General features: G+C 41.6%; 51 protein-coding genes (1 of these 51 running past the window's edge). 14 read left to right on the top strand and 37 right to left on the bottom strand.

Annotation, left to right across the window (positions count from 1 at the left end):
- Nucleotides 1–59, bottom strand: the 5' end (the start) of a protein-coding gene (locus AB5213_RS08490) for a DJ-1 family glyoxalase III (protein ID WP_242856252.1). 505 nt of this gene lie to the left of the window's left edge; 59 of the gene's 564 nt are visible here — the first part of the coding sequence; the start codon lies at nt 57–59; its stop codon lies beyond the left edge, outside the window.
- A 120-nt stretch (nt 60–179) separates the two neighbouring features.
- Between AB5213_RS08490 and AB5213_RS08485 the strand changes: the two genes are divergently transcribed.
- Nucleotides 180–629 carry a CYTH domain-containing protein gene (locus tag AB5213_RS08485; RefSeq protein ID WP_055246723.1) on the top strand — a complete coding sequence of 150 codons (450 nt, stop codon included), beginning with the start codon at nt 180–182 and terminating at the stop codon, nt 627–629.
- Between the two features lie 68 nt (nt 630–697).
- Here the strand turns inward: AB5213_RS08485 and AB5213_RS08480 are convergent, their stop codons facing one another.
- The 11 genes from AB5213_RS08480 to AB5213_RS08430 all read right to left on the bottom strand — a co-directional run bounded on the left by AB5213_RS08480 (nt 698) and on the right by AB5213_RS08430 (nt 13,138).
- Nucleotides 698–1,906: an aspartate kinase gene (locus AB5213_RS08480; RefSeq protein ID WP_055246725.1), complete on the bottom strand. Its 1,209-nt coding sequence runs from the start codon at nt 1,904–1,906 to the stop codon at nt 698–700.
- Nucleotides 1,907–1,932: 26 nt separating this feature from the next.
- Nucleotides 1,933–3,150 carry a homoserine dehydrogenase gene (locus tag AB5213_RS08475; protein WP_173685486.1) on the bottom strand — a complete coding sequence of 406 codons (1,218 nt, stop codon included), beginning with the start codon at nt 3,148–3,150 and terminating at the stop codon, nt 1,933–1,935.
- Nucleotides 3,151–3,158: 8 nt separating this feature from the next.
- Nucleotides 3,159–3,599, bottom strand: coding sequence for an ACT domain-containing protein (locus AB5213_RS08470; RefSeq protein ID WP_008374505.1), 441 nt, complete (start codon nt 3,597–3,599; stop codon nt 3,159–3,161).
- A protein-coding gene (prfB, locus tag AB5213_RS08465; RefSeq protein WP_117556961.1) for a peptide chain release factor 2 occupies nt 3,592–4,702 on the bottom strand; the annotation gives its coding sequence in 2 pieces (ribosomal slippage) (nt 3,592–4,626 and nt 4,628–4,702; 1,110 coding nt in all). Before prfB ends, AB5213_RS08470 begins: the two co-directional genes overlap by 8 nt.
- Nucleotides 4,703–4,752: 50 nt before the next feature.
- The gene (secA, locus tag AB5213_RS08460; protein ID WP_022220283.1) at nt 4,753–7,320 is read right to left on the bottom strand and encodes a preprotein translocase subunit SecA; all 2,568 of its coding nucleotides are present in this window, start codon (nt 7,318–7,320) and stop codon (nt 4,753–4,755) included.
- A 115-nt stretch (nt 7,321–7,435) separates the two neighbouring features.
- Nucleotides 7,436–8,209, bottom strand: a complete 774-nt coding sequence (gene hisA / locus AB5213_RS08455) for a phosphoribosylformimino-5-aminoimidazole carboxamide ribotide isomerase (protein ID WP_175305766.1) — start codon at nt 8,207–8,209, stop codon at nt 7,436–7,438.
- Nucleotides 8,210–8,335: 126 nt separating this feature from the next.
- The gene (locus AB5213_RS08450) at nt 8,336–8,608 is read right to left on the bottom strand and encodes a hypothetical protein (protein WP_055156975.1); all 273 of its coding nucleotides are present in this window, start codon (nt 8,606–8,608) and stop codon (nt 8,336–8,338) included.
- A gap of 73 nt (nt 8,609–8,681) precedes the next feature.
- Nucleotides 8,682–10,634 (bottom strand): fructose-1,6-bisphosphatase, encoded by a 1,953-nt coding sequence (locus AB5213_RS08445; protein WP_215634601.1) that lies wholly within the window; start codon nt 10,632–10,634, stop codon nt 8,682–8,684.
- A gap of 34 nt (nt 10,635–10,668) precedes the next feature.
- Entirely contained in the window at nt 10,669–11,427 is a 759-nt protein-coding gene (gene dapB, locus AB5213_RS08440; protein WP_022220287.1) for a 4-hydroxy-tetrahydrodipicolinate reductase, read from the bottom strand.
- Between the two features lie 119 nt (nt 11,428–11,546).
- On the bottom strand, nt 11,547–12,437 hold the full coding sequence (gene dapA, locus AB5213_RS08435; RefSeq protein ID WP_008374488.1) for a 4-hydroxy-tetrahydrodipicolinate synthase: 891 nt from the start codon (nt 12,435–12,437) through the stop codon (nt 11,547–11,549).
- A 56-nt stretch (nt 12,438–12,493) separates the two neighbouring features.
- Entirely contained in the window at nt 12,494–13,138 is a 645-nt protein-coding gene (locus AB5213_RS08430) for a single-stranded DNA-binding protein (RefSeq protein WP_008374486.1), read from the bottom strand.
- A gap of 218 nt (nt 13,139–13,356) precedes the next feature.
- Here AB5213_RS08430 and typA point away from each other — a divergent pair, with 218 nt between their 5' ends.
- The 3 genes from typA (at nt 13,357) to raiA (ending at nt 16,618) form a co-directional block, all read left to right on the top strand.
- A complete protein-coding gene (typA, locus tag AB5213_RS08425; protein WP_008374484.1) occupies nt 13,357–15,183 on the top strand; it encodes a translational GTPase TypA in 1,827 nt (608 codons plus the stop codon).
- Between the two features lie 78 nt (nt 15,184–15,261).
- Complete coding sequence (locus AB5213_RS08420; protein WP_008374483.1) at nt 15,262–15,873, top strand: transporter; 612 nt, start codon at nt 15,262–15,264, stop codon at nt 15,871–15,873.
- A gap of 208 nt (nt 15,874–16,081) precedes the next feature.
- Nucleotides 16,082–16,618: a ribosome-associated translation inhibitor RaiA gene (raiA, locus tag AB5213_RS08415; RefSeq protein ID WP_022220288.1), complete on the top strand. Its 537-nt coding sequence runs from the start codon at nt 16,082–16,084 to the stop codon at nt 16,616–16,618.
- Nucleotides 16,619–16,732: 114 nt separating this feature from the next.
- Here the strand turns inward: raiA and AB5213_RS08410 are convergent, their stop codons facing one another.
- On the bottom strand, nt 16,733–17,389 hold the full coding sequence (locus AB5213_RS08410) for a YigZ family protein (RefSeq protein WP_008374480.1): 657 nt from the start codon (nt 17,387–17,389) through the stop codon (nt 16,733–16,735).
- A gap of 216 nt (nt 17,390–17,605) precedes the next feature.
- On the opposite strand from AB5213_RS08410, the gene AB5213_RS08405 reads away from it, so the two are divergent.
- The gene (locus AB5213_RS08405) at nt 17,606–20,266 is read left to right on the top strand and encodes a transglycosylase domain-containing protein (protein ID WP_368276598.1); all 2,661 of its coding nucleotides are present in this window, start codon (nt 17,606–17,608) and stop codon (nt 20,264–20,266) included.
- Between the two features lie 85 nt (nt 20,267–20,351).
- Here the strand turns inward: AB5213_RS08405 and AB5213_RS08400 are convergent, their stop codons facing one another.
- The 12 genes from AB5213_RS08400 to ftsH form a co-directional block, all read right to left on the bottom strand.
- Nucleotides 20,352–21,509 (bottom strand): amidohydrolase family protein, encoded by a 1,158-nt coding sequence (locus AB5213_RS08400; protein ID WP_008374474.1) that lies wholly within the window; start codon nt 21,507–21,509, stop codon nt 20,352–20,354.
- Complete coding sequence (locus AB5213_RS08395; RefSeq protein ID WP_195502346.1) at nt 21,509–22,579, bottom strand: amidohydrolase family protein; 1,071 nt, start codon at nt 22,577–22,579, stop codon at nt 21,509–21,511. The genes AB5213_RS08400 and AB5213_RS08395 overlap by 1 nt, the downstream gene beginning before the upstream one ends.
- A 102-nt stretch (nt 22,580–22,681) precedes the next feature.
- Nucleotides 22,682–24,370, bottom strand: a complete 1,689-nt coding sequence (locus AB5213_RS08390) for a peptide ABC transporter substrate-binding protein (protein WP_368276597.1) — start codon at nt 24,368–24,370, stop codon at nt 22,682–22,684.
- Between the two features lie 27 nt (nt 24,371–24,397).
- The gene (locus AB5213_RS08385; RefSeq protein ID WP_022220293.1) at nt 24,398–25,387 is read right to left on the bottom strand and encodes an ABC transporter ATP-binding protein; all 990 of its coding nucleotides are present in this window, start codon (nt 25,385–25,387) and stop codon (nt 24,398–24,400) included.
- Nucleotides 25,388–25,389: 2 nt separating this feature from the next.
- Complete coding sequence (locus AB5213_RS08380; RefSeq protein ID WP_368276596.1) at nt 25,390–26,415, bottom strand: ABC transporter ATP-binding protein; 1,026 nt, start codon at nt 26,413–26,415, stop codon at nt 25,390–25,392.
- Nucleotides 26,416–26,431: 16 nt separating this feature from the next.
- On the bottom strand, nt 26,432–27,376 hold the full coding sequence (locus tag AB5213_RS08375; RefSeq protein ID WP_368276595.1) for an ABC transporter permease: 945 nt from the start codon (nt 27,374–27,376) through the stop codon (nt 26,432–26,434).
- Nucleotides 27,377–27,387: 11 nt separating this feature from the next.
- Nucleotides 27,388–28,323: an ABC transporter permease gene (locus tag AB5213_RS08370; RefSeq protein WP_368276594.1), complete on the bottom strand. Its 936-nt coding sequence runs from the start codon at nt 28,321–28,323 to the stop codon at nt 27,388–27,390.
- Nucleotides 28,324–28,327: 4 nt separating this feature from the next.
- Nucleotides 28,328–28,990 carry a GntR family transcriptional regulator gene (locus AB5213_RS08365; protein WP_055156968.1) on the bottom strand — a complete coding sequence of 221 codons (663 nt, stop codon included), beginning with the start codon at nt 28,988–28,990 and terminating at the stop codon, nt 28,328–28,330.
- A 196-nt stretch (nt 28,991–29,186) separates the two neighbouring features.
- On the bottom strand, nt 29,187–30,125 hold the full coding sequence (locus AB5213_RS08360; RefSeq protein WP_008374456.1) for an ROK family glucokinase: 939 nt from the start codon (nt 30,123–30,125) through the stop codon (nt 29,187–29,189).
- Between the two features lie 14 nt (nt 30,126–30,139).
- Nucleotides 30,140–31,063 carry an HPr(Ser) kinase/phosphatase gene (hprK, locus tag AB5213_RS08355; RefSeq protein WP_008374454.1) on the bottom strand — a complete coding sequence of 308 codons (924 nt, stop codon included), beginning with the start codon at nt 31,061–31,063 and terminating at the stop codon, nt 30,140–30,142.
- 14 nt (nt 31,064–31,077) lie between these two features.
- Nucleotides 31,078–32,973, bottom strand: a complete 1,896-nt coding sequence (gene uvrC, locus AB5213_RS08350) for an excinuclease ABC subunit UvrC (protein WP_368276593.1) — start codon at nt 32,971–32,973, stop codon at nt 31,078–31,080.
- A gap of 119 nt (nt 32,974–33,092) precedes the next feature.
- Nucleotides 33,093–35,240 carry an ATP-dependent zinc metalloprotease FtsH gene (gene ftsH / locus AB5213_RS08345; RefSeq protein ID WP_215634606.1) on the bottom strand — a complete coding sequence of 716 codons (2,148 nt, stop codon included), beginning with the start codon at nt 35,238–35,240 and terminating at the stop codon, nt 33,093–33,095.
- Nucleotides 35,241–35,399: 159 nt separating this feature from the next.
- Here ftsH and AB5213_RS08340 point away from each other — a divergent pair, with 159 nt between their 5' ends.
- Entirely contained in the window at nt 35,400–36,878 is a 1,479-nt protein-coding gene (locus AB5213_RS08340) for a DUF1846 domain-containing protein (RefSeq protein WP_055246748.1), read from the top strand.
- 292 nt (nt 36,879–37,170) lie between these two features.
- Entirely contained in the window at nt 37,171–38,781 is a 1,611-nt protein-coding gene (locus AB5213_RS08335; protein ID WP_022220297.1) for a CTP synthase, read from the top strand.
- Between the two features lie 279 nt (nt 38,782–39,060).
- Here AB5213_RS08335 and AB5213_RS08330 read toward each other — a convergent pair whose 3' ends face one another.
- From AB5213_RS08330 to AB5213_RS08310, 5 genes are all read right to left on the bottom strand, one after another.
- Nucleotides 39,061–40,101, bottom strand: coding sequence for a D-alanine--D-alanine ligase family protein (locus tag AB5213_RS08330; protein WP_368276592.1), 1,041 nt, complete (start codon nt 40,099–40,101; stop codon nt 39,061–39,063).
- Between the two features lie 119 nt (nt 40,102–40,220).
- The gene (locus AB5213_RS08325; RefSeq protein WP_117556931.1) at nt 40,221–40,943 is read right to left on the bottom strand and encodes an HAD family hydrolase; all 723 of its coding nucleotides are present in this window, start codon (nt 40,941–40,943) and stop codon (nt 40,221–40,223) included.
- The gene (locus tag AB5213_RS08320; RefSeq protein WP_182438581.1) at nt 40,943–41,608 is read right to left on the bottom strand and encodes a DUF1847 domain-containing protein; all 666 of its coding nucleotides are present in this window, start codon (nt 41,606–41,608) and stop codon (nt 40,943–40,945) included. The genes AB5213_RS08325 and AB5213_RS08320 overlap by 1 nt, the downstream gene beginning before the upstream one ends.
- Nucleotides 41,609–41,779: 171 nt before the next feature.
- The gene (locus tag AB5213_RS08315) at nt 41,780–42,415 is read right to left on the bottom strand and encodes a DUF5052 family protein (protein ID WP_173690289.1); all 636 of its coding nucleotides are present in this window, start codon (nt 42,413–42,415) and stop codon (nt 41,780–41,782) included.
- A gap of 47 nt (nt 42,416–42,462) precedes the next feature.
- Entirely contained in the window at nt 42,463–43,680 is a 1,218-nt protein-coding gene (locus AB5213_RS08310) for a hypothetical protein (RefSeq protein WP_173685889.1), read from the bottom strand.
- Nucleotides 43,681–43,916: 236 nt separating this feature from the next.
- Between AB5213_RS08310 and AB5213_RS08305 the strand changes: the two genes are divergently transcribed.
- Genes AB5213_RS08305 through AB5213_RS08295 form a run of 3 tightly spaced genes read left to right on the top strand, consistent with a single transcriptional unit; the run spans nt 43,917 to nt 46,637 of the window.
- Entirely contained in the window at nt 43,917–45,182 is a 1,266-nt protein-coding gene (locus tag AB5213_RS08305; protein WP_368276591.1) for a hypothetical protein, read from the top strand.
- A 26-nt stretch (nt 45,183–45,208) separates the two neighbouring features.
- Nucleotides 45,209–46,066: a carbohydrate ABC transporter permease gene (locus tag AB5213_RS08300; RefSeq protein ID WP_008374422.1), complete on the top strand. Its 858-nt coding sequence runs from the start codon at nt 45,209–45,211 to the stop codon at nt 46,064–46,066.
- Nucleotides 46,059–46,637, top strand: coding sequence for a carbohydrate ABC transporter permease (locus tag AB5213_RS08295; protein WP_368276590.1), 579 nt, complete (start codon nt 46,059–46,061; stop codon nt 46,635–46,637). The genes AB5213_RS08300 and AB5213_RS08295 overlap by 8 nt, the downstream gene beginning before the upstream one ends.
- A gap of 168 nt (nt 46,638–46,805) precedes the next feature.
- On the opposite strand, the gene AB5213_RS08290 is transcribed toward AB5213_RS08295, so the two are convergent.
- From AB5213_RS08290 to AB5213_RS08275, 4 genes are all read right to left on the bottom strand, one after another.
- On the bottom strand, nt 46,806–47,456 hold the full coding sequence (locus AB5213_RS08290) for an ATP-binding cassette domain-containing protein (RefSeq protein ID WP_009243732.1): 651 nt from the start codon (nt 47,454–47,456) through the stop codon (nt 46,806–46,808).
- Nucleotides 47,457–47,458: 2 nt separating this feature from the next.
- Nucleotides 47,459–49,414, bottom strand: a complete 1,956-nt coding sequence (locus AB5213_RS08285; protein WP_101629281.1) for a hypothetical protein — start codon at nt 49,412–49,414, stop codon at nt 47,459–47,461.
- A gap of 81 nt (nt 49,415–49,495) precedes the next feature.
- Entirely contained in the window at nt 49,496–49,810 is a 315-nt protein-coding gene (locus AB5213_RS08280; RefSeq protein ID WP_009243730.1) for a hypothetical protein, read from the bottom strand.
- Nucleotides 49,811–50,221: 411 nt separating this feature from the next.
- Entirely contained in the window at nt 50,222–50,857 is a 636-nt protein-coding gene (locus tag AB5213_RS08275) for a helix-turn-helix domain-containing protein (RefSeq protein WP_101629280.1), read from the bottom strand.
- A gap of 497 nt (nt 50,858–51,354) precedes the next feature.
- On the opposite strand from AB5213_RS08275, the gene AB5213_RS08270 reads away from it, so the two are divergent.
- From AB5213_RS08270 to AB5213_RS08255, 4 genes are all read left to right on the top strand, one after another.
- Nucleotides 51,355–52,404, top strand: a complete 1,050-nt coding sequence (locus AB5213_RS08270) for a replication initiation factor domain-containing protein (RefSeq protein WP_257963366.1) — start codon at nt 51,355–51,357, stop codon at nt 52,402–52,404.
- A gap of 12 nt (nt 52,405–52,416) precedes the next feature.
- Complete coding sequence (locus AB5213_RS08265; RefSeq protein WP_101629282.1) at nt 52,417–52,623, top strand: excisionase; 207 nt, start codon at nt 52,417–52,419, stop codon at nt 52,621–52,623.
- 77 nt (nt 52,624–52,700) lie between these two features.
- A complete protein-coding gene (locus tag AB5213_RS08260; RefSeq protein ID WP_101629279.1) occupies nt 52,701–53,891 on the top strand; it encodes a site-specific integrase in 1,191 nt (396 codons plus the stop codon).
- 380 nt (nt 53,892–54,271) lie between these two features.
- Nucleotides 54,272–54,949 (top strand): hypothetical protein, encoded by a 678-nt coding sequence (locus tag AB5213_RS08255; protein WP_173687151.1) that lies wholly within the window; start codon nt 54,272–54,274, stop codon nt 54,947–54,949.
- Between the two features lie 74 nt (nt 54,950–55,023).
- On the opposite strand, the gene AB5213_RS08250 is transcribed toward AB5213_RS08255, so the two are convergent.
- The 3 genes from AB5213_RS08250 to AB5213_RS08240 all read right to left on the bottom strand — a co-directional run bounded on the left by AB5213_RS08250 (nt 55,024) and on the right by AB5213_RS08240 (nt 57,257).
- Nucleotides 55,024–55,422 carry a PD-(D/E)XK nuclease domain-containing protein gene (locus AB5213_RS08250; protein ID WP_368276589.1) on the bottom strand — a complete coding sequence of 133 codons (399 nt, stop codon included), beginning with the start codon at nt 55,420–55,422 and terminating at the stop codon, nt 55,024–55,026.
- 44 nt (nt 55,423–55,466) lie between these two features.
- Nucleotides 55,467–56,708, bottom strand: coding sequence for an AAA family ATPase (locus tag AB5213_RS08245; protein ID WP_368276588.1), 1,242 nt, complete (start codon nt 56,706–56,708; stop codon nt 55,467–55,469).
- Nucleotides 56,709–56,786: 78 nt separating this feature from the next.
- Nucleotides 56,787–57,257 carry a hypothetical protein gene (locus AB5213_RS08240; RefSeq protein ID WP_055246762.1) on the bottom strand — a complete coding sequence of 157 codons (471 nt, stop codon included), beginning with the start codon at nt 57,255–57,257 and terminating at the stop codon, nt 56,787–56,789.
- Nucleotides 57,258–57,671: the final 414 nt, after the last annotated feature.

The raw sequence follows: 57,671 nt of genomic DNA, 5'->3' as shown, positions 1-57,671 counted from the left end.
TCAATCTCTTCAAATCCATCTGCAAGAAATACACATACTTCATTCATAATCTTGTCCATCCTTTCTTTTTCCTGATGTTCCCCATTGTAACAGAAGCCTGCAAAAATGGCAACTTTCTGCCTTGTCTCCCCTGAAAAACTCCGCTATACTGTTAATGAATGTATAAGGAGGGCTTTCCCATGGAAATCGAACGCAAATATCTGATTCATAAGCTTCCGGATCACCTTGAAGCTTATCCGCACCGCACACTTGAGCAGGCTTATCTATGCACCGAACCGGTTGTCCGTGTCCGCAGAGATGCTGATGACTACATCCTGACCTACAAATCCAAAGGTCTGATGATGCGTGAAGAACATAATCTTCCTCTTACCGAGGAAGCCTACTGCCATCTGCGCGAAAAGGCAGACGGGCGCATTATCACAAAAGAACGCTACTGCATCCCTTACGAAGATCATCTCACGATCGAGCTTGACGTCTTCGCCGGTGATCTCTCCCCTCTTCTCCTTGCCGAAGTCGAATTTTCTTCCGAAGAAGAGGCAAATTCCTTTACCCCGCCGGACTGGTTTGGTGAGGATGTCACCTTTTCCAGCAAATATCATAACAGTACACTGAGTCAGAAAAAGGATTGAGAAATTTCCCAATCCTTTTTTCTTTCGCAAATGCGCCATCCGGTACATTTGCGACCACATTCTTTTTATTAGTCTTCCAGACCAAATCCGTCATGGATTGCAACCAGTGCACGGTCTGCATCTTTTTCATCGATCAGAACCGTGATACGGATCTCTGATGTAGAAATCATATTGATATTGATATTGGAATTGCTCAGTGACTCAAACATGGTCGCAGCAACGCCCGGATTGCTGAGCATTCCAGCTCCTACGATCGATACCTTTGCAACTTTTTCGTTATAATTCATCTCTTTGATCGTAAGGGCTTCTTTTCTGGCTTCCATAACTTCCATTGCCTCTTTAAGATCATCCTGTGATACAGTAAACGTAATGTCTTTTGTTCCGTCACGTCCAACTGACTGAAGAATAATATCTACGTTAATATTATGCTTTGCAAGTGTATTGAAAATCTTAAACGCAGTACCTGGTTTGTCTTCTACACCCATTACTGAAATTCTCGCTGTATTTTTATCTGCCGCAACGCCGGTAATTAACATTTTTTCCACCTTTGCTACCTCCTTGACCAGGGTTCCTTCTTCTGTGTTCAGGCTGGAACGTACAACCAGCTCAACCCCGTATTTTTTCGCCATCTCTACAGAACGATTATGTAAAACCTTTGCCCCTGATGTTGCAAGCTCCAGCATCTCATCGTAGGTGATCTCTTCGATTTTGCGTGCATTCGGTACCACTCTCGGGTCTGCAGTGTAAACACCGTCTACGTCTGTATAAATCTCGCATTTGTCTGCATGCATTGCAGCCGCAAGTGCCACAGCTGTCGTATCGGATCCACCTCTTCCAAGTGTGGTATAGTCTCCATAATGGTTGACTCCCTGGAATCCGGTTACGATCACGATCTTACGGTTCTCCAGTTCGTGGGTGATACGGTCTGTATCCACTCTTTTAAATCTTGCATTTCCGTTCCGCGCCGTAGAATGCATCTTTACCTGGAATGCATTCAGCGAGATTGCCGGAACATTCAAAAACTGAAGTGCCATTGCCATCAGTGCCACAGATGCCTGCTCTCCCGTGGTAAGGAGCATATCAAGTTCTCGTTTTGATGGATACGGATTGATCTCGGCTGCCTTCTCAAGCAGTTCATCTGTTGTATCTCCCATTGCAGAGAGAACAACAATCACATCATTCCCCATCTGATACTCTTCTGCGCAGCGTCTTGCCACATTAAAGATCCTCTCTTTATCTGCAACTGAACTGCCGCCAAATTTCTTAACTACCAGCATAATTTCCTCCTACAGTTCCTGCATTTTTAGACTTCTTCTTCTACTCTTATCATATGCAGGATTTCCGGATAAGCTTTTGCTTTTTCCTCGTATTCTCCCTCGGTCATCACCGGTGTGACAAAACCGAATTCTCCATTGACCCCTGCCTCTACAAATCTTACTTCACCAAAATCATTGCCGATTCGTTCTTTGAACGCATCCTCATTTCCAAGGATTCGCACCAGGAACTTCTTACTGGTCTTGCTTCTGTCTTCCAATGTAAGCTTTTCTTCGCTCCAGAAATTCATGATATCTCTGCCCTGATTCTGTACAACTGCCACAATGTCAGCCACAACCGCACTTGCAGTCGGAAGCTTTCCTGCCCCACTTCCGTAGAACATCGCATCTCCCAGCATATTCCCCTTTACAAATACGGCATTAAATACACCATTCACACTGTAAAGCGGATGTTCTGCATGAAGAAGCACCGGTGCAACTCCCGCATAAAGAGTTCCGTCCACATGCTTACATTCAGCAAGAAGTTTGATATTCATTCCCAGAGCCTTTGCATACTGCATATCTTCTGTTGTGATCTTTGTAATACCTTCGGTATAAATTTCTTCAAAATCCACATATTTTCCTGAGATGATCGATGCAAGGATCGCGATCTTCCGGCATGCATCCTGTCCTTCCACATCAGCAGTCGGATCTGCCTCTGCAAATCCATTCTTCTGTGCTTCACGGAGAACCTCTTCATAGTTCGCTCCCTCGTAGAACATCCTGGTCATCATGTAATTGGTTGTTCCGTTCAGGATTCCTGCGATTTCTTCGATCTCATCACCTGTCAGGGATGATCCAAGTGCCCGGAGGATTGGAATCCCCCCTCCCACACTTGCTTCAAAAAGGAAATTCACATTCTTTTCCCGTGCTGTTTTAAGAAGTGCGGATCCATGCTTGGCAACCAACGCCTTATTGGATGTCACAACACTTTTTCCTGCTTCCAGTGCTTTTCTGACAAAGGTATTCGCCGGTTCCACACCGCCCATCACTTCTACTACAATTCCAATCTCCGGATCATTCAGGATAATCTCATAATCATGAACAATCTTTTCCTGGATCTTATCTCCCGGGAAATTTCTCAGATCCAACACATATTTTACTTCAATTTCTTCTTTTGCCCGTGACGCGATCAGCTTCTGATTTACATCCAGAACCTCTACCACACCAGAACCTACGGTACCATAACCCAATACTGCAATCTTCATCTTTTTGTCTACTCCCTGCCTACGATTTTCAAATAATGCACACCTGAATGCTGTTCAATCTCTTCCACCATCTCCGACAGATTCTTCGTTGTCTGCAACACCTCCACACTGAGCGTCAGTGTTGCCACCCCGTTGATTGGAATACTCTGGTGAATCGTCAGGATATTCGCCTGATACCTTGCCACCGCGTTTAAAAGCTCTGCCATAACCCCCGGTGTATCATCAAGCTGAATAACCATCGTAACAGTCCTTCCTTTTTCATTTTCGTGAAATGGGAAAATATCATCCTTATATTTATAGAAAGAACTTCTGCTGATACCGATCTCTTCTGTCGCTTCCTGAATAGTCATTCCACGTCTGGTTGCGAGCAGTCTCTTTGTCTCGACAACCTTTATGAGCACCTCCGGCACTGCTTTTTTCTTTACCACATAGTACTTTGTATTATCCATTGTTACTCCTCTGTTTCAGATAAGCATTGATAAATGGATCCAGCTCCCCATCCAGAACTGCGCTTACATTTCCGGTCTCTTCACCGGTACGGTGATCCTTGACCAGATTGTAAGGATGTAAAATATAGGATCGGATCTGGCTTCCAAAATTGATATCCTGAACTTCCCCCCGGATGCCGGATACCTTTTCTTCCTGCTCCTGCTTTTTCAAAAGATACAGCTTGGCTTTCAACATCTGCATCGCTTTGTCCTTATTAAAAAGCTGCGAACGTTCATTCTGGCACTGCACTACGATTCCTGTCGGAAGATGCGTGATCCGCACCGCAGACGAAGTCTTGTTGATATGCTGTCCTCCGGCTCCGCTCGAACGGTAGGTATCGATCCGCAGGTCATCGTCATTCAGCTCAATGTCAATATCATCTTCAATATCCGGTATCACATCACAGGATGCAAAAGATGTCTGCCTCTTGCCTGCTGAATTGAACGGAGAAATACGCACCAGACGGTGCACTCCCTTTTCTGACTGAAAATAGCCATATGCATTATCTCCCGTTACTTCAAACGTGATTCCTTTCAGTCCGGTAATATCTCCGTCCTGATAGTCCAGCACGGTTATCTGAAATCCTTTTGACTGTGCATATCTTGTATACATACGATACAGCATATTTGCCCAGTCACAGCTGTCTGTTCCTCCGGCTCCTGCATGCAGTGTCACGATTGCATTGCAGGAATCATATTCTCCCGAAAGAAGCGTCCGGATCCTGAGATCTTCAAATTCTTTTTCAAATTTAGCGATCTCACGCTGGATCTCTTTGATCATCTCCCGGTCTTCTTCCTCTTCCGTAAGTTCAATCAGTGCATTGATATCTTCATATGAACTTTCCAGATCCCGGACCTCCTTCACACAGTCCTGCATTTTCCGGAGTTCTTTCATGATCCTCTGCGAAAGCTCTGTCTTGTCCCAGAACCCCGGTTCTTCTATCTTTCTTTCCAGCTCTTCAATCCGTTTTTCTTTGCCTGCCAGGTCAAAGTGAATCCCTCATTTCCTTCAGGGGTTCTTCATACGCATTTAATGTCTGCTTAAATCCGTCTAATTCAACCACTGTATCACCTCAAATCTCATAAAATTATATAAAAATCCAAACAATCGTATTTATTTTCTTCCACAGCACTGTTTGTATTTCTTGCCGCTTCCACACGGGCATGGATCATTTGGATATATCTTTTTCTCGGCACGTACCTTTGGACCCTTTGCAACACTGTCATCTTTATTGGTACCGGTTACCTTTGCAACCTGTTCTCTTTCAACCTTCTGTTCTACATTGACATGGAAGAGAAGTCTGACTGTATCCACTTCGATTGCACGTGTCATTTCACCGAACATATCATATCCGATCATCTTGTATTCAACCAGAGGATCTCTCTGTCCGTAAGCCTGCAGACCGATTCCCTGACGTAACTGATCCATATCATCAATGTGATCCATCCATTTTGCATCGATCACACGCAGAAGGAACACACGCTCCACCTCACGCAGATGCTCTGCTTCCGGGAACTGTGCTTCTTTTTCTTCGTATGCTTTTGCAGCACGTTCTTTCAGGAGATGCTTGATCTCTTTTGGCTCTTTATCCTTTGCATCCTCCTCCGTAACCGGCGGAAGCGTTGGAATCACATCCAGAAGGTCACGGTTCATTGCTCCAAGATCCCATTCTTCAAAATCCTGTTCCTCAGAAAGATTGGCATCGACAGTATTTTCCACAAAGTCTGTGATCATATGGAAGATAGAATCTCTCATATTCTCACCGTCAAGGACTCTGCGTCTTTCATCGTAGATGATCTCTCTCTGTTCGTTCATTACCTGGTCATATTCAAGCAGGTTCTTACGAATACCAAAGTTATTGCTCTCAATCTTCTTCTGAGCCTTCTCAATCGCACTTGAAAGCATCTTGTGCTCGATCTGTTCTCCTTCTTCTACTCCAAGCTTGGTAAATACATCCATCAGTCTCTCGGAACCGAACAGACGCATCAGGTCATCCTCCAGAGAAATATAGAATCTGGATTCTCCCGGATCGCCCTGACGTCCGGCACGTCCACGCAACTGGTTGTCAATACGACGGGACTCATGACGTTCTGTACCGATGATCTTCAGTCCGCCGGCTGCTCTTGATTCTTCATCAAGCTTGATATCCGTACCACGGCCTGCCATGTTGGTTGCGATCGTAACAGCCCCATGCTGTCCTGCCTGTGCAACGATCTCAGCCTCCAGTTCATGGAACTTGGCATTCAGTACATTATGTTTTACGCCGCGTTTACTGAGCATCTTACTGAGGAGCTCGGAAGTTTCGATCGTGATCGTACCAACCAGAACCGGCTGTTCTTTTTCATGCGCTTCACAGATTGCATCAATAACTGCGTTAAATTTCTCTTTCTTTGATTTGTAAACGGCATCCTCCAGGTCAATTCTCTGTACCGGAACATTCGTCGGAATCTCAATAACGTCCATTCCGTAAATATCACGGAACTCCTGTTCCTCTGTGAGGGCTGTACCTGTCATACCGGATTTCTTCTCATATTTATTAAACAAATTCTGGAATGTAATGGTAGCCAGAGTCTTACTTTCTCTCTTGACCTTTACATGCTCTTTTGCTTCGATTGCCTGATGAAGTCCGTCAGAATAACGGCGTCCCGGCATGATACGTCCGGTAAATTCATCAACGATCAGGACCTCATCATCTTTTACTACATAATCCTGGTCACGGAACATCAGATTATGTGCACGCAGTGCCAGAATGATGTTGTGCTGGATCTCCAGGTTCTCCGGGTCAGCAAGGTTCTCAATATGGAAGAACTTCTCAACCTTCTTCACACCCTCTTCGGTCAGGTTGATATTCTTTTCTTTTTCATTGACAATGAAGTCTCCGGTCTCTTCGATTTCTTCTCCCATAATGGCGTTCATCTTAGAAAATTCCCCGCTTGCTTCACCTCTCTCCAGCTGTCTTGCCAGAACATCACATGCTTCGTAAAGTCTGGTTGACTTTCCGCTCTGTCCGGAAATGATAAGCGGTGTTCTCGCTTCATCGATCAGAACTGAGTCAACCTCATCGATAAGTGCATATTTCATACCGCGCTGTACCAGCTGTTCTTTGTAGATAACCATGTTATCACGGAGGTAATCGAAACCAAGTTCATTATTCGTCACATAAGTGATATCGCAATTATACGCTGCACGTCGTTCATCATTATCCATCTGGTTCAGAACAACTCCAACAGTCAGTCCCAGGAATTCATGAACCTTTCCCATCCACTCAGCATCACGCTTTGCCAGATAGTCGTTAACTGTTACAATATGCACCCCTTCTCCGGTCAGTGCATTTAAGTATGCCGGCAGTGTAGATACAAGTGTTTTACCTTCACCGGTCTTCATCTCGGCAATACGGCCCTGATGCAGGATGATACCCCCGATCATCTGTACACGGTAGTGGCGCATTCCAAGTACACGGACAGCTGCCTCTCTTACAACAGCAAATGCTTCCGGAAGAAGATCGTCCAGTGTCTCTCCTTTTGCAAGCCTCTCCTTGAATTCTTTCGTCTTTTCTTTCAATTCCTCATCGGAGAGCTTCTGCATCTCCGGCTCCAGCGCATCAATATGATCCACGATCGGGTAGATTCGCTTCAATTCATGTTCGCTGTGCGTTCCAAATATCTTTTCAATAATTCCCATTTTATTAAGCTCCTTATATTCCTTGCTTATCACTTCTGTCTGAAGTGTTTTGCTTTTTTCCGCTATAGATAGACAGTATCCATTGTAGCACCATTTCTTTTATTCTTCAATCAGTTTATTTCACCGGTTCTGTCAGCTCGGCATACGGAATCTTACCGCCAAAAAGATCCAGTGCACTGCCGATCGTATAGTCCAGCTTTTCCCCGCTGATCCGTGCAAACTCCCGCAGATCCTCCATGCTTCCAATTCCACCGGCATAGGTAATCGGAAGTCCGTTCCACGCCGCAAGCATCCTGACCAGATCCTCCTCTGTACCAGATGCTTTTCCTTCTACATCAACCCCGTGAACCAGAAATTCATCACACCATCCGGACAGCTCTTCCAGGACCTCCGGTATCAGTCTGAGCTCGGTAAATGTCTGCCATCTGTTGGTTACAATATAATAACTGTTCTCGCGCCTCCGGCAGCTGAGATCCAGTACCAGATGCTCTTTCCCTACTGCCTTTTTCAGCCGGTCCAGCCGGTCATACCGCACCTGTCCATCCTGAAATACATAGGATGTAACTATCACATGACTTGCCCCTTTCTCCAGATACTCTGCAGCATTTTCTGCAGTAATTCCTCCGCCGATCTGCATTCCGCCCGGATAGGCATGTAATGCTTTCAGTGCCTGTGCCTTTGTCGCATCATAGTATTCCGATGCCGGCGGATTCAGCAAAATAATGTGTCCTCCGGTAAGTCCATCTTTCTTATACATTGTCGCATAATAATCTGCATCCTGTCTGGATATGTAATTTTCTACCGCTGCATTTCCCGCATCTTTCAGGCTGCCACCCACAATCTGCTTGACTGCACCGTTATGAATATCTATACATGGTCGAAATTTCATGAAGTCCTCCGCTTTTTCTGTTGATCTCGTCTTTACATACCGTCATATTGTATCACACCCACGGACATTTTACTACCTTTTGTCTGTAAAAAAGGCAAGACTTTTCCGCAAAGTCTTGCCTTTTCCCTATTCCTGACCATCTATTGTATGATTATCATTTACATTCCGGTCCTCTGTCCTGTTTCTGGTCATATCATCGACTCCGTCTTCCACATCATCTACTGCATCCTCAACACCATCTCCGATATCGTTTGTGACATCATTTACCGTTCCATTCTGATTCGTCCCACCGGTATTCGTATCCGGATTTGCAGCGTTATCACCATTTCCACACGCCGTAATTCCTCCCATCAGCATCACACAGGTAAAAACCAGAACCATTCTTCTTAGATATTGCATGTTGTAATTCTCCTTTTTCTGTAAAATACTTGTACTATTACTATCCGCAGAAAAAGGATTTTTATACTTATTTTTAAATTTTTTCGATGATCTGACCACTTCTGTAAGCGTCCAGCAATGACTCCAGATCCGCGATCCGTTCCTTCAGTACTTTTCCAACATCAGTATCTCCTACCGTCTTGCGTTCGAGTGTCCGTTTTACGATCACACTGTCCGAATGGATATCTCTTTCTTTTTCAATAGCTGCCTCCGTCGATTCAAACGGATCATGCGCCGCAAGGATCAGTCCATAGGAATTATAGATCAGCGTGTATCCTGCAATTCCGGTTTCTTTCTGGTACGCTTTTGAAAATCCGCCATCAATAACAAGCACTTTTCCACCACATTTGACCGGATTCTCTCCATTTTTCGTTTTCACCGGAACATGTCCGTTGATGATATGGGAAATTTCTCTGTCCAGGCCAAATTCATCCAGAATTCCGTTCATCACATTTTCATCTTCAAGAAGAAGATAATACGCATTTTTTTTCTCTTTCCACAGCTCCTTTTCTGCAAGGAAATAACGCTCAAAGGTCGCCATTTTATCTTTGCCGAAAAGAGGAGAATTCGCACCCTGCCAGATATACCACATCAGGTCACGCCCTTTTTTCTTTTCATCCGGATCTACCGCAAAAAATCCTTTTCTCACATAGGACTCCATCACATCATAAAGTGTCCTTCCCTGATAGCTTTTACCGTATATCTTTACCTTTCTGAGTGATCCGTCATCATTCAGTGGAACACAGCCGTGATACAGCAGATTGGAATTGTAAATCTTGTAAAGACTTCCTTTGTTCAAAAGAAAACGCATATGCCGCTGCAATTTTTCACAGCTCTGGAACGCTTTCACCAGGCGGTTCATAATCTCTTCTTCTTCAGCTGAAAGCTGATATGGATTCTTCGGATCTATGGTCGGAAAATAATCATCCAGAAGCTGATAGATTTTTCCTCCTATCGTTATAGTCCCTTCCTCGTAGTTGATCTTATCCAGAAAGTTTCTTCTCTGGAAACCAAATTCCGGATAAAGCTCTGCTGCCTGTCCTTCTACTTTGAACTGGATAACAGAAATTGCCTTGTGCATTTTCATATTCAGTTCCAGCTCCTGTGGTTTGCAGTTGTCCTGCCCTTTTAATAAAAAGCATTCACAGGGATCTTTTGCATACTGTTTCCATGCGAAAGTTGCAAGTGGAAGCAGATTAATCCCATATCCATCCTCCAGAATATCCAGATTCCCATAGCGGGCACAGATACGGATTACATTCGCAATACAGCATTTCTGCCCCGCTGCCGCTCCCATCCACAGGATATCATGATTCCCCCACTGGATGTCCACCGAATGATACTCCATCAGCTTGTCCATGATCAGATGCGGTCCCGGACCTCTGTCGTAAATATCACCGACAATATGCAGGTGATCCACAACCAGACGCTGGATCAGTTCACATAAGGCTACAATAAATTCCTCCGCTCTTCCGATCTGGATAATTGTACTGATGATCGAATTATAATATGATTCCTTATCTGTCATTCCTGACTTTTCTGTGATCAGTTCCTCGATCACATATGCAAAATCCTTCGGGAGTGCTTTTCTGACCTTCGATCTGGTATATTTGCTCGCCGAACGTTTTGCTACCTCGATCAGACGGTACAGCATGATCTTGTACCAGTCATCCATATTCTGTTCTTCTTCCCGGATCCGCTCCATCTTCTCCCGTGGATAGTAGATCAAGGTTGCCAGTGTCTGCTTGTCCCGGCTGCTCATTGTGTTTGCAAATACATCATCGACCTTGCGTTTTACCGAACCCGATCCGTTCTTCAGCACATGTGCAAACGCTTCATATTCTCCGTGAATATCCGTCAGAAAATGTTCCGTTCCTTTTGGAAGATTCACGATTGCCTGTAAGTTAATAATTTCTGTGGACGCAGCTGCGATTGATGGAAATAATTCCGACAGCCCTTCCAGATATTTCTCCTCTAATGCTTTCATAACTTCCTCCCTCTTGTATAAAAGCTTTTTCTGCTTACAGTCCGATCACATCACTCATATCGTACATTCCTGCCGGTTTTCCAGCCAGGAATTTGGCAGCTTCAACTGCACCTTTTCCAAAAATTGCTTTTGAATATGCAGTGTGGTGGAATTCGATCACTTCATCTGCCCCCGCAAAGATGACGTCATGCTGTCCAACGATCGTACCTCCACGTACTGCAACGATCCCGATTTCGTTTTTCTCACGTTTTTTTCGTTCATGGCTGCGGTCATAATTGTATACATACTGGTCAGCCATCGCTTCATTAATCGAATCTGCAAGTGCGATCGCTGTTCCACTTGGAGCATCAACTTTCTGATTATGATGTTTTTCTACAATTTCAATATCAAAGCCTGCCGGAGCAAGAACCTTTGCTGCATCCTTTAAAAGCTTCATCAGAAGATTGACTCCCAGTGACATGTTTGCAGAACGGAGAACCGCAACTTTTTCTCCTGCTTCTTTCACCTTTGCAAGCTGTTCCTCAGAAAGTCCTGTTGTGCAAAGAACAACCGGAAGAGTTTTCTCCACACATACATCCAGGAGCTCATCAACTGCTGCTGCGTTTGAGAAATCAATCACAACATCTGCCTGCACATCACACTCTGCAAGGCTTGTAAATACCGGGTACGGATTCTCGATTCCGGTGAATTTATCAATACCTGCCACGATCTCGATCACATCATCCTCCTTTACAAGTCCCGAGATCACCTGTCCCATTTTTCCGTTACATCCATGCATAATTGCCTTAACCATTTTGTATTCCTCCTTGTTATCTCCATTTTCTTGTGTATCTTTTCACAAATTCCTGTATAGCACAAAAGGAACTGATGGATACTCCAGTCAGTCCCTTTTCTCTATAATCTGACCCTTTATTATGCCAGTTTAATTCCAAATGCTTCCAGTTCTTTTGCAAGCTGTGCTGTATGTGCTTCTGTCATCTCTGTCAAAGGCATACGCAGAGGACCTGCCTGCCATCCCATCAGATTTAAAGCCTTTTTAACCGGAATCGGATTCACTTCACAGAATAACTTCTCGATCAGCGGAATCGCATCCAGCTGCATCTTACAGCTTCCCTTGACATCTCCTTCAAAGAACTTTGCACAGATGTCATGTGTATACTGCGGAGCCACGTTCGCAAGAACTGAGATGACACCCTTTCCTCCAACAGAAAGGAGCGGTACGATCTGGTCATCATTGCCTGAATACAGATCGATCTTGCCATCTGTCAGCTGCATGATCTTTGAAATCTGGGAAATATTGCCTGATGCTTCTTTTACCGCAACAATATTCTCTATATTTTTATGTAAAGCTGCAACTGTCTCCGGAGCAATATTCACACCGGTACGGCTCGCCACACTGTAAAGGATGATTGGTGCTTTTGCTTCTTTTGCAACAGCGGTATAATGTGCGATCAGTCCGTCCTGTGTACATTTGTTATAATATGGTGTTACAAGCAGCAGTCCGTCTGCACCGTCTTCTACTGCCTCTTTTGACATCTGGATCGTTGTGTAGGTACTGTTGGAACCGGTACCTGCGATCACCGGGATTCTTCCCTTGACACGCTCGATCGCAAATTTGATGCATTCCATGTGCTCTTCTTCTGATAAAGTAGAGGATTCACCTGTTGTTCCGCAGATGATAATACTGTCGGTCCCATGTGTACAATGGTAGTCCAGCATTTCATCCAGTTTGTCATAATTTATACTCTCGTCCTCATGAAACGGCGTTACAAGTGCCACTCCTGATCCTGTAAATATAGCCATAATATTCCTCCTGACATGTTGCTTTATGATACTAAACGATCAAATCAAGTTTAGCATTAAATGCAGGCACTGTCAATCAGAGTCTTTTCCAGTTTACTGACCGAAACTTCATAAGCAACCCTCTTTTCTGTCTCGGTATCTGAAATCCGTTTTACATATTCCCTGCTCTGGATCCTTCCCAGAAGCTGTACATGCTCTCCCACTTCAAAGCCGGAGGCATATCTTGCATTTCTCCCCCAGCAGATACATGGAATGTAATCAGATTTTCCATATGGGCGGTTAACCGCAAGCAAAAGATCTGCGATCTCCCTTCCAAGCGGTGTCTTCCGGTAGATCGGTTCCTTGCAGATATAGCCATCCAGCCAGATACTGTTGGTCTTTGTCCCGTCAGGTTCTTCTTCCATAAAAGAAATCTCCCGTACAAATACGGATAATACCAGACGGTTTTTCTGCTCTTCATGCCGATTGTAAGAGCGGAACTGTCCGTGCACCATAATATACTCTCCGGTATAATCCTGTGTCACGTCGATCAGCCTCTCTGAGATCATCAGCGGAATACGGTCTTCTGAATTGCTCAGTCTTTTCACTTCTACCTCTACCATATAAAAGCCTTCTCCGAAGACCTCATGGCTGAATGAAAATTCAGTTGCTACCTTTCCCATGATCGTTACCTGGTTATTTTCAATAATCTTATCTGACATAATAATGTAAATCTCCTTCCTCTTCGCAGGCGTATTTTACCGCGTTCTTACTCTTGATCACTATCTAATCTATGAAGCTTTTCCAGTTTTTAGAACAAAAAGTAACCTCTTTTTTTGCAGAAAGTCAAATTTTTTTCTTTCTACTTGTAAATTTTTCAAAATGTGATAAACTATACGGGTTGTAACTTTAAATAGGTAATAAGAAGGGTTTTGAGAATATGAAGACAAAACGTGAAGACATTAGAAATATTGCTATCATCGCCCATGTTGATCATGGTAAAACAACATTAGTAGATGAACTTTTAAAACAGAGCGGTGTTTTCCGTGAAAATCAGGAAGTAGCCGAACGAGTAATGGATTCCAACGATATCGAACGTGAACGTGGAATTACCATTCTTTCCAAAAACACTGCAGTTGTTTATAAAAATACAAAGATCAATATCATTGACACTCCTGGACATGCCGATTTCGGCGGAGAAGTAGAACGTGTCCTTAAGATGGTCAATGGAGTGGTTCTTCTGGTTGACGCTTTTGAAGGTGCCATGCCACAGACCAAATTTGTTTTGAAAAAAGCTCTTGCACTGAAGCTCCCGGTTATCGTATGTATCAACAAGATCGACCGTCCGGAAGCACGTCCGGATGAAGTTATCGATGAAGTTCTTGAACTTCTCATCGATCTGGGCGCATCTGACGAACAGCTTGACTGCCCGTTCCTTTTTGCTTCTGCAAGAGACGGATATGCAACTTACAATATCGACGATGAACCGAAAGACATGGTTCCTCTGTTTGAGACCATCCTGGATTACATCCCGGCTCCGGAAGGAGATCCTGATGCAGGTACACAAATGCTGATCAGTACCATCGATTACAATGAATACGTTGGCCGTATCGGTGTTGGAAAAGTCGATAACGGAACGATTTCTGTCAACCAGGATGTAGTTGTTGTAAACCATCATGATCCGGACAAACAGAAAAAAGTAAAGATCAGCAAATTATATGAATTTGACGGTCTGAATAAAGTAGAAGTAAAAGAAGCAGGCATCGGTTCTATCGTTGCAATCTCCGGTATTGCAGATATTTCCATCGGTGATACGATCTGTTCGCCGGACAATCCGGTTCCGATCGAATTCCAGAAGATTTCCGAGCCTACGATCGCAATGCAGTTCGTTGTCAACGACAGTCCGTTTGCAGGACAGGAGGGTAAATTCGTCACTTCCCGTCACCTCCGTGACCGTCTGTTCCGTGAACTGAATACAGACGTCAGCCTTCGTGTTGAAGAGACAGACAACACAGACAGCTTCAAGGTATCCGGACGTGGAGAGCTTCATCTTTCCGTCCTCGTTGAAAACATGCGTCGTGAAGGTTATGAATTCGCAGTCAGCAAAGCCGAAGTTCTTTACAAAAAAGACGAAAACGGCAAGCAGCTCGAGCCAATGGAAACCGTATACATTGATGTACCGGATGAATTTACAGGTATAGTTATTGATAAATTAAGCCAGAGAAAAGGCGAACTCCGCAACATGGGAATGTCTAATGGCGGATACACCCGTCTTGAATTCTCCATCCCGTCAAGAGGTCTGATCGGTTATCGTGGAGAATTCCTGACCGATACAAAAGGTAACGGTATCATGAACACAGCCTTTGACTGCTACGCTCCGTATAAAGGAGATATCCAGTACAGAAGCCAGGGATCCCTGATCGCCTTCGAGACAGGTGAAGCTGTAGCTTACGGTCTGTTCAACGCACAGGATCGTGGAACACTCTTCATCGGACCTGGTGAAAAGGTTTACTCCGGTATGGTAATCGGTCAGAATGCGAAGACAGATGATATCGAACTGAATGTATGTAAGACCAAACACCTTACCAATACCCGTTCTTCAAGTGCTGATGAAGCCTTAAAGCTTACTCCGCCGAGAATCCTCAGTCTGGAAGAAGCACTTGATTTCATCGATACCGATGAACTTCTGGAAGTCACACCGAAGAGCCTGCGTATCCGTAAAAAGATTCTGGATCCGAAACTCCGTAAGAGAAGCAATTTCCAGTAAAAAACTATAGATTTTTCTTTACACTTCCCCCTTGTATCCGTTACAATCTTTGTATACAACGAACAAGGGGGATTTTTTATGAAAAAATACTTAAACGCAGCACTCCATAAGCTGACCGTACTTCTGGAATTTATCATTTCATTCGTTCTGGCTGCCGGAATCATCATTCTGCTTGTCCAGCTGATCCTGTCCATGCCAAATGTTCCGGATCTGAATATTTATCCAAATTACGAAGACCTGGTAGAAACCTGTTTCAATCTGATCATTGGTGTCGAGCTGATCCGTATGCTTTATCAGCACAAGCCTTCCACTGTGTTTGAGGTGCTGTTATTTGCCATCGCCAGACAGGTGATCATGGCACATAATAATCCGGTATCCAGCCTGATCGGTGTGATCTCCATCGCACTTTTATTTGCAACCAGAAAGTTCCTTTTTATTGAATTTGATGAATCTGAAAAAATCATTTTCCGTGCTACTACAAAAGCACGGATTGTAAACAGCATCCTGCACGTCCATATTCCGTATGAAGATGAACAAACCTTATATGACGTGATCACTAAAAGATTTGAACAGGAAAAAACAGAAATTGGTGTTGGTGCAAGTACATTCTTCGACAATTTTGGTCTGCGCGTTGCCAAAATGCATAACGGCAAGATCAGTCGTATCGAAGTAATCCGCTCCATACATTGACAGAATTTTCTGATAATTCAGTTTTCTTTACAGAATTTTAATAATTTTTTTGCATTTACCATTGCATCTCTCCCCTATGATAGAGTATAATGTAGCTATAGCCGGAAGGATATAAAAACTATCTATACATCCTGCCGGTCAAGCTCTTATAGATGCACTTATCTCCGTACATACTATGAGAAATATGAGAAAAAAGGAGTTGAGCTGTATGAATTTTATCATTAGCGGAAGAAACATTGACATCACACCTGGTCTCAGACAGGCTGTAGAACAGAAATTAGGAAAACTGGAAAAGTATTTTACTCCTGAAACTGACATTATCGTTACACTCAGTGTAGAAAAAGAACGTCAGAAAATCGAAGTTACGATCCCTGTAAAAGGAAACATTATCCGTTCCGAGCAGGAAAGCAGCGATATGTATGTATCCATTGATCTCGTAGAAGAAATTATCGAGCGTCAGCTCAGAAAGTATAAAACCAAACTGATTGCAAAACAGCAGGGCGGACATGATTTCCGTCAGGAATTTATTGAATCCGATACTTCGGCAGCAGAGTCAGACGAGATTGAGATCGTCCGTACCAAACGTTTCGGCATCAAACCAATGTTCCCGGAGGATGCCTGCATTCAGATGGAACTTCTCGGACATAACTTCTACGTATTCAGCAATGCTGAGACAGACGAAGTCAATGTCGTATATAAGAGAAAGAATGGAACCTACGGTCTGATCGAACCGGAATTCCAGTAAACCAATAAGCTCATACAGAGAACCTGCTGTCTGCAGTTCCTCCTGTATACTAAGACATTAAAACCCCTATACAGAACGGATTCTCCGTTCTGTATAGGGGTTCTTTTTCCTGTTCTATTCCTCAAAAACCAGGATTTCTTTTCCATCCTCCGCAAAATAGCAGCTGTCTCCTTTTTCGATCACAGCCTGTCCATTTGTTCCCTCTGTAATCTCGGAAACCACACATTGCTCCTGATCATAAGGCAGAATCACTTTCATCAGCACTTTATCCGTATACTGTGTATCCTGCACACTGATCTGCCGTTGTCCGAGGATATACTGGATCTTCCCAAGTCCGGTATAATCCGTTCCAATCTCATACCGGTAACCCAGGCGCTTTGTGATCACAGTACTTGCCTGAAGACCTTCCTTTACTGCTCCCTGATAAGCCCGCACCAGACCACCTGTTCCCAGAAGCGTCCCGCCAAAATACCTGGTCACAACAACCGCCGTATCGTGAAGCCCTTCCCCTGTAAGCACATCCAGCATCGGTTTTCCTGCTGTACCTGCAGGCTCCCCGTCATCACTACATCTCAGAGTTGGATTTGTTACACCGATCACATAAGCAAAACAGTTATGTCTTGCGTCCCAGTATTTTTTCTTCACTTCTTCTATAAATGCCAGTACTTCTTCTTCTGAGTGTACCGGTCTTACCGTTGCGATAAAACGGGATTTCTTTTCAACAATTTCCCCTTCTCCTCCCCGGTATACTGTTTTGTATTCTTCCTGCATGTCTGCGTTTTTCCCTTCATTTTCCTTATATTTTCACTATTCCCAGTATACAAATCTATTTCTTCAGATGCAAGAAAATTACAAAAATGTTACAATTTCCCTATATTTCCGAAATTTTTCTTAATTTTGTAAAATGGAACATTGAAGTTTTCAATTTTTCCTTTATTTAGATTATCAAGTTTGATATAATATTGCAATATGAAGGAGGAAGCATTCATGAATTATGGAAAGCGAAAAGCTTCTAAAAAACAAAAACGCATAACATCGAAAAAGAATATGCACAAAAAGAAACTGGGCGTTCGCCTTTTTAAAGGTTTTCTATTATGTATCTTTGTCTGCTGTATCCTCGCAGCGATCGGAGGTGGCTTTATCATCAAGCATGTGATTGATAATGCACCTGAGATTACAGCTGACAGCATCAAACCACAGGGTTATACGTCCACCGCACTTGCAGATGACGGCACGACAACAATAGCCGAATTCACCGGTGCAGGTGCCAACCGTGTATATAAGACGATTGATCAGATCCCGGAGGATCTGCAGCATGCATTCGTCGCAATCGAAGACTCCCGTTTTTACAAGCATAACGGTGTTGATATCCAAGGTATTATCCGTGCTTTTGTTGTTGGTATCACTCATGGTGGCAACTTCTCTGAAGGAGCCAGTACCATTACCCAGCAGCTGATCAAGAACAATGTCTTCCCTGACTTTGTAAATGAAAGCACTTTTGAAGAAAAGCTGGAACGTAAGATCCAGGAACAGTATCTCGCAATTCAGGTTGAAAAGCAGCTTGATAAAGATTCAATCCTTGAAAGCTACCTGAACACGATCAACCTTGGTCAGGACTGTCTGGGAGTACAGTCAGCCGCACAGAGATATTTTAATAAGGATGTCAATGAACTTAACCTTTCCGAATCTGCAACCATCGCTGCAATCACACAGAATCCGGGAAGATACAATCCGATCACCAATCCGGAAGACAACGCAACCCGCCGCAAAAAAGTTCTGGATAATATGCTCGATCAGGGCTGGATCGACCAGGCTGCCCATGATGAGGCACTGGCAGATGACGTATATTCCAGAATTCAGAACGTAAATACACGGATCGAAGAGACCAACACCGTCAACTCTTATTTTGTTGATGCCCTGTCTGAGCAGCTGATCGAAGATCTCACCTCAGAAGACGGACTTGGATATTCCCAGACACAGGCAGAGAACGCACTGTACAGCGGTGGTCTCACCATTTATTCAACTCAGAATCTTACGATGCAGAACATCTGTGATGAAGAATTGAATGATGACAACAATTATCCGGCCAATATTGACTGGGGTGTTGATTATGCCCTCACAGTCTATCATACTGATGGCTCGGTAGATAACTACAGTGCCGGACACCTGAAACAATTCGGGGCAGATCAGTACGGTGATGATGAAGGACTTCTCTTCGGATCACAGGAAGCTGCGCAGGAAAGAATTGACGCATTCCGTAACAGTCTTCTCCAGGATGGCGAGACCTATGATGAGTACGTCAACCTCTCTCCACAGCCGCAGACTTCACTTACCATCATCGATCAGAAAACAGGGCAGATCAAAGCTCTTGTCGGTGGCCGTGGACAAAAAACAACCAACCGTGGACTGAACCGCGCATACAAGGGTTCTACCCGTAACGCAGGTTCTACATTCAAGATTCTTGCCGTATACGCTCCGGCATTGGACAGCGCAGATCTTACACTTGCTACCACCGAAGTTGATGAAGAATACTACTATCAGCACGACCTGGAACATCATCAGGTTCATAACTGGTGGGGCGATTACTATAAAGGTACCGTAACATACCGTCAGGCGATCGAACAGTCCATGAACATCATTGCGGTAAAGACATTGAATAAGATTGGTATCAATCTTGGTTTTGAATACTGCGAGAAATTTGGTCTTTCCACACTTACCGAAGACGATGCTGTAGAGTCTCTTGCTCTTGGTGGTATTTCCCATGGTGTTTACAACTATGAACTGACAGCAGCCTATGCATCCATTGCAAACGGCGGTATATATAACAAACCATCCCTGTACACAAAGGTATTGGATCATGATGGTAATGTCCTGATCGACAACTCCAATCCGGAAAGCCACACTGTGATCAAAGATACAACTGCAGCACTTCTTACCAACGCCATGCAGGATGTTGTCACAAAGGGTACTGCAACCGATGCACAGCTCAATAATATGCCTGCATCCGGTAAATCCGGTACAACCTCCGACAACCGTGACTTCTGGTTCGAAGGATTTACACCGTATTATACCTGTGGTATCTGGATGGGTTACGATGGTAACCAGGAAATGTCTGAAGGAAGCTGGAACTATCATTTCAAGATCTGGGCTAAGATCATGAACCGGATCGATGAAGCTTTGGGACTAACCTACAAAGACTTCGCGATGCCAGGTTCTCTCGTTCAGAAGAGCGTATGTACAATTTCCGGTAAACTTGCCGGTTCCGGCTGTCCGTCACAGACCGAATGGTTTGATCCGGATACTGTCCCGACCGAGACATGTTCCGGACATGCAAGCAAGTCAACTACCACAAACAGTACAAAAAATTCGAATGACAAATCCGATTCTAATAGTACAACGGGTGGAAACTCCTCCGGTAACTCTACCGGCACTAATGGGGATACTACCGGTGGTACCGGCGGTGATTCCGGCAATACCGGCGGCACTGATTCCGGTAATAATAGTGGCAATTCTGGTAATACCGGTGGCAATTCCGGTAATACCGGTGGCGATTCTGGTAATACCGGTGGCGGCACTGATTCCGGTAATACCGGTGGCGGCACTGATTCCGGCAATACCGGCGGCTCAGATTCTGGCAATGGACAGTAAGAATCTATCATCTAATTAGAATAAAAAGAGATCAGTGAATATTTGAAATTCACTGATCTCTCTTTTTTATCTATCAATCTGGTTTCTATTTCTGATATACGATCTTACCTTCAATCATCGTATAGTATACCATTGCATCGGTATCAAGTCCGAGTTTTCCTTTCATTACAATAATATCTGCATCTTTTCCTTCTTCCAGGCTTCCCAGACGGTCTTCTACGCCCAGCACCTTTGCAGCATTGATCGTAACCGTTCTTACTGCTCTCTCCTGTGCAAGTCCTTCACGCACTGCTTCTCCCACATGATGATACAGGGATTCTTCACTCAGAATCGGTGAATCAGTGATCATCGCCACATTCACCCCTCTGTCATCCAGCATTTTTACAGCTTCCACATCGATTTTTCTACGTTCTCCAGGACTACGGTAAGTTGCAATCGGTCCGTAGCATATATCGCATCCGCTTTCCACGATTTCATCCAGATAATCGGTTGCTCCCCATGCATGTTCTAATGAGAAGTGTACGTTGTATTTTTTCGCAATCTCGATTGCTGTGAGCATATCATACTGTGTACAGTGGATCTTACATGGAATTTCTCCTTTTAAAGCCAGGCAAAGAGCTTCCATATCCGGATCATACTCCACTTCTTTATTCTGTTCTTTGTCTTCCATGTATTTCTTTGCTTTTGCAAAGGTATCATCCAGAACCTTAGCGATTCCCATTCTTGTCATCGGAAGTCTTCTCTGATCTCCGTATGTATTTTTCGGATTACCGCCAAGAGCAATCTTTACAGCACATGGAGATTTGATTGTCATATCAAACACATTGTTTCCATAAGTTTTAAGTGCAAACGGAAGTCCGCAAAATACATTTCCGCTTCCCGGAGTCAGAAGCATGGTTGTGATTCCGTGCTCATAAGCTACTTTAAATTCTCTTGCTTTTGGATTAGTTCCAAAACGTGCATCAACAGAAAGAGTAACCGGATTTGTCATCTCATTGGCATCGTCTACACCCGGATCCACATTGAAATCAAATAATCCGATGTGAGAATGTGCATCGATAAGTCCCGGAAGAACATAATATCCTTCTGCCTCAATGAGCTTATCTCCATCCTCTAAGCAGTCTTCACTGATATGTTCTGCTACTTCTTTGATCTTTGTTCCTTCGACGAGAATATCCCCCTGAAAGATGCCCTTATCCTCTGTCATTGTATACAAAATACCATTTTTGATTAATGTCTGCATTACGATAATACCACCTTTCCATTTATCATACAAAACTGTACGTGTGCCGCATAAGATTTTACAGGATGATCACTGTAAATTGTGATGTCCGCGTCTTTTCCAACTTCGATACTTCCGATCTGATCTGCAACACCAAGCATCTCGGCTGGCTGGATCGTCATCATTTTTACTACATCCTCGGCATCGATTCCTGCACGATATACTTCGATTGCACTCCAGATGAATACTTCTCTACCTTCAGAAGCACCTTTGCATGTGTTTGTAAATGCGATGCGGTTTCCGTTTTCTACCAGTTCTTTTAATCTGGAAAGGTCGATTTCATGTTTGGAAATCTGTGACAGATTGCTGAAATTACCAAAGATAATTCCAACTTTCTTTTCTTTCAGTTCTTCAATCGCATCGCCGAATTCAAATCCATCTACGATTGTAAGCTGGATATCTTCATCTTTCAGAAGCTCCATAAGACACTGAATCTCACCTGCAGTTTCTGCAGCGATGACAAATGGCATCTGATATTTCTTCAAAAGGTCATCTTTTCTGATTGCTTCTTTGAGCAAATGGAAAATTCCCATTCTTGTTTTCGGCATCTGGTTACTTGCACCATATACATCCTTAACGGTTGAGCATACGCTTCCCTTCATTGCTGCGTGCTCTTTTACAATACGGTTTGCCATATGATCCGGAGCTGTCTTACACACTGTAATCTGTCCTCCGATCACATTGCTGTGATCCGGTGAAAATCCAACAGATGTAATTCCTGATTTGTAGAATTCCTGTGCATTCACTTCATCTGGATCAATGGCATACTTCACGCTCAGATCCGGATTGATTACATTTGTAGTTTCTGCATTATCTCTGTAACGAGTCGGAATCCCCATAGCTCCGATAGAAGAATGTGGATCGATGAAACCCGGGAAAACCTGTTTTCCTGTTGCATCGATAATTTCTGCATCTGCTTCGCAGATATTCTTTTCGATTTTCTTAATCTTTTCCCCCTCGATTAAGATATCATAGTTTTCAAGCACTTCACCCGTTCCAGTATGAATGGTTCCATTTTTAATTACATACATAATCATTTCTCCATTTACTTTTATTTTTTTAAATCTAAAGTGCCATAGAGGTTTTATAACCTCTATGACATTTCAATTTAGTTTACTCTGTAAGTCAATATACTATTTTTCAATATAAACCTGAGAGAAATCAACCTGACCAACTGTAGAAACGAAGTAGTTCTTCACATATTTCTTAACAAATGTAGGTGCCTCTTCAACATAAGTAGGTTCGATCAGTCCTGACTTAACAACCAGTTCTTCTGCCTGCAGATAAAGCTCTGCCTTCTTCTGGTCATCAACTTCATATTTTGCTGCATTTAAAAGTTCCTGGTATTTCTTAGGATCTTCTCCTGACCATCCTGTCTTTTCTGCGTTGAAGTATCCATTATCAGGATCGAATAACTGAAGAAGAGCACTTGGTTCATTGTAGTATGGTCCCCAGCCGCCTGTTGCGATATCGTAATCACCGGCGTCAATCTTATCCCACATGATGTTCCATTCCATCATATCGATTTCGACATTGATTCCAAGAACGCTTTCCCACTGCTGCTTCATCCATTCAGCAATCTTTTTAGATAGTTCATCTGTACCACGGCTTGCATAACGGATTGTTACCTTTGACGGGTCTGGATCTTTACCAAGTTCTTTTAATCCTTCAATAAGTAAAGCTTTCGGATCTTTGATTTCTTCCTGAAGTTCCTGAACGAAATGATTCTTTCCGCCAACTAATTCTGTGTATGTTTTTTCCCCAACCTGAATGGTATCTGGCATCATAGAATAAATCGGAACACCTTTTCCATTACGAAGAGTATCGATCATTTCCTGACGGTCATAAGCTACTGATAAAGCCTGTCTGATCTTTTCATTGCACAGATATTCGTTTGCTGCATTCAGCATGAAGAATTCCGGTGCACTATCCGGAACCTGATAAGATTCAGATTCTCCCTGTTCTTCGATAGTCTTTCCCCAGTTTGCATCCGTTGTACCGATCACATCCAGTTCACCGTTGATATAAGACTGAACTGCAGTACCTGATTCCTGAATGATCTTGCTATTGATCTTGTCAAGCTTCACATCGTCGGCTCCCCAGTACTGATCATTTCTTACCAATACCATCTCTGTATTCTGACTCCAGCTTTCAATCTTGAAAGGTCCGTTAAATACAGTCTTTGTTTCTGATGTTGCATAGTCGCTTCCGAGTTTTTCATACATTGCTTTGTTTACCGGATAAGCTGATGAGGAAACCAGTTCCAGGAAGTAAGATGCCGGGTGGATAATTTTGATTTCCAGTGTATCTTCATCAATGGCATGTACACCGATTTCTTCCGGTTTCTTTCCCTGATCGTAAAGAGCTTCTGAGAAGTTCTCGATAATTCCATCAAACAGCCATGCATTTGTTGCTGCAACGGATGGAGTTGCCATCTTCTGGAAAGTAAATTCAAAGTCATTTGCAGTTACTTTCGTTCCATCGCTCCACTTCGCATCTTTGTTCATGTGGAAAGTATAAGTAAGTCCATCTTCACTGATATCCCAGCTCTCTGCTGCAGCAGGCACGATTTTATAGGTATTTCCTTCCTGAGTTACTCTTTTAACGAGTGGATCCAACACCATGTTAAATGCTGAGTTATCCGGGCCAGTTGTGTTGATCAGCGGGTTCAGTCCGACAACCACACTGTTGTTGGAGATATTCAGAACCTGTTCTGTTTTTCCATCAGAACTAGCTTTTTTGTCATCTCCGCCACATCCGGCAAGACAGCTGACTGCCATTGCTACTGCGAGTCCCATCGCTAATGTTTTTCTTTTTTTCATAGTCTTCCTCCTTTATATCCAGCAAGATTACTCTTGCGGGTGATCTTCCATCAACTCTTTTGCTCTATGACAAGCTACAAAGTGTTCCGGTTTGAGTTCTTCAAGCTGCGGTGTCTCCTGATGACATTTTTCTGTTGCATATCTGCATCTCGTCACAAATCTGCATCCAGGTTTTGGATTAACCGGGCTTGGGATCTCTCCCTCGAGTCGAATTCTCTTCTTCTGTTCTTCTGTGTCCGGATCCGGGATCGGAATCGCTGCCATCAACGCTTTTGTATATGGATGAAGTGGATTCTGATATAATTCATCACTCTCTGCAAATTCAACCATATTTCCCAGATACATTACACCGACACGGTCTGAAATATGTTTTACCATAGACAGGTCATGTGCGATAAAGAGATAGGTCAGGTTTTTCTTCTGCTGAAGTTCGATCAGCAGGTTGACAACCTGTGCCTGAATGGAAACGTCAAGAGCTGAAATCGGCTCATCGCAAACGATGAATTCTGGTTCGATAGCAAGTGCTCTTGCGATTCCGATACGCTGTCTTTGTCCGCCTGAGAATTCATGAGGGAAACGAAGCGCATGTTCTCGGTTAAGTCCGACCAGTTCCAGTAATTCATAAATCTTTTCCTGGCGTTCTTTTCCGGTATAAAGCTTGTGAATGTCAATTCCTTCCCCGATGATGTCACCGACTGTCATTCTCGGATTCAGTGAAGAATATGGATCCTGGAAAATAATCTGAGCTCTCTTTGTAAACTCTTTCTTTTCATTTTTATTCAGTTTATTAATATCAACTCCGTCAAAAAGAACTTCACCGCCTGTAGCCTTGTAAAGCCCCATAACTGTCTTTCCACAGGTTGTTTTACCACAGCCGGATTCTCCTACGATTCCAAGAGTCTCACCTTTATAGATCTTAAAGTTTACCCCATCCACTGCCTTCAGTGTCTGGTTTCTTCCAACCTGAAAATATTTCTTCAGGTCTTTCACTTCGATCAGTACTTCTTTCTTATCCATGGTTACTGTCTCCTCCTTATCATATTCTCAGGAAGATTGCTCACATCCGCTCTTGGATCATGAAGCCAGCAGTTGCATTCCTGTGTATCACTGAATTTTGTAAGCTCCGGATATTTCTTTCTGCAGATATTCATTCCATACTCACAACGCGGAGCAAAAGAACATCCAACCGGCGGATTGATAAGATCCGGCGGCGTTCCTTTTAAGGAATATAATGTTTCTTTGTTTGTAGAATGAATCTTCGGAACGGAATCCAGAAGAGCTCTCGTATAAGGATGTGTAGACTGATAGAAAATCTCACGTACATCACCACGTTCTACAATTTTTCCTGCATACATAACCTGAATCTTATCTGCAACACTCGCTACAACACCTAAGTCATGTGTTACAAGGATCATCGCCATATCCAGTTCTTTTTGCAGTTCTCCGATCAGCTCCATGATCTGTGCCTGGATCGTTACGTCCAGAGCAGTTGTCGGCTCATCCGCAATCAGGATCTCCGGTTTACATGCAAGGGCGATAGCGATCATCGCTCTCTGTCTCATACCGCCTGAAAATTCAAACGGATACTGTTTCATTCGTTTTTCTGCATTTGGTATTTTAACCAGTTGCAGCATTTCTAAAGCTTCTTTATATGCTTCTTCTTTAGAAATCTGTCTATGGATCAGAATACTTTCCGCAATCTGATCTCCGATCTTCATGGTCGGATTCAGTGAAGTCATTGGATCCTGGAAAATCATTGAAATCTTACTTCCCCGAATGGAAACCATTTCATTTTCTGATTTTTTCAGAAGATCTTCCCCGTGGAACAATACTTCAGAATTTTCATTTATTAATGTGTTCGATTCTGGAAGCAATCGCATGATTGCTTTTGAAGATACTGTCTTACCACAGCCAGACTCTCCTACAATCGCAAGAGTTTCTCCTTTATGCAGATTAAAATCGATTCCTCTTACTGCATGTGAGATTCCGGCATAGGTCTTGAAAGATACCTCCAGGTTTTTCACTTCCAGTATTTTTTCTTTCATCTTGTAGTTCCCCCTTTTATTTTCTCAGCTTCGGATCCAAAGCATCTGAAAGTCCATCACCAATCAGATGGAAGGTCAGCATTGTAAGTACGATCATCAGACATGGGAAGAACAATTCATGTGGGTAAAACATAAGCTGCTGCTGTCCTGCTGATGCAAGTGCTCCCCAGCTGGTTTCCGGTGGTCTTACTCCAAGTCCGATATAACTTAAGAAAGCCTCACTGAAAATAAATCCCGGAACTGACATCGTGATATCAACCATAATAATTCCAAGTGTATTCGGAAGAAGATGTTTGACAATAATACGTCCGGTCGATGCACCAAGTGCTGTTGCTGCCTGCACATAATCCTGTTCCTTGATCTGAAGGATCTGTCCTCTTACCATACGCGCAGTTCCTACCCACGCGGTAAGGCTCATTGCAAAAACAAGGGAGAACATACTTCTTCCAAGTACCATGGATAAAATTACTACAATGATCAGATATGGCAGGTTTCCGATAAATTCGCAGATACGCATGATGATGTCATCTACCAGTCCGCCTTTTAATCCTGCCAGCGCTCCAAGGAGTGCTCCGATCACAAACATTACCAATGTACAACATAACCCAATATAGATTGAAATACGTCCGCCTACACAGACACGGGTAAAGAGATCTCTTCCCATATCATCTGTGCCAAACCAGTGTGCACTGCTTGGTCCCTGATTCTTGATCGACGCATCGATCAGCTGATAATCCTGTCCTGTGATCAGCGGTCCGACAAACAGGATCACTACGATCACGCCTAATAATATAAGACCAAATATTGCAAGTTTGTTTTCCCTAAATCTTCTCCAGACATCCGCCCAATAGGTCAGGGATTTCTGTCCGATATCTTCACCAGATAATCCTTCCGTCCCAACACGTTTAAAATCATCTGATTCATTCCATTCTTCTGTCATTACTACCTCTTTTGTACTCATCAGAAGCCCTCCTATTTCTTACCTTTTGCAACTCGGATTCTCGGATCGACGATTCCATACAGAATGTCTACTGCAATCAGCGAGCCAACGAACAAAATAGCAAAGAAAATTGTAAGACCGATTACCATCGTATAATCATTATCCGAAACTGCTTTTACATAGTAGAATCCAAGTCCCGGAATCGCAAACATACGTTCAAGGATGAATGATCCTGCAAAAATTCCTGCCAGAGAAGGTCCGATCATAGTAATGATAGGAAGCATTGCATTTCTCAAAACATGTTTCCGTACAACTCTCTTCTTTGTACATCCCTTTGCTTTTGCTGTAATAATATAATCTTCTCCGATAACAGATAAGGTACTGCTTCTCATATATTTTGTATAAGATGCGATACCGCCGATCGCATATGCGGCAACCGGAAGAATATAATGTTTCATTTGTCCCCAGCCGAATACCGGCACCAGTTTCCACTTAAATGCCAGAAAATACTGCAATACAGATGCAAATACGAAACTAGGAACACAAATAGCTAATACAACGAGTACCCTTATAACATGATCCACCGGTTTCCCCCTGTTAAGAGCCGCTACCATTCCGAGACATATACCAATCGTTGTCTGGAAGAGTAGTCCCAACAAACCTATCTTCGCTGATACCAGCGTATTGTTTTTAATAATGTCATTTGCTGACTGACCGGTATAAATAATAGATTCTCCGAAGTCTCCTGTTGTAAGAAGATTCTTCATATAAGTTGTATACCTTTTTACTACCGGCTGATCGAGTCCGTATTTCTGACGGATAATCTGCTGTGCCTGTTCAGGCATCTGACCAACCTTCGCAGCGATCGGATCTCCGGGAGCACCTGCTACCAAGAAAAATGTCGCTGTCGTAATCAAGAACAATGTCAAAACAGCATATGCCAGCCTTTTCCCAATAAATTTAACCATACCTTCAGTTCCTTTCTCCTTTTTTCTTTTGATTTTCATATAGAACATGCGGGACAACCATGTAGTGTAATTCTATCTCTTTACAGATATCTTCGACTGTCCCTTTATGAAACAGATCCAAAATTCTCTGATGATTGATGTGGACCACATCAAATGGTACCAGAGTTTTTGTATCCATCGTATAATATGCCGCCGTATTCCCTCCTTCCAGTATTTTCCAGATTCTATGAAGTTTTTCACTGTGTGCGGTCTTCACAATACATTCATGGAACTGTTCATCGAATTTTATAACATCATACAGATTTTTCTGATTGGCCGCTTTCTCCATGGAAAGAACAAGCTTCTGCATCTCTTCACCCTGTTCTTTGCTGATCTCTCCCCCGCACATCTGCACTGCCAGTTTCTCAAGCGTAGACTGGATCAGGTATGTTTCCTGCATCTCTTCATAAGTCATCGTCTTTACTACGCAGCCTTTCTGTGCTTCATATACAACCAGCCCTTCTTCTTCGATCTGCCTGAGAGCTTCTCTTAAAGGACCTCTGCTGACTTTCAGCTCTTCTGCTACTTTTGCCTCTATAATTCGTTCTCCCGGTTTGATCTCTCCTGATAAAATCTTATGTCTTAAAATTTCAACTACTTGCTCTCTTAATGTTTTACGTATTATCATTTTGTTTTCCTTTTCACAATTTTTTAGAGTTCATAGGCTTATTTAATAATGTTACTACGATAAGTCTACATCATTTTGTGCAGAATGTCAAATGTAAACATTTGTCATTCTGCATTTTCTTCTATAAAAAACAAAAATCTTGCAAGAATGTTAAATATTTCTCACAAGATTTTTGTTTTTTTATAATATCTTTCACTTATTTCAGTACCAGTTTTGCTGCTCCGCAGATTCCTGCATCATTTGCAAGCTCTGCAAGTGCAAATTCTGTATCTTTATCTGCAAAGAATGCCATTTCTTTAAATGGTCCTTTGATGTAATCCAGCAGAACCTCTCCGGCTTTTGATACCCCTCCGCCGATTACGATAACCGCCGGATCACATGCAGCTGCAAGGTTCGCCAGCGCATGTCCCAGATACTTTCCAAATTCAGTTGCGATTTCAATTGCAACTTCGTCTCCGGCTTTCACTGCATCAAACACTTCTTTCGCAGACATCTCTGCCACATTTCTGAGGGTACTTGGTTTCTCATCTTTTGCAAGACGCATATTGGCAAGTCTTGTAATTCCTGTTGCAGAAGCATACTGTTCCAGACAGCCTTTCTTTCCACATCCACAGGTTTCTGTCTCCTGGTAGTTTACACACAGATGACCGATCTCTCCGCCAGCACCGTGTGCCCCTACAAGGCACTTTCCATCCACGATGATTCCACCGCCAACACCGGTTCCAAGGGTAACCATAATAACATTCTTGTGACCTTTTCCGCCACCTTTCCACATCTCACCAAGCGCAGCTACATTTGCATCATTCCCCGGAATCACTTTCATTCCGTCAAGAAGCTCTTCCAGTTCACGTGTCACTTCTTTGTATCCCCATCCAAGATTTGCTGTATTCTGAACAATTCCATCCTCGGTTACCGGTGCCGGAAGCCCCATTCCAAGTCCGATGATCTGTTCCTTCACCAGTTTCTTTTCTGCCATCTTTGCTTTCACTGCCTGCGCAATATCCGGGAGGATTGCTTCTCCCTGGTTCTCAGTACGTGTCTTGATCTCCCATTTGTCAAGAAGCTCTCCGTCTTCCTGAAAAAGTCCCATCTTTACTGTCGTTCCGCCTATATCGATACCAAAACAATATTTCATCTGTCTCCTGCTCCTTACATATTCTTTTTTAGATTTTCCTGTACCCGGCGGTACAGCTCCTGAGCTGCGTTATAGCCCATTTGTTTCTGTCTGTGGTTGACTGCCGCTGATTCTACGATAATGGCAACATTACGTCCCGGGCGGATTGGAATACTGTGGCATACAACCTTATTACCAAGAAATTCTGTATACTCCTCAGTAAGTCCAAGCCTGTCGTATTCGCGATCCTTGTTCCAGTCCTCAAGCGTAATGACGAGATCAATATTTTGTGTCTCTCTTACACTCTGCACACCAAACAGCGTCTTTACGTCAATGATACCAATTCCGCGAAGTTCAATAAAATGGCGGGTAATATCCGGTGCTGTACCAACAAGAGTATCATCACTGACCTTCCGGATCTCCACCACGTCATCTGTTACCAGACGATGACCTCGCTTGATCAGCTCCAGTGCCGCCTCACTTTTACCGATACCGCTGTCTCCCATGATCAGAACACCGACTCCATAACAATCCACCAGTACCCCGTGAATTGAAATACACGGTGCCAGTTCCACTTTCATCCAGCGGATCAGTTCTGCTGAAAAGGAAGAAGTCTGTTTATCCGTAATAAATACCGGAATATTGTTCTTCACTGCTTTCTCCAGAAATTCCGGATCCGGCTGCAGATTTCTGCAGAAAATAAAGCATGGAATCCCATACTCAAGCAGTGTATCATATATTTTCATCTTATGCTCATATTCCAGTGTCTGCAGATAAGTGTACTCTACATATCCGATAAGCTGAATCCGTTCGCAATCAAAATGATCAAAAAATCCGGCGAGCTGAAGTGCCGGACGGTTAATATCCGGAATTTTTACTTCCCGCTGTGTCATATCGACATCCGGAGTAAGATTTCTAAGTTCCATCTTCTCTACGATTTTTGTTAATGTAACTCCCATAGTCCTGTCTCCTTTTATTGTTCTTCCATCAGAGTAGCTTCTGTATCTTCCTTTTCGCTTCCCCTGAAAAAATTATACACGTTTTTTGCCGATTTTTCATCCATTGATGGAATTTTTTTCAACTCTTCCACCTCTGCATTCTTAATCTCATCCAGGCTGGCAAATGTCCGCATCAGTGCTTTCCTTCTCGCAGGTCCGATTCCCGGAATATCATCCAGGATCGAATGCACTTGTCCCTGACTACGCAGTTTCCGGTGAAATTCTATAGCAAATCTGTGTGCCTCATCCTGCACTCTTGTGATCAGCCGAAACCCTTCGGAATTGCGGTCGATCGGAATCTCGATATTCTGATAGTAGAGACCTCTCGTCCGATGGTGGTCATCTTTGACCATACCGCATACCGGAATGGATATATGAAGTTCATCCAGTACTTCCAGTGCTATATTAACCTGTCCTTTTCCACCATCCATCATGATCAGATCCGGAAAAACATTAAAACTTCCCAGCTCTTTCCCGCTTTTCTGTTCCTCCAGACCATGCCGGAATCTTCTGGTGAGGACCTCACGCATACTTGCATAATCATCCGCCCCCTGCACACCCTTGATGTGGAACTTACGATAATCGTTTCGTTTCGGTTTGCCCCTCTCATAAACGATCATCGACCCTACCGAGGCAAATCCATTGGTATTGGAAATATCATACGCCTCCATGCGCACCAGGTTATTAAGACCAAGCAACTTTTCTATTTCTTTTACTGCACCGATCGTTCTTCCTTCTTCACGCTTGATACGCTCCTTATCTTTTTCCAGTACCATCTTTGCATTTTTCGCTGCAAGCTCAACAAGCTTTTCTTTTTCCCCTTTTTTCGGAATACGGAAATGAACCTTATGCCCACGTTTTTCTCCAAGCCATGCTTCCAGGATCTCCCGCTCTTCCGGTTCCACCGGAAGCATCAGTTCGCCCGGAATATATGGCGTTCCGGCATAAAACTGCTTGATAAAGCTGGAGAGGATCTCTGCATTTTCATCTCCCTGGGCAATCCGCAGATAAAAATGATCTCTGCCGATCAGACGACCATTGCGGATAAAGAATACCTGTACCACCGCATCCTCATGCTCTCTTGCAAGAGCCACAATATCCCGGTCCTCGCCCCCTGTATCGGTAATCTTCTGCTTCTGTGCAATCTGCTTCACGCTGTGCAGAAGCTCCCGGTATTCAATTGCTTTCTCAAATTCCAGATCATCCGATGCCTCCTGCATCTTTTTCTCCAGATCCTTTAAGATTTTATCATAATTTCCTCCCAGGAATTTGAGTACTTCATCAACCGACTCTCTGTATTTTTCCTGCGAAATATACCCCTGACACGGTGCATCGCACTGCTTGATATGATGATAGAGACAGCATCTTTCTTTCCCGATATCGCGCGGAAGGATGCGGTTACAGCTACGCAGACGGTAAAGCTTCCGGATCAGTTCGATCGTATCTTTTACCGCCGTCACACTGGTATAAGGGCCGAAATACTTTGACTTGTCCTTCTTCATCTGCCTTGCCATCATAATCCTTGGATATGCTTCGCCGGTTGTCACTTTGATAAATGGATAACTCTTATCATCCATCAGCATCGTATTGTACTTTGGCCGGTGTTCCTTGATCAGATTGCATTCCAGAACCAGTGCTTCCAGTTCCGAATCCGTCACGATATACTCAAACCGGGTGATATGCGTCACCATCTGGTCAATCTTGGCCCCCCGGTTCCTGCTCGGCTGAAAATACTGTCTGACACGGTTCTTCAGGCTGATCGCCTTTCCAACATAAATGATCTCGTCCTTTTCCCCATGCATCAGATAGACTCCCGGTTTCCCAGGAAGTTTTTTAAGTTCGTCTTCAATAATAAATGTCTGATTTTCCATAGTCACATTATACCTTGCTTCCTGCAGACAATACAAGTCATTCTTTCGAAAGAATCTACAGAAAAAAGAGGCTCCAGAACCTATTGTTCTGAAACCTCTGCATCTTCTGTTATTTTAGACTAGTCACGCTTCTGCGGAAGGATGAATCCGTCTTCATCTCTTTCTACTTTCTTCTGCGTTTCTTTCTCTTCCTGCTGTGCAGCTTCGGTATCTGCCTCTTTCTTCGGCATCTCGATCGTCTGCTCTTTTACAGGATTCTCTTCTTTCTTTTCTTCCGGTTCCGGAATTCCTTCACATCTGCGGTAAATCTTCATGAATTCTTTTCCGGTGATCGTCTCTTTCTCAATCAGGAATCCGGCGATCTGATCCATCGTTTCACGATGCTCGGAAAGCATTCTCTTCGCTTCTGCATATGCTCCCTTCAGCATCTTCATAACTTCCTGATCGATTTCTGCCGCGGTTGCCTCTCCGCAGTTCATAACAGCTCTTCCGTCCAGATAACGGTTCTGGATAGATTCCAGTCCGATAAGTCCGAATTTTTCAGACATACCATACTGTGTTACCATCGCTCTTGCGATCTTGGTTGCCTGCTCAATATCATTCGATGCTCCGGTTGTAACTGTGTCAAACACCAGTTCCTCTGCTGCACGTCCTGCAAGGGCTGTCACCAGCATTGCTTCCAGCTCAGCCTTGGTATTCAGGAACTTTTCTTCCTCCGGTGTCTGCATCACATAACCGAGTGCACCCATGGTTCTCGGAACGATTGTAATCTTCTGTACCGGTTCTGCGTCCTTCTGAAGGGCAGTTACCAGTGCATGACCGACTTCATGGTATGATACGATACGGCGTTCTTTCTGACTCATGATACGGTCTTTCTTCTCTTTACCCACAAGAACGACCTCAACAGCCTCAAAAAGGTCTGCCTGGGATACAACATTTCTTCCTTTTTTTACTGCATTGATCGCAGCCTCGTTGATCATATTGGCAAGATCAGAACCGACTGCCCCGGAAGTTGCAAGTGCAATCTCTTCCAGATTGACTGTCTCATCCATCTTAACATCTTTGGCATGTACTTTCAGGACATCAATACGTCCCTTGAGATCTGGCTTATCTACGATGATACGCCTGTCAAATCTTCCCGGACGGAGAAGCGCCGGATCCAGGATCTCCGGACGGTTCGTTGCCGCAAGAAGCAGAAGACCTTTATTACTGTCAAATCCATCCATCTCTGCAAGGAGCTGATTCAATGTCTGTTCTCTTTCATCATTGCCACCAAGCTGTGAATCTCTGCTTTTTCCGATTGCATCGATCTCATCGATAAAAATAATACACGGCGCCATCTGCTGTGCCTGCTTAAAGAGGTCACGTACTCTTGACGCTCCGACACCGACATACATCTCAACAAATGCAGAACCCGAAAGAGAGAAGAACGGTACTTTTGCTTCTCCGGCAACTGCTTTTGCAAGAAGTGTCTTACCGGTTCCGGGAGGACCTACAAGAAGTGCTCCCTTCGGAAGCTTCGCTCCGATTCCGGTGTATTTGCCAGGGTTATGCAGGAAATCGACTACTTCCTGCAGGGATTCTTTTGCTTCATCCTGACCGGCTACATCCTTAAATGTGACTCCGGTAGATTTTTCCACATACATCTTGGCATTGCTCTTGCCAACGCCCATCATGCCGCCACCCTTTGTCATACGGCGCATCAGCATCACGCCCAGACCGATCATGATCACAAGCGGAACAATGTTGACCAGAAGATTCATCACCATATAAGATGTAGAATCCGGTATCTTCTGTTCATACTCAACACCTGCTTTATACAGTCTGTCCGAAAGGGTATCATCCTTCACAATACCGGTATAATACTGCTTCCTTGTCACATTACTGAACAGACCTGTACTGTCATCGCTGCTGTCCTTACTGCTGCTGTCGTTGTTATCTGCTACAGAACCTTCGACCACATCGCTCTCAGAAGCGCCTTTTTTCTTGCTGTTCTTCATCTCAGCTTCTGTCTTCGCTGTGATCATGATCTTGTCATCCTCGATCACAACTTTCTTAACTTCCCCGGAATCTACCATGTTCAGGAACTGATCATAGGTAATCTCCCGGGCATCTGTGTCTTCCCGGAACTGATACAGCGCAAATACGATAAACGAGATCAGCATAACGGTAAATAATATAATATTCCATCTTTGGCGGTTATTTTTATTATTCGGGTTATTATTTCCCGGAAGGTTTTGCTTATTTCTATTATTCTGGTTATCCATACCTACCTCCTAAGTGTCGTCCTCTCTATTATAAGTAGGCGTTTTTTAGAAATCAATGAAAAATTTATGAAAAGATTGTAAAAAAGTCATATTTTATAGTATACTAGGTTTGAATTGCTTCTATGAAAGTAAAATTATGGACAAAAAGGATGGAACTTTATGAAAATTGGGTTTGATAATGAAAAATACCTGCAAATGCAGTCTTCTCACATTCGTGAGCGAATCAATCAGTTTGACAACAAACTGTATCTCGAATTCGGTGGAAAGCTTTTCGATGACTATCATGCTTCCCGCGTGCTTCCTGGATTTCAGCCGGACAGCAAATTACATTTACTAAAAGAATTATCGGATACCGCAGAGATTGTGATCGTTATCAGTGCAGCCGATATTGAGGCCAACAAAGTCCGCGGTGACCTTGGGATCACTTATGACACTGACGTTCTCCGCCTGAAAGACGAATTTGAAGCCAATGGTCTCTTTGTCGGAAGTGTTGTTATCACACAGTACTCCGGACAGAACAGTGCCGATCTTTTCAAAGGACGTCTGGAAAAGCTTGGCATTAAAGTTTATATCCATTATGTAATAGAAGGTTATCCTTCCAACATCCCGCTAATCGTAAGTGACGAAGGATACGGAAGGAACGAATATATTGAGACAAGCAGACCTCTGGTTGTCATCACCGCACCTGGACCTGGAAGTGGAAAGATGGCTACCTGCCTTTCCCAGCTCTATCATGAGCACAAGCGCGGAGTCCGCGCAGGATATGCCAAATTCGAAACCTTCCCGATCTGGAATATCCCGTTAAAGCATCCGGTCAACTTAGCATATGAAGCAGCTACTGCTGACCTTAACGATGTAAATATGATCGACCCGTTCCATCTGGAAGCTTACGGTGTTACTACCGTCAACTACAACCGTGACGTAGAGATCTTCCCTGTACTGAGTGCAATTTTTGAGCGCATTTACGGAGAAAATCCATACAAATCACCAACAGACATGGGTGTTAACATGGCTGGTAACTGCATCTGTGACGATGAAGTCTGCAAAGAAGCTTCCCGTCAGGAGATCATTCGCCGCTACTACCGCACCATGGACCGTTTTCTTTCCGGTGAATGCCCGAAGGAAGAGACTTATAAGGTCGAGCTTCTGATGAATCAGGCAGGAGTTACCGTACATGACCGTAAGGTTGTTGATGCCGCCCTTGCACGCGCTGAAGAAACCGGTGCACCGGCTGCCGCTCTGGAGCTTCCGGACGGACGCATCGTAACAGGAAAAACCTCTGATCTGCTTGGCGCATCTGCTGCCCTGATCCTGAACGCCTTAAAAGAACTCGCCGGAATCGATCATGATATGCACCTGATCTCACCGACTGCCCTGGAACCGATCCAGAAAGTTAAAACCGAATTCCTTGGAAGCAAGAACCCAAGACTTCACATCGATGAAGCTCTGATTGCACTTTCTATCAGTGCCTCTTCCAATCCGGTTGCTGAACAGGCACTCAGACAAGTCCCGAATTTAAAAGGCTGCCAGGCTCATGTATCCGTTATGCTTGCAAATGTAGATATCCGTCTGTTCCAGAAGTTATCCATCCAGGTTACATCTGAACCGAGATACGAGAAAAAACCGATCTATCAGTAGACAAATATTCTTTTTTTAATTTTTATACACCCATTTCAAAAAAAATTGTTGTATTTTTTTCTGGAATGGGTGTATACTTTTAAAGTATTTTATAGGGGAATTGATTTCAAGGGGAAATCAAAGTAGCGAGGGAGCCACATAAATTTGTTTTTATGGGGTTTTTTTCTATTTTTATCCGTCAGGAGGTTATACCGGACTTTTCTGATGAATAGAAATCGCATTCTATCTTATTTTTTACAGAACACAATGAGTAGTAGACAAAAAAAATTACCATAAGGAGGGAACTGGAACTATGGCAGTTAAGTATGTATTTGTTACCGGAGGCGTTGTCTCAGGTCTTGGAAAAGGAATCACAGCAGCTTCTCTTGGGCGTCTGCTCAAGGCACGCGGGTACACAGTTACAATGCAGAAATTTGATCCGTACATCAACATTGACCCGGGTACAATGAATCCGGTACAACACGGTGAAGTTTTTGTAACAGACGATGGAGCTGAGACAGACCTTGACCTTGGACATTATGAAAGATTTATCGATGAAAGTCTTACCAAGAACTCGAATGTAACGACAGGAAAGATTTACTGGTCCGTTCTTCAGAAAGAACGTCGTGGAGATTTTGGTGGAGGAACCGTACAGGTCATCCCGCATATCACGAATGAGATCAAGAGCCGTTTCTATCGTAACCCTGCAGCTACAGATACCGAGATTGCGATCATCGAAGTCGGTGGAACCGTCGGAGACATCGAAAGCCAGCCTTTCCTGGAATCTATCCGCCAGTTCCAACATGATATGGGACATGACAATGTTGCGCTGATCCACGTCACACTGATTCCATATCTGCATGCTTCCCAGGAGATGAAGACCAAACCGACTCAGGCAAGCGTAAAAGAATTACAGGGAATGGGAATCCAGCCGGATATTCTGGTCTGCCGTTCTGAGCATCCACTGGATCAGGGAATCAAAGACAAGATCGCCCTTTTCTGTAACGTGCCATCTGATCACGTTCTTCAGAACCTGGATGTGGAATACCTTTACGAAGCACCACTCGCCATGGAAGAAGAACATCTCGCTTCCGTTGTATGCGAATGCCTGAAGCTTGACTGTCCGGAACCGGATCTGAAAGACTGGAAAGAGATGGTCGAATGCCTGAAACATCCGACACAAGATGTAACAGTCGCCCTGGTCGGCAAATATATCCAGCTCCATGACGCATATATCAGTGTTGTTGAAGCATTAAAACATGGCGGCATCTACAGCCACACAACCGTAAATATCAAATGGATTGACTCTGAAACTGTCACACCGGAAAATGTCGATGAACTTCTCGGTGATGTAAGTGGTATCCTCGTACCTGGTGGATTCGGTGACCGTGGTATCGAAGGTAAGATCGAAGCCATCAAATATGCAAGAACACATAAGGTTCCGTTCCTCGGACTCTGCCTTGGAATGCAGCTTGCCATCGTAGAATTTGCAAGAGACGTTGTCGGATATCATGATGCACACAGCGTAGAACTGAATCCAAACACTACACATCCGGTCATCCACATCATGCCTGACCAGATCGGTATTGAAGACATCGGTGGAACCCTTCGTCTTGGTTCTTATCCTTGTGTTCTTAACAAAGAATCAAAAGCTTATAAATTATATGGAAAAGAAGAAATCCACGAACGTCATCGTCATCGTTATGAAGTCAACAATGACTACCGTGATGCTCTTACTCAAAACGGTATGCTCTTATCCGGACTTTCTCCGGACGGCAGAATCGTAGAGATGGTGGAAATTCCGGAACATCCTTGGTTCATCGGAACACAGGCACATCCGGAACTCAAATCCCGTCCGAACAAACCACATCCGCTGTTTAAGGGATTTGTGGAAGCTTCTCTGGAATATAGTAAAGAGAAGTAATAAAATGAAATTATATCGTTTCTAAGTAAAAGAAACTCCAGAATCAGCAGTATAAAATTGATTCTGGAGTTTTTCTTTATTCATTCTTTTTTAACTATTTTAGAATTCCGTATATACATATGATTGATAAGATCGGTCCAAACCATTTCACTATGAAAAGAAATGTGTTTTGAATGGAAAATATCCATTCACTATTTGCTGTTGAAATACCATTTCCTGTTGTAATTTGAAACTGCCGCCAATTACGGCGGCAGCAAAACATTCTTCTATTATCTGTAATTAATTATCATCAGCAATCTCAATCAGTTTATCCAGCAGTTCAGAATAACTATATCCCAAATCTTCCATCAGCTGCGGATACATGGATATACTCGTAAATCCCGGAAGGGTATTGATCTCATTCAGGTAAACGTGATTGGTCTTCTTATCCAGAAAGAAATCCACACGGCTCAGTCCGTGTCCGTCAATTGCCTTAAAGGCACGAACAGCATACTTACGGATCTGTTCCTGAATCTCTTCATCTACTTTTGCAGGGATACATGTCTTGCTCTCTGCATCTTCATATTTGGATTCAAAGGTATAGAATTCACCGTGTGGCATGATCTGTCCGACTCTGGATACGATAATGTCATCATTTCCAAGAACAGCAGTCTCAAGTTCGATACAATCCACGCACTCTTCTACTACAACATGAGTGTCATATTTTGCTGCCTCTTCCAGCTTCGGAAGTAAATCTTCAACTTTATCACAACGATAACAGCCCACACTGGATCCGGAACGGCTTGCTTTGATAAAGCATGGCATACCAAGTTCTTTCATAATCGAAGCTTCTACTTCTTCTGTTTCTTCCATGTCTTTTTCGACAACGACCAGTCTTCCGTCATTTCGTTTTTTCACATATACAGATTTGACCTGTGGGATTCCTGCACTTTCAAATACTTTCTTTGCAAAAATCTTATCCATACATGCACTGGATGCAAATACACGGCATCCTACATACGGAAGCTGTGCCAGTTCAAATAATCCCTGGATAGTTCCATCTTCTCCGTAAAGTCCGTGAAGTACCGGGAATGCAACATCCTGACTTCTCAGAAGATTGAATACACCTTCTACCACTTCTGCTCCGTCAAGCCAGGTATCTTTTGACAGGTCATTATCTTCCTGCTTTAAGATGTACCATTTCCCATCTTTTGCAATGCCAACAAGTGTAATCTCATATTTATCTTTATCCAGATGCTTCATCACTGAATTACAGGAAATTCGTGAAATTGAATGCTCACTGGACTGTCCGCCACAAACAACAAGTAACTTTTTCTTCATATCAGTTTCCCTCTGTTTCTTATCATATACTCTTCTCCGGTTCTCTCCGGATACTACTTAGAATAATTTACCACGTCCGCCATGCATTTACAATAAAAGTTTGGAATTTCAATAAATTTTTAAGCATTTTCCAGGTTTTCCACAAATGCAAACAGCTCTTCCATCGATCCCTGGTAATCGCTTTCGATTGGAAGATCCTTTTTATTTTCCTTCGTATCTGTAACAAGGAATGTCTTTACGCCGAGTTTCCGAATTGCAAGATCCTCTTCCACGTCATTTCCTACCATCAGACACTCTTCCGGTCTAAGATGAAACTGTTCAAGAATTGTTCGGTAATAGTCCACATTTGGCTTGCAGTAACAATTATCCTCATAAGTTGTGATCAGCTCAAAATCCTCTGCATCCAGTCCCGCCCATTTGATCCGGTTCATCGTTGCCACCTTTGGAAATACCGGATTGGTTGCAAGGTAGGTGCGGATTCCTTTTTCCTTTGCCTTTTTCACAACCTTGTCCGACAGACTGTTTGGCTGCGTCACCGCAATTGCCTGGTTAAATTCATTTGCATAGAAATCAAGGGCAATCCGTTCGGAATTCTCCGAATCCGTCGGAAGCAGTTCGTCCATATACTGCCAGAATGCTTCCCGGTTGGTACAACTTCCGTCATTATTCACCATCGCTCCATAGCCCTTCCACACGGATGCGATAAATGCTTTCGGATCAAAGGAAATCCCCTCGGATATATATTTTTTTGCCAGAAGCGGCATATAAAAGGTAACAAATTCGTCCTGGTTCATCGGAAGCAGCGTTCCGTCAAGATCAAATAAAATATGTCGAATGTGCATTATTCTTCCTCCAGATTCAGATGATGTAACTTTTTGTAATAAGAGTCCAGCGTATACAAAGCAGCCACCGGATTATTTCCAAGCACCCGATCCTTTACAACCAGCGTTGTACTCGGCGCCTCGGCATATTTGTAAAAGAGGCTGTCATGTCCCACGCAAAGTCCCATCACGATATTGATGTCCGTCTTCTCTTTGTTCAGCATCTGCGCCTGCAGGATTGGGTTACACATATGAACTCCGACCTCCTCGCAGCGTTCCGGAATGCCGACCTCGGTCTTTGGAACTTCTCCGATCTTACAGCCCACACCGTACACTTCAAAGCCGTATTCTCTCAAAAGTCCTGCCAGCAGATGGCTTTCCTTTAAGAGTCCCACACAGCTTGCAATTCCGATCTTCTTGGCACCCAGTTTTTTTGCCCAGCGGATCGTCTCCTCCACACGGGTTGCCTGGCAGTAAAAATCGTGCTCGATCTCGGCACTTGCACGCATGATCTTCAGATCTTTTTCATCTCCCAGATAGGTATCAAGCGCCCTCTGCCGGTCCTGGGAATCCATATTATGCGACACGCAAAATCCAGGATATGGCTTATGATTCTCTATATTCTGCTTTACATTGCATTTCTTGACATTGCAATCTATACATGACAACTTTTTTGTTTCTTCCACTTTTTTCTGCCTCCTCTTGATATACAGATAAGGATAACTTGTATTTTCGGGAAATGCAAGTTAAAATACATCTGCTTTACCAGTCCCTCTGAAAAAAGACTAACCACCACCGTTATGATAGCACCCATGCTTTGATTATATCAGCCGTGAAATTTCACCACAGTAAATTTATCAGTTGGATTCCAACAAACTCTTATCAATGATCTGGAAATTCGCCCGGTGTATGTACAGCGCTTTCCCATCGATCATCAACTTCGTAAACTTTGGCAGATCATCCGGGATTTCCCAGTACACATCTTCTCCACTATACGCTACGATCGGCTGTCCCAGTTGGGATTTGATAACAACAACTCTGGCTTTTCCAAACATATTTTTATACTTATTCAGGACACCTGCGAACGCAGTATTGTCTGTAATCTTACCGCTTGCATTGCTTTCAATATCCTCCTGCGTAAAATCCACATCCGCTTTCAACGCGTCCTGCGCAAAAATACAGGTATCACCACAACTCTCGATTTCCTTTCCATCGATTGTAATCGTAATGACAGAGGAAAGCTCATATCCTGTGATAACATTACCGTCTGAATCATAGCTTGAAGTTTCCACTGCATTTCCCTGCACATTGATCTTGTCTCCTGTAGTTGTCATTACACGATTCCCGTAATTATCATAGGTCGTGATCGTGTACGAATTCCCCACTAATTTTCCTGTAATATCGTTCAATTTGGAGCTGAGCATACTGCATCCCGCAAGCGCTATAGTCATGACTGCGCATACTGCTGCCATTGCAAATCTTTTCTTTTTCATAAATTTTCTCCTTCGTCCTTTCGCAGAATCATCTTTTTGCCATTACCTTACTTTATCTTAAGTATCCCTGTATAATTATGTAAAATGTCGTCCGGCTGCATCGCATCCGATACCATGGCAATCTCAAGCTTATACTCTGTATCCTCATCACCAATTGATCCCTGAACCGGCACATACCGGTCAAAGCAGACATTTTGTTTCTTTTTTGTTGTGACAATTATCGTGACATAATCCTCCGTTGTCTGAAGCTTGTAGTAGATATCTTCTTCCGGGAATGTATCCCTTGCCCGGTCGATCATGTCCGCATAATTGTAATATTCCGATTTGTCACCAAGACCTGTCGTTTTTTCATCGATCGCATTCTGCAGCTTTTCTAAAACTGCTGCTGTCCTTGCCTCATTTTGCCTGCACTCGATCGCTGACGTAATATTCACATACAGTGAAATAACAAGTATAATCCCAGCCATAACCGCTATTGATGTTAGCCAGACCATGGCAAGCTTTGATTTCTTTTTCTTTACTTCCTCTTTTGTGAGATGGATATTCGAAAATTCGTTTACAAAATATATCGGATTTTCATTTCCGTAAGCAATAATCGCATCGACCGTGTCATAACCTCTTTCAACACTGTATTTCTGCCATACACCATATTCTGAGTAAAACTTTTCCAGCCTGTAATAGAACGATAAAAACCATCCTGTATATCGTTTTCTCCGGATAAAAAACGCACAAATCCCGCCAATAAGAATTGCAAAATATCCGACTCCCATTACGCCATAATAAAGACCTTCTATTTTCGATACCTGCTTTTCCGGCAATACCGCAAGTAACTGATATTCCCCATTCTTTTCTTTTTCCCAGTATGTCTGAAACCGACTGCCATAAGAATATTTGATCGGATCCATTCCAAGTTCTGCAAGTGTGTAACTTACATGCTCGCCTTTATTCGGATTTTTCAAACGCAATGACTCGCCATCCTCTTGCACAACTCCAATTACGCTCTTTTTTCCTATGAGAGAATATCCTGTTACACTTTCAAACGGATCATACCGACCGGCTCCGAAAAACCATACCAGTGAAAGGATCATATAAACGACAAAGAGTTTTATGAGTTCTTTCCACACGTTATATTTTAAAGACCTTTCTATGATCTCTTTTTCATGTGCCGGGATTCCGGGCAGTGTGCTGTACCAGGAAGCGAACCGCTCTCTTTTGGTTTCCTCATCCATTGCTTTTCTTAGATTCATTGCTGTTGCAAGCTGCATCTTCTTTTCCTCCTTTGTACATCTTCTTAAGGATAACTTGTATTTTTTTGAAATGCAAGCGTCCTCTGGTATTCTTCGAAAATCAACAAAATCATACGAACTACTTCATTTTCAAAAAATTCCTTTATATTTTTTGACATCATTTTATTTTTGTGTTAAAATTCAGATACCAAGACATATACATCATTTAAATTCAATCAATTATACTTTGTAATTTTTAAGGAGGGATCATACCAATGTTCAATTTTAAATTTTATCTTCTTCCACTCCTCATCCTTTCAATTGGATTATCCGGATGTACAAAGCTAAATAAAGATGTCTCCAAAACACTCTCTATTGTTATAGAACCTGCTTTTAAGGAGCAGGTTCTTGATGCTGTAAAATATGCCACATCCAAAAATAACTCTCTGGAATTTGAAATTAAAATATTATCTCCTGATCCTGATAAAAGATCTGCAGAAATTCAGAAACTCCGTACACAGATCATGTCTGGAAAAGGTTCTGACTTATATCTTGTTAACTGTTCCACCGATGGAGCTGCGCAGATGAACGAACCTCTTTTTGAAAATCCTTATAAGGCAATGCAAAGTGGTGTATTCGCCTCATTGGATAAATATATGAAAAAAGATTCTTATTGGCAAAAGGAAAACTATAATCCGTCTTTTCTTCTCCCCGGTCAATATCAGGAAAGACAATATATTCTTCCTCTTTCCTGCCACTATAATATGTTAATCTCCGATACTGTACTTGATTATACACAGGAAAATGATACCTTAGAAGATTGGATTTCAAATATAAAAAGTTCTTCTGACCACGCTCTGAAAAATGCACTATTCGAATTAGATAATATCAGTGGTAACTGGTTTCAACCTGCTGCGGATTACAATTCCGGTCAGATTTTCTTTGATAAGGAAAAGTGGAGTAATTTCGCATTAGAATACTTATTATTTAAACAAGATTATTTAGAAAATGAAAAGACAAATAATACTGATACTAGCTCTTCGCATATTTTAATCTCATCTTTGGATGACATAAACGAACACACAACGCAAATAGACATAATCCCTGATATTCAGGGAAAAAAAATGGCTGCCATTCGTTGCTTTGGTGCTGTAAGTATGGCATCTGATTATAAAGAAGAAGCTTATCACTTCTTAATGTATTTTTTAAATAACGTAATTCAGGAATCAACTAGTACTAATGGAATGTCACTAAGCGCAAATGGTGTCCTTGGAACAGATTATCCGGTACAAGTATCTGCCATCCGTACAAAACTGTCCTTCTTAGATCAGTCAAAACAGGATTTAGCTATAAAAGCATTTCAGTCCTTAGAAGGAGCATATTTTCCGACAGAAGTTGAACATTTTATTTATGAAGAGATTATAGAAAATAGTAGTTTATTATATGGTCCGCAAACTGATTTTAAAAAGATATGGCAAGATAAGCTTTCGGCTTTAGCAGACAAAGCATGGAATGATTATCATACACAGGTGACAGAATAGTTTTAAGTGAAAGCGAGCGTGATGCAATGAAAAAAAAGAAGAAGGGATTCTTACTGGCTTTCCCTGCAATATCAGGATTTCTTTTCTTTTATCTGATCCCATTTTTGATTGTTTTGTGGTATTCTGTTTCTTTTGGTATCGGAAAACGCGAATTTGTAGGTCTTGATAATTATAAAGAACTATTTAAAAATACAATGTTTTTACTGGCAGTAAAAAACACTTGTAAATATATGCTTGTTACAATACCAGTTACTTTAGGGACAGCTCTCTGTATTTCTGTAATTTTACAACAGATTACGAAAGGTCAGAAAATTTTCCGACTCTCTTTTCTTTATCCAATCATCATGCCAATCGCATCTATAGTTTTAGTCATCCAGTTTTTTTTCAAAAATAATGGTTTTTTGAATCTGATACTAAACTTTTTTTATCTTCCTGAAAAAGACTGGCTTCATACCTCAAGCGCTTTTTGGATCATCTGTATTTTATATTTCTGGAAATTTGTTGGATATTATATTTTCATTTATTCTTCCAGACTTCAGATGATTCCGAAAGAATATTATGAATATGCCAGTCTTCACGGAGCCGGAAAATGGCAGAGCTTTTATTATATTACCTGTCCTATATTGTTTCCGGTTATCCTTTTTACATTAATACTCTCCATAATGAATGCGTTTAAATGCTACAGAGAAGCCTTTTTACTTGGCGGAACTCATCCAGACAACAGTATTTATTTTTTACAACATTTTATGAATAATAATTTACAAAATCTGAATTACCAAAAGGTTTCCGCCAGTGCAACTATTATTACCGTATTTATTCTTTTTCTAAGTGGTCTTATCTATATGATATACTATTTTCTAAAGAGGAGGACTGCCGATGCATAAGTACAAACAGTACACCCGGCTCTTTGTTTTTTCGATCATAGCCTTTATTTTTTTATTTCCAATTATCTATCTGATTGTATTTTCAGTTTTTCATTCAGATACCGGATTTTCTCTGATGAATTATTATAAAGTTTTTCTGGCAAAACCTGATTATCTGATAAAATTTTGGAGAAGCCTTGCCATGTGTCTGATGATTGCGGCAGGACAAACCCTTTTTTCCTGTATGTCAGGAACAGCATTTGCAAAATATTCTTTTCCTCTGAAAAAATTCTGGTTTATACTATTTGCACTATTTATGATTTTACCGATTCAGGTAACACTGCTGCCGAATTATATTTTATTAGAAAAACTAAAACTTTTAAACAGTTGGAAAGCTTTGATAATCCCTGCAATATTTTCACCTTTTGGAACTGTATGGCTTACTTTCGTTTTCCAGGCAATCCCAGATTCTACACTTGATGCCGCAAGAATGGATGGCGTAAATCAGCTACAAATGATTCGCTACATTATAGTTCCAAATTCAAAACCTGCCGTTATCACATTATTTATATTAGTATTTACAGAAACTTGATATAGAAAATCCGATTATCCGCATAAATACAGCATTTAAGGGCTGTTCATCACTTGAAAAAATAAGTGTTTTACCACGAATTTACCATAATTGAATATGAGTCTTGATATGACGAAATATAAAGGGAGATTGCACGTATAATAAAACCGCGTATCTCCCTTTAACAAACTATCTAAAGTTTTCTACATTTATAACTCTGGAAAAACAATCGCACAAATTCATGTTGTGAGTGACCATGATTATAGTAATGCCCTTTTCATTTAATTCTTTCAAAAGTTTCATCACTATCAATTCGTTCTCTTTATCAAGTCCAGAAGTTGGTTCATCAGCTAATATAATCTGACTTCCTTGCAAAATCAATTTAATAATTGCAATTCGCTGTTGCTCTCCACCGCTTAACTGATATACTTTTTTGTTAAGCATGTCACTTAGCTCAAATTGCTTTAAATACTTATTGATTAGTTTCAGTTTTTCTTCTTTTTTTACTTTTTTATATTCAAGAGCTAATTTTAAATTCCACAACACGCTTTCATCTTCTATTAGTCCATAATTTTGAAATAGATAGCCTATTGTATATCTTCTCAAAATCATAGCATTTTTACCGTTCATGGACAAATTTTTATGACTATCAATAGTGATTGTTCCCTCGGATATATCAGTAATCAATCCTATTATATTTAAAAGTGTCGTTTTACCTGCCCCGCTTTTCCCTACAAGCCCCACAAATTCGCCTTTTTCTATTTCTAAAGATAAATTTTCAAATAGAACCTGATTTTTCCCATATTCTTTTTTGACGTTCTTTAATGTAATCAATGACATACTTATGCCCCCTTTTCAATCTCATATAAAGCGTTTGAGATATAAATTCTATAAAGCAATTCGCAGAATATGTAGTCAATAAGTATAATCGCAAAAAGGCAAGCAAAATAATAATTTATAGCAGTTAATACGCCTGATATAATTATTTCGATTCCCCAAAAAATATACCGATTTTTCAGTGTCCTAAAATGAGAGAATCCTAAAATCTCTTTTGCCGCATATCTCTTTCGATTTACAAAAATGTCCACATAATTTGAAATATACAAAATAAACAGTAAAGACACTATAAAGACAATCGTAAACATAGTGAGTGTTTTAAGAACGAATGTCACATTTTCAAGTTGCATTAAATAAGGTGTAAGTAATGTTCCAGCTGTAACTAATTGCTCTAAATCATATTCTGATAACAAAGAAGAAAAATCTTCTCTTGACTCCATTTGAAAAAATAAACACCTTGTATTTAAAGAATCCAAATAGTAAAGTCCTGCAAAATTGCCCGTATCAACAATGATAACAGGATTAGCCATATCCGAAAAACCATTTTCTGTATTGACTTTTATCGTAGAATCATCGTCTATATAAACAACATTAAATTTATCAATAGTTTTTTCTTCTCCCGGTATTCCATAAAATTGATTGTAATTCATCAATCGGAAATATTCTTGCTTAATATATTCGCTAATAGAATTTTCATCATTCTTATATTTATGTGGAACTAATACTGTTGGTTCACTAAATATATCTTCTCCCAATGGTTTTCCACTGAGCTGGATATTTGAAAATTCATTCAGATAATTTCTATTTGCAATAACAAGCTGTTGTTCATAATAGGGGCGTGATGTCTGCAAACCACCGTCTGTCCTAAAATCACATAGTAGTGAATGGTTATGATTATACATCTCTAATGTTTGTTCAGAATATTTTTCTAATATGTCTGTGTTTGCTAACGCATAATCATACTCCGATGAATTAAAACCATTAGCGGTATAATATCCGTCCAGATACTTATAATCTAAAACAGCTTGTTGGCTTTGTCTAAATGAGTTCCCCTGATTCAGCAATGAAATAATAGTGATAGCGATTATTACCGAAAAAATTATTTTTATAGCCTGAACTACAATATTTGTGCCGCTATTTAAAGTCTTATTTTTTATCATTGCCTCTAAAGAAACAAACTTAATTAAAATACTTGTAATTAAAACACAAAGTATATTTATAGCTAAAACACCAATAAAGAACAGTACACTTGTTGCTAAATAAGAAAAATCATATCTGTTTGTTAATGCGTAATATAAATTTAGCAAGAACAGTAATACTAAACATATTACAGCAAAATATTTTATTACACTGGTAATTTGCTCCTTTAAAATATGTATAGTAGAAAAGCCCATGCTTTTTTTAATACCTATTTTTTTCAAACTATAAGACGTATAAATACAGTATATGATTTGAAGTACAATAAATAAGATTACAAAATTCAGAAGATTCAATTCTAATACCATACTATACGGAATAGCGTCATTTTCAAAGTTATTTATTGCGACGGACAGTTGAGAAGCTATCTCTTTAATTGCGTTAGCTGGTAAATCTGTATAGAATACACCAACACTATCTAAAAAATCTTCCTTTTGCAATTCATGATATTGAAACAAAATAGAGGAAGATATAGGCTGTTTTTGTGTAAACTCATTTAATGGATAGCAATATAAATCATAAACAGATTTATCTGTGGAAGTGAGCGTATTGTTAATGAGTTCTAATTTATTTTGAGAATATTCTTCTGTAAATATTGTATAAAATTTGTCGAGAATTTCTGGCGATGTTTCTTCTAAAACATACCCTTTTAAATTCTCAGTAGCAATGTTATTCTTTTCATAAATGTTGTAAATAGAAGTATTAAAAATATATGCAAAGAGTATGACTTCAAGGAAAATAAAAATCTTTAAAAATTTTTTCATAACATACGCCCCTTTCTTTGAAGAAATGTATAAAATAGGGCGGGACAAATAGCCCCGCCCTAGGTGTTTGAACTATTTTACTTAATATGGATAATAATCATAATAAGATGTTTCGTTCGCCCACCAAACTCTCTTTGCATCTTTGTAAGCGTAGTTTGACTTGAATCCACTGGTATATGTATCTCCGCCGACCTTTACAGTTGCCTTTACCATGTAGTTGCGACTAATACCTGCTTTACGCCCAATTTCGGAATATACAATGGTGTCTGTTTGCCCTCCATTGTAGTACAAATCTCCACCCGCTACATCAATAGCCCACGCTGTAAGTGGAGCGCCGACAACCATAACTGCTGCTACAAGACCAACTACTTTCGTTCTCAACTTCTTTGCTCTCATTCGATAAACCTCCTTTCTCTTTTTTACTTTTTGATAGTTTTATGTCACGTACTGTTTTTACTAACCTCAACATAACATATATTTCATTAAATGTCAAGTTATTTTTGTTTCTATTTTATATATGACCTCTTTGTTGCTATCATATTTTGTGCATAATGCACAAAATCAAAGTGCCAATATTAGTGCTTTCCACGATTGTACTTTTACAATGAAAAGACGAAGTACCTGTGATAAATTCATTGCTCTAAAATTATTAGAGAAACTATACAATATAGCTATCCTTTTTTCTCTTGTCTGCCATAAACAGAAAAGAAAAAGCCCTGTCAAGAGCCTGCCACTTCTTTAGAAGTGGTGCTTGCACTCTTGATCTGGGCTTTTTGTTTGCTGTATCTTTTTGCAAGAGGAAAAAGGCTACTCGTCCCCGTTGTCAAAATGGCTGTCCTTTAAGACTTCCCGCAACAGCTCCATATCTTCTTTTGAGTTGGGATTTATCCTCTTTACAACCTGATAAGGTGTACCGTACTTGTGTCCGTCTGTGCTTTCCCCGAACATATCCATGCTGTATAAATCATCATAACGGTCTAATACTTTCTGAAATTTCAAGTGCTGGATAAATGTTTTGATAGGGTAAAGGTCGGACGCTTGTATGTCCTCTCCCTTGATATAGTCTGTGATGTATTTCCGCAACTGCTCCAACTCATACTCTAGCCATTCTTCTTCACTGTCAAAGAAGTTATCATAGTGTCCGTGTTTCAGTTCTGCATTTAGGCGTTCTTCCGTCCGTAAAAACTTGCATACCTCTTTTTCCGCCTGTTGGACAAACTTCCATTCTCCCGACAACAATTCATTCGGTGTTACTTCCAGTACGTCCATTATCTTTTCCAGCGTGTCAAAGGTGGGATAGTTTACCCCTCGTTCAATCTTAGAAAGGCTCTGCATATTGATACCGATGGCGTCCGCAAGCTCCTGCTGTTTCATTTTCCTGTGTTTTCTTATGGTCTGTATGTTCTCCCCTAAAAAATTTATTTTCTTTGTGTCATGCTCCATAACTTCTTATATCTTTTCCTTTCCCGGCTTTTTCGTTCCTTTATAAGCCTATCATACTTATTATAGCCGAAAAAGTCAAGAAAAAGTTCTTGACAAGTAATTCTAACGGCGTTATTATCATGGAGGATATAGTGATTAAGCACAATGAGGTCAATCACACGCTTGAGTAGGCATAGAAAAGAGTTATTTTCGCTTTGATAGCATGAATAGGCATGGACTATCCGACCGAAAACGGTGTTTCTTCCTGTGCCTGCCCCGTTTAGCCACGAGCCTCCCAAAGGCTCGTGAGCGTTAAGAACGGGGCTGGTGCAGGAAGAAAAGGAACGCCGTAGGCGTTCCGTACAGGGCGTATATGTAACACCGCCCTGCGCATACATGTCATAGTACCTAGAAACTGTGATAAATAAAGGACAAAACACGATTTTTACCCCGCAAAAAAACGGGGAGTACGAAAGGAGTAATGCACTATCGCAACACATGAAAATTTATCCGTCAAGATTGATTACATCAGCATTGTCTTTGATACGGCAACGGCAGAAGATGTGATACGGCACATTTTATGCTTGCCGACCGATATTTTTAATGTCTATCCTGCAACGGTCAAATTTAAGACGTATCAGGCGCGTTGGGAAATCGGAGATATTTATGTATCGGGCGACGCAAAAAAGACAGAGGACAACCCACAAGGGCTGGGCTGTTATCTCGTGATGACAGGCAGGGGGTGTGATGATATTTTCCGTATCCTCGATAACAACGGCTTGACCTTTGGGGATATGTTCGGACGCTGTGAAAGGAGATATGGGGCTGGAAACTACCATTTCACAAGGCTGGACGTTGCCATTGACGACAGGAACGAAACGCCGTTCTTTACCATAGAGCAGATAAAGAAGAAATGTGAAAAAGAGGAATTTATCGCCAACAGTGAGGGCTACCATTTTGACGAGAGCAAGTTTGATGATTTTGACACCGCAAAGACCGTCTATATCGGGGCTGGAAAATCGGGGCTTTCCTACCGCTTTTATGACAAGGACAAGGAAGTGTGCGGCAAATACAACAGGACGCTTGATGAAGTCGGGAGTTGGAAACGGACGGAAATGCAACTGCGTGATGAAAAGGCTCATGCCTTTGCTATGGCATTTCAGGCAAGACCGCTGGAGATTGGGGAACTGGCTTTCGGACTGCTGGCGGACAACCTGCGTTTTGTCGTAGCAAACAGGAATGAGAGCAACAAGAGCAGGTGGAAAACGTGCCGTTTCTGGCAACGCTTTTTAGGGGCTGTGGAACTTTTAAAACTCCATGTACCCACACCGCATAATTCCCTTGAAGAAACGCAACAGTGGCTTACAGAGGGTGGTGTCATATCCGCTGTCAAAGGCTTTTACTTCCTCGAATCCCATGACGCTTTAGGTGGGCTGGAACGTGTCGGGGATATGGTAGATAAGGCAAGGTACAGCACTTCCCTTTCCAGCAAGCTGACCGCCCATTTACAGCGGATAGACAGGACAGAATTGATACCCTACGTCCAGTATGACACAAAGAACAGGTAGGGGGGTGGCATGATGAACGAAAAGATTGATATTCCTGTATGGGAAAAATACACCCTTACCATTGAGGAAGCGTCAAGATACTTCACAATCGGACAGAACAAGCTACGCCGATTGGTAGAAGAAAACCGACACGGCGACTGGTATGTGATGAACGGCAACCGTATCTTGATTAAGAAAAAACAGTTTGAGAAATTTATGGATAAAACAGACGCAATCTAATGCAAAAGAGCCTTGTATGTGATATTATTTCAGTAAGTCATATCAAGGCTCTTTCTTACGAAAGGAGCAGATAAGAAATGTCGGAAAAAAGACGGGACAGTAAAGGTCGCCTCTTAAAGACAGGAGAGAGCCAGCGAGCAGACGGAAGATACTTATACAAATATGTGGACAAGGCAGGAAAGACAAGGTATGCCTATTCATGGAAACTTGTGCCGACAGACCTCGTACCTAAAGGCAAGAGGGACGGGAAATCCCTAAGGGAATTAGAAACGGAGATACAAAGGGATTTACAGGACGGTATCGACACAACAGGCGGAAAAATGACGCTGTGCCAGCTATACGCCAAACAGAACGCCCAGAGAGCCAACGTAAAGGAAAGCACAAGACAGGGCAGGAAAAAGCTCATGCGGACATTAGAGGGCGATATACTGGGGGCTAGGAGCATTGACAGCATACGCCTTTCAGACGCTAAGGAATGGGCGTTACGCATGAAAGACAAGGGCTATGCTTATCAGACCATAAGCAATTATAAACGCTCGTTAAATGCGTCATTCCGCATTGCCATAGCGGACGACCTCGTGAGGAAGAACCCCTTTGATTTCAAGCTGAATGAGGTCATAGAGGACGACAGGACACCACGGCAGGCATTGACCGAGGAACAGGAAGAAAGGCTCTTGTCCTTTGCCAGCAGGGACAGGGTATATAAAAAGTATTATGACGCAATCGTAATACTGTTAAAGACAGGGCTTCGTATCTCGGAACTGTGCGGACTGACAAGGCAGGATATAGACTTTGAAAACGGCGTTATCCATGTAGACCACCAGCTATTATCCAGCAAGGAAACGGGCTATTATATCGAAACACCAAAGACAAAAAGCGGTGTGCGTGATGTTCCCATGAGTGAGGAAGTGAAACAGGCATTTGAGCGTGTCATGGCAAACAAGGCAAAGGCAGAGCCGACAGAGATAGACGGGTACAGTGGTTTCCTCTTTCTGAACGGGAAAGGCTTTCCTATGACGAATGCCTATTATACTTCTACTTTCGCTAATCTGAGAAAGAAATATAACAAGAGCCATGAGGACAGCTTACCAAAGATAACGCCCCATATCCTGCGTCATACGTTCTGTACCAGACTTGCGAACAGGAACATGAACCCTAAGAGTTTACAGTATATCATGGGACACGCAAACATCAGTATCACGCTGAACCTGTACGCCCATGCGTCCATAGAGAACGTCAAGGCAGAATTAAGAAGCATGATAGCTTAAAGTTTTACCACGATATTTACCACGATTGACCGTGAGAAAACGTGATGAAACGTAGCTGTTTGGAAGTATCAGCCGAAAAGAGAAATGCCCGTAAAGCTGATAAAATAAGGCTTTGCGGACATTTAAGAAGATATGAAAAGATAATCAAAAATTTATATTAAGTTTAAATGAAAGCTGGAATATGGTTGAACAGCCTATCCTTTTTCTCGAAAAAGAAACCGACTATCCCCTTTCTGTTTTTCTCGCATCACTCAATCAAAATGCTGTTGGAATTCAATCCGTCTGTGGTCTACTATGTTTACTTCCAGTGACATTTTTCTTTTTATATTACAATACAGAATTGACGGATGGACTAAAAGATATTTTATGGAGTTGATAAAATGATGAAAAAGAAAACCTGGAATGCCGGATGTATGATCCTGATTTCTTTAATGATCTGTACTATTTTATCCATCCGTATAGAAAAATGGATGCAGATACCTGTAGAGATTGCAACGATCAGTCAGACAGAAGAAGAAAAGCTTAATTCTACCATCCGTATTCCCAAAAGTTGCTATAATACCGATACAAATATGATTTTTTATCTGGCAGAGCAAGAAGGAGTATTCGGAACAAAATTTCTCGCCTTTTCAAAGGCTGTCGATCCTCTTTCCATAACCGCAGATAGTATTCTTCTTCCGGAAGAAAAAGATGAAAAAGGACAACTTTTGCAGATCATAAAATGGTCTACATATCCATTAAAAGATGGAGATGAAGTCACCATCGATCAGGAAGGGGAACATAAAAAACAGTCTGGTGAAAACAGACGTATTTTAGAAAAGCAAAAATCTTTTTTCTTTTTGTTTGGAATGACCGTCCTGATTTTAATTTTTATCTTTGCTTTTGGAATTAAAGATTTGTATAAGTTTCCTGCCGGAGATTATAGAAAATGTGTCAGAGGAATGCTACTCATTCTGATTGGATTTGGTATCTTATGGAAAATTACTGCACTTGTGAATATTCCGCGAGAATATCTGCCTCCGGAATGTATATTGGATCTGGGATTTTATTTACATTAATCTATAAAACGGATAAAGTCAAACTGCTATATGAAAAAGTTTTAAATCGCAATAGCAGTTTGACTTTCTTCTTTTTATCCTATCAATACTTTTTTTCCTTCAAATGCAAAACCATAATGATGAATCTCTTCTCTTTTTATATTTCTCACTTTAAATTCCATAATAATCGCCGGATACTTTTTTGTTTCTTTTATTTTAGGAATCATCATCACGTCATAACGTCCAAAACCACTTTCTCTGTTCGACCGAATCTCATAGATATCAGTCTGATCCGCAATGAGTCCCAGAACAAATCCATGATAAAATCGTTCCGGTTCATTTTGTCCTACATCAAAATAACTGAATGTTGTCATTATAATCTGATTCATATAATAGTTCATAGCATCTATATCATCACTTAATAATGCCTTCATGAACTGATTATAATTGGATTGATTCTTTGCGAACCATCCTTTAAACATAGTTGTAAACATTGCTGTTGTTTCCAGATTGGTGATTCGCAGATGATACCATTTCTTTAATTGGTTCCTTTGCTATGCCACCGGTTTGTTGTTTCCAGATTGGTGATTCGCAGATGATACCATGGCTCTAACAAAACGCCCCGATATTCTATCTGCTCTGCTTTCAGATAACCACTTACCAGCATCAGGCTCCAGATTGCATTCTCACCTTGATCAAGCTGCTCAAATACGATTTGTTCATCAAAATTAACTACGATTTCTTTTCCCTGCAGCAATTCTTCCATCTTTTCTTTGATGTCTGTGGAAGCTTTTCGAATCAGTTCATCAATCATACTATTTGAACTGGTATCTGCCCAATAAGGACGGACCTGTTTTTTATCTAAAAAATTAGTAATTGACCAAGGATTATAGATATCATGCGTATTTCCAAATACAAAACCATCATACCAGGACTTTACAAGCTTTTTCTGATTGTTCATCCCACGCTCTTCTAACGCCTGAAATACTTCTTCTTCCGAAAATCCGAAACAGGTTTCATACTCCGTTGATGTCGTTGTTACAACGTTAAGATTATTTAAATCTGAAAATACAGATTCTTTCGACACGCGTGTAATCCCTGTCATCATTGCTCTTTCCAAATATGGATTTGTCTTAAACGTTGCATTAAATAAACTTCTGATAAATGCTGTAAATTCTTTCCAATATCCATAGAGATAAGCTTCCTGCATCGGGGTATCATATTCATCCAGCAAAATAATAACTTTCTTTTTATAATACCGGCTCAGGCAATTTGCCAGATTTTTTACCGCATTACAGATTGTATCATTTGCCACCTGTTTTTTGATTCCTGGATTTTTTGCATAATAATCTAACTCTTCAAAGCATTTCCTCTCACCATCCGTAAGTTCATTACTTTCAAGCAGATACCTATGTTCTGAATAGGCTTCATTGATCGCCATGATAATCCCATCTCTGGCATCTTCATAATTACTGCCTTTAATTGCGGCAAAACTCAGAAAAATTACCGGATAGGTTCCTTGCATTTTACGATACTTTTCCTTTTTCCAGACTGCCAATCCTTTAAAAAGGTCTTCCCGTCCTGTAAATTGATTGGAAAAGAAACAATTCAGCATACTCATATTCAATGTTTTTCCAAATCTACGCGGTCTGGTGATCAAAGTAATTTCATCTTTTGATTCCCACCACTTACAGATCAGATCTGTTTTATCAATATAAAAACAATCATTCTCCCGAAGAGATACAAAATTCTGTTTTCCGATACTGATTACTTTTTGCATGAAAGATTTCCTCCCTTCCTGAATATCTATGGGTTATTATATCCTATTTGTTTCTTATCTTTCAACCGCTTATTTGTGTTAAATTTCTTTTCCTTCTGTGATGGTAAAATAGGTAAACTTTTTATGATCCATTTGAATTTTTATTGTGATGGAATGATTCTTTGATTTTTCTTCTTTTATCAATTCTAAGTCTACTTTTACAAAGTAACTATTAGATTCTTTTGTTATGTTAATGTCTATTAAATTGTAGGAATCGTATTGTTGCAGAATTTTTACTGGTAAATAATAAAATGTCTTTAAGAAAGATTGGAATGCCGCTTCTGTTATGAAGTATTTTTGCAAAGGCTGAGATAAGGATTGATTATCACTTCCGGTTTCCAGAATTTTTTTGTATTCTGTCTCTGCCCTGGAATCGTCATTTAGCCATTCATATATGAAAGTAGTAATTACTTCTTTGTCCGGCTGATATTTCTGCAACGATATTATGATTATCGCACAGAGAACAATAATAGTACCAATGGAACTGGATAATCTTTTTTTCATAGGCATTATTTTAAACCTCCTTTGTTCTTTATAAATATCATATATATGATTTTTATTGATGGCAATATTTTTTACAGTTTTTCATATTTATTTTTTGCTTCATTGATACACATTTTTACATGCGTTATACTGAAAAAAATGATTGCAAAACTTAAAAGCCGAAAATGAATCAACGAAATAAGGAACTATTATTGATCTAGATACTATAAAACTCAAAAACAAGTCAACAGAATAAGAATATTTTATTGACTTAGATACTGTAAAATTCAAAGCTAATCAACGAAATATGCAGATATAGTTGATTTAGAATTTCAGAAATTAAAAACAGATCAACAAATTCGTTTATAATGGACCCTATAGTGTGGACATGAAACTTAGATAATTAGGTCAATTCCTTAGAGTATTTTCCAAGTTGTAGAC

It is taken from the genome of Coprococcus sp. RTP21204st1_G4_RTP21204_210225, assembly GCF_040915385.1.
Lineage (GTDB): Bacteria > Bacillota > Clostridia > Lachnospirales > Lachnospiraceae > Allocoprococcus > Allocoprococcus comes.
The sequence above is the reverse complement of the archived record's forward strand: the minus strand, read 5'-3'. Positions and strand labels throughout refer to the sequence as shown.

Bases quoted from the DNA above. Each gene is read 5' to 3' on its own strand.
- AB5213_RS08485 (WP_055246723.1), top strand. From the start codon at position 180: ATGGAAATCGAACGCAAATATCTGATTCATAAGCTTCCGGATCACCTT.
- AB5213_RS08480 (WP_055246725.1), bottom strand. From the start codon at position 1,906: ATGCTGGTAGTTAAGAAATTTGGCGGCAGTTCAGTTGCAGATAAAGAG.
- AB5213_RS08475 (WP_173685486.1), bottom strand. From the start codon at position 3,150: ATGAAGATTGCAGTATTGGGTTATGGTACCGTAGGTTCTGGTGTGGTA.
- AB5213_RS08470 (WP_008374505.1), bottom strand. From the start codon at position 3,599: ATGGATAATACAAAGTACTATGTGGTAAAGAAAAAAGCAGTGCCGGAG.
- secA (WP_022220283.1), bottom strand. From the start codon at position 7,320: ATGGGAATTATTGAAAAGATATTTGGAACGCACAGCGAACATGAATTG.
- hisA (WP_175305766.1), bottom strand. From the start codon at position 8,209: ATGAAATTTCGACCATGTATAGATATTCATAACGGTGCAGTCAAGCAG.
- AB5213_RS08450 (WP_055156975.1), bottom strand. From the start codon at position 8,608: ATGCAATATCTAAGAAGAATGGTTCTGGTTTTTACCTGTGTGATGCTG.
- AB5213_RS08445 (WP_215634601.1), bottom strand. From the start codon at position 10,634: ATGAAAGCATTAGAGGAGAAATATCTGGAAGGGCTGTCGGAATTATTT.
- dapB (WP_022220287.1), bottom strand. From the start codon at position 11,427: ATGGTTAAGGCAATTATGCATGGATGTAACGGAAAAATGGGACAGGTG.
- dapA (WP_008374488.1), bottom strand. From the start codon at position 12,437: ATGGCTATATTTACAGGATCAGGAGTGGCACTTGTAACGCCGTTTCAT.
- AB5213_RS08430 (WP_008374486.1), bottom strand. From the start codon at position 13,138: ATGTCAGATAAGATTATTGAAAATAACCAGGTAACGATCATGGGAAAG.
- typA (WP_008374484.1), top strand. From the start codon at position 13,357: ATGAAGACAAAACGTGAAGACATTAGAAATATTGCTATCATCGCCCAT.
- AB5213_RS08420 (WP_008374483.1), top strand. From the start codon at position 15,262: ATGAAAAAATACTTAAACGCAGCACTCCATAAGCTGACCGTACTTCTG.
- raiA (WP_022220288.1), top strand. From the start codon at position 16,082: ATGAATTTTATCATTAGCGGAAGAAACATTGACATCACACCTGGTCTC.
- AB5213_RS08410 (WP_008374480.1), bottom strand. From the start codon at position 17,389: ATGCAGGAAGAATACAAAACAGTATACCGGGGAGGAGAAGGGGAAATT.
- AB5213_RS08405 (WP_368276598.1), top strand. From the start codon at position 17,606: ATGAATTATGGAAAGCGAAAAGCTTCTAAAAAACAAAAACGCATAACA.
- AB5213_RS08400 (WP_008374474.1), bottom strand. From the start codon at position 21,509: ATGCAGACATTAATCAAAAATGGTATTTTGTATACAATGACAGAGGAT.
- AB5213_RS08395 (WP_195502346.1), bottom strand. From the start codon at position 22,579: ATGTATGTAATTAAAAATGGAACCATTCATACTGGAACGGGTGAAGTG.
- AB5213_RS08390 (WP_368276597.1), bottom strand. From the start codon at position 24,370: ATGAAAAAAAGAAAAACATTAGCGATGGGACTCGCAGTAGCAATGGCA.
- AB5213_RS08385 (WP_022220293.1), bottom strand. From the start codon at position 25,387: ATGGATAAGAAAGAAGTACTGATCGAAGTGAAAGACCTGAAGAAATAT.
- AB5213_RS08380 (WP_368276596.1), bottom strand. From the start codon at position 26,415: ATGAAAGAAAAAATACTGGAAGTGAAAAACCTGGAGGTATCTTTCAAG.
- AB5213_RS08375 (WP_368276595.1), bottom strand. From the start codon at position 27,376: ATGAGTACAAAAGAGGTAGTAATGACAGAAGAATGGAATGAATCAGAT.
- AB5213_RS08370 (WP_368276594.1), bottom strand. From the start codon at position 28,323: ATGGTTAAATTTATTGGGAAAAGGCTGGCATATGCTGTTTTGACATTG.
- AB5213_RS08365 (WP_055156968.1), bottom strand. From the start codon at position 28,990: ATGATAATACGTAAAACATTAAGAGAGCAAGTAGTTGAAATTTTAAGA.
- AB5213_RS08360 (WP_008374456.1), bottom strand. From the start codon at position 30,125: ATGAAATATTGTTTTGGTATCGATATAGGCGGAACGACAGTAAAGATG.
- hprK (WP_008374454.1), bottom strand. From the start codon at position 31,063: ATGGGAGTTACATTAACAAAAATCGTAGAGAAGATGGAACTTAGAAAT.
- uvrC (WP_368276593.1), bottom strand. From the start codon at position 32,973: ATGGAAAATCAGACATTTATTATTGAAGACGAACTTAAAAAACTTCCT.
- ftsH (WP_215634606.1), bottom strand. From the start codon at position 35,240: ATGGATAACCAGAATAATAGAAATAAGCAAAACCTTCCGGGAAATAAT.
- AB5213_RS08340 (WP_055246748.1), top strand. From the start codon at position 35,400: ATGAAAATTGGGTTTGATAATGAAAAATACCTGCAAATGCAGTCTTCT.
- AB5213_RS08335 (WP_022220297.1), top strand. From the start codon at position 37,171: ATGGCAGTTAAGTATGTATTTGTTACCGGAGGCGTTGTCTCAGGTCTT.
- AB5213_RS08330 (WP_368276592.1), bottom strand. From the start codon at position 40,101: ATGAAGAAAAAGTTACTTGTTGTTTGTGGCGGACAGTCCAGTGAGCAT.
- AB5213_RS08325 (WP_117556931.1), bottom strand. From the start codon at position 40,943: ATGCACATTCGACATATTTTATTTGATCTTGACGGAACGCTGCTTCCG.
- AB5213_RS08315 (WP_173690289.1), bottom strand. From the start codon at position 42,415: ATGAAAAAGAAAAGATTTGCAATGGCAGCAGTATGCGCAGTCATGACT.
- AB5213_RS08310 (WP_173685889.1), bottom strand. From the start codon at position 43,680: ATGCAGCTTGCAACAGCAATGAATCTAAGAAAAGCAATGGATGAGGAA.
- AB5213_RS08305 (WP_368276591.1), top strand. From the start codon at position 43,917: ATGTTCAATTTTAAATTTTATCTTCTTCCACTCCTCATCCTTTCAATT.
- AB5213_RS08300 (WP_008374422.1), top strand. From the start codon at position 45,209: ATGAAAAAAAAGAAGAAGGGATTCTTACTGGCTTTCCCTGCAATATCA.
- AB5213_RS08295 (WP_368276590.1), top strand. From the start codon at position 46,059: ATGCATAAGTACAAACAGTACACCCGGCTCTTTGTTTTTTCGATCATA.
- AB5213_RS08290 (WP_009243732.1), bottom strand. From the start codon at position 47,456: ATGTCATTGATTACATTAAAGAACGTCAAAAAAGAATATGGGAAAAAT.
- AB5213_RS08285 (WP_101629281.1), bottom strand. From the start codon at position 49,414: ATGAAAAAATTTTTAAAGATTTTTATTTTCCTTGAAGTCATACTCTTT.
- AB5213_RS08280 (WP_009243730.1), bottom strand. From the start codon at position 49,810: ATGAGAGCAAAGAAGTTGAGAACGAAAGTAGTTGGTCTTGTAGCAGCA.
- AB5213_RS08275 (WP_101629280.1), bottom strand. From the start codon at position 50,857: ATGGAGCATGACACAAAGAAAATAAATTTTTTAGGGGAGAACATACAG.
- AB5213_RS08265 (WP_101629282.1), top strand. From the start codon at position 52,417: ATGAACGAAAAGATTGATATTCCTGTATGGGAAAAATACACCCTTACC.
- AB5213_RS08260 (WP_101629279.1), top strand. From the start codon at position 52,701: ATGTCGGAAAAAAGACGGGACAGTAAAGGTCGCCTCTTAAAGACAGGA.
- AB5213_RS08255 (WP_173687151.1), top strand. From the start codon at position 54,272: ATGATGAAAAAGAAAACCTGGAATGCCGGATGTATGATCCTGATTTCT.
- AB5213_RS08250 (WP_368276589.1), bottom strand. From the start codon at position 55,422: ATGTTTACAACTATGTTTAAAGGATGGTTCGCAAAGAATCAATCCAAT.
- AB5213_RS08245 (WP_368276588.1), bottom strand. From the start codon at position 56,708: ATGCAAAAAGTAATCAGTATCGGAAAACAGAATTTTGTATCTCTTCGG.
- AB5213_RS08240 (WP_055246762.1), bottom strand. From the start codon at position 57,257: ATGCCTATGAAAAAAAGATTATCCAGTTCCATTGGTACTATTATTGTT.